At 63.4% G+C, this 54,319-nt stretch carries 60 protein-coding genes and 1 pseudogene (2 of these 61 cut by a window edge); 37 read left to right on the plus strand and 24 right to left on the minus strand.

Features of this window, described 5'->3' with window-relative positions:
* The 4 genes from rsmD to CEJ45_RS20015 form a co-directional block, all read left to right on the plus strand.
* Nucleotides 1-5, plus strand: partial view of a 16S rRNA (guanine(966)-N(2))-methyltransferase RsmD gene (gene rsmD / locus CEJ45_RS20000; RefSeq protein ID WP_088756848.1) — the final stretch only. 664 nt of this gene lie to the left of the window's left edge; the window shows 5 of its 669 coding nt (coding positions 665-669); its start codon lies beyond the left edge, outside the window; it ends in the stop codon at nucleotides 3-5.
* 36 nt (nucleotides 6-41) lie between these two features.
* Nucleotides 42-524, plus strand: a complete 483-nt coding sequence (gene coaD / locus CEJ45_RS20005) for a pantetheine-phosphate adenylyltransferase (protein WP_006461533.1) — start codon at nucleotides 42-44, stop codon at nucleotides 522-524.
* A gap of 72 nt (nucleotides 525-596) precedes the next feature.
* The gene (locus CEJ45_RS20010; protein ID WP_034330680.1) at nucleotides 597-857 is read left to right on the plus strand and encodes a YfhL family 4Fe-4S dicluster ferredoxin; all 261 of its coding nucleotides are present in this window, start codon (nucleotides 597-599) and stop codon (nucleotides 855-857) included.
* Nucleotides 858-1,059: 202 nt separating this feature from the next.
* Entirely contained in the window at nucleotides 1,060-1,947 is an 888-nt protein-coding gene (locus CEJ45_RS20015; RefSeq protein ID WP_088756849.1) for a DMT family transporter, read from the plus strand.
* An 8-nt stretch (nucleotides 1,948-1,955) separates the two neighbouring features.
* Here CEJ45_RS20015 and CEJ45_RS20020 read toward each other — a convergent pair whose 3' ends face one another.
* The 13 genes from CEJ45_RS20020 to CEJ45_RS20080 form a co-directional block, all read right to left on the minus strand.
* Nucleotides 1,956-3,074: a sensor domain-containing diguanylate cyclase gene (locus CEJ45_RS20020; RefSeq protein ID WP_088756850.1), complete on the minus strand. Its 1,119-nt coding sequence runs from the start codon at nucleotides 3,072-3,074 to the stop codon at nucleotides 1,956-1,958.
* A gap of 230 nt (nucleotides 3,075-3,304) precedes the next feature.
* The gene (locus CEJ45_RS20025; protein WP_088756851.1) at nucleotides 3,305-4,204 is read right to left on the minus strand and encodes a class I SAM-dependent methyltransferase; all 900 of its coding nucleotides are present in this window, start codon (nucleotides 4,202-4,204) and stop codon (nucleotides 3,305-3,307) included.
* Nucleotides 4,205-4,402: 198 nt separating this feature from the next.
* The gene (gene pcaF, locus CEJ45_RS20030) at nucleotides 4,403-5,608 is read right to left on the minus strand and encodes a 3-oxoadipyl-CoA thiolase (RefSeq protein ID WP_088756852.1); all 1,206 of its coding nucleotides are present in this window, start codon (nucleotides 5,606-5,608) and stop codon (nucleotides 4,403-4,405) included.
* A gap of 41 nt (nucleotides 5,609-5,649) precedes the next feature.
* Complete coding sequence (paaK, locus tag CEJ45_RS20035; protein WP_088756853.1) at nucleotides 5,650-6,990, minus strand: phenylacetate--CoA ligase PaaK; 1,341 nt, start codon at nucleotides 6,988-6,990, stop codon at nucleotides 5,650-5,652.
* Nucleotides 6,991-7,025: 35 nt separating this feature from the next.
* Nucleotides 7,026-7,514 carry a hydroxyphenylacetyl-CoA thioesterase PaaI gene (gene paaI, locus CEJ45_RS20040; RefSeq protein WP_088756854.1) on the minus strand — a complete coding sequence of 163 codons (489 nt, stop codon included), beginning with the start codon at nucleotides 7,512-7,514 and terminating at the stop codon, nucleotides 7,026-7,028.
* Nucleotides 7,507-9,045: a 3-hydroxyacyl-CoA dehydrogenase gene (locus tag CEJ45_RS20045; protein WP_088756855.1), complete on the minus strand. Its 1,539-nt coding sequence runs from the start codon at nucleotides 9,043-9,045 to the stop codon at nucleotides 7,507-7,509. The genes paaI and CEJ45_RS20045 overlap by 8 nt, the downstream gene beginning before the upstream one ends.
* Before the next feature lies 1 nt (nucleotide 9,046).
* Nucleotides 9,047-9,838 (minus strand): 2-(1,2-epoxy-1,2-dihydrophenyl)acetyl-CoA isomerase PaaG, encoded by a 792-nt coding sequence (paaG, locus tag CEJ45_RS20050; RefSeq protein ID WP_088756856.1) that lies wholly within the window; start codon nucleotides 9,836-9,838, stop codon nucleotides 9,047-9,049.
* Between the two features lie 61 nt (nucleotides 9,839-9,899).
* On the minus strand, nucleotides 9,900-10,970 hold the full coding sequence (paaE, locus tag CEJ45_RS20055; RefSeq protein WP_088756857.1) for a 1,2-phenylacetyl-CoA epoxidase subunit PaaE: 1,071 nt from the start codon (nucleotides 10,968-10,970) through the stop codon (nucleotides 9,900-9,902).
* A gap of 36 nt (nucleotides 10,971-11,006) precedes the next feature.
* Nucleotides 11,007-11,540, minus strand: coding sequence for a 1,2-phenylacetyl-CoA epoxidase subunit PaaD (gene paaD, locus CEJ45_RS20060; protein ID WP_088756858.1), 534 nt, complete (start codon nucleotides 11,538-11,540; stop codon nucleotides 11,007-11,009).
* Nucleotides 11,537-12,289, minus strand: a complete 753-nt coding sequence (paaC, locus tag CEJ45_RS20065) for a 1,2-phenylacetyl-CoA epoxidase subunit PaaC (protein ID WP_088756859.1) — start codon at nucleotides 12,287-12,289, stop codon at nucleotides 11,537-11,539. The genes paaD and paaC overlap by 4 nt, the downstream gene beginning before the upstream one ends.
* A 10-nt stretch (nucleotides 12,290-12,299) precedes the next feature.
* Entirely contained in the window at nucleotides 12,300-12,584 is a 285-nt protein-coding gene (gene paaB, locus CEJ45_RS20070; RefSeq protein ID WP_008332574.1) for a 1,2-phenylacetyl-CoA epoxidase subunit PaaB, read from the minus strand.
* 93 nt (nucleotides 12,585-12,677) lie between these two features.
* Entirely contained in the window at nucleotides 12,678-13,664 is a 987-nt protein-coding gene (gene paaA / locus CEJ45_RS20075; RefSeq protein WP_088756860.1) for a 1,2-phenylacetyl-CoA epoxidase subunit PaaA, read from the minus strand.
* Nucleotides 13,665-13,790: 126 nt separating this feature from the next.
* A complete protein-coding gene (locus CEJ45_RS20080) occupies nucleotides 13,791-14,393 on the minus strand; it encodes a phenylacetic acid degradation protein PaaY (RefSeq protein WP_088756861.1) in 603 nt (200 codons plus the stop codon).
* 319 nt (nucleotides 14,394-14,712) lie between these two features.
* Here CEJ45_RS20080 and CEJ45_RS20085 point away from each other — a divergent pair, with 319 nt between their 5' ends.
* The 6 genes from CEJ45_RS20085 (at nucleotide 14,713) to CEJ45_RS20110 (ending at nucleotide 22,524) form a co-directional block, all read left to right on the plus strand.
* Nucleotides 14,713-15,333 (plus strand): TetR/AcrR family transcriptional regulator, encoded by a 621-nt coding sequence (locus CEJ45_RS20085; protein ID WP_088756862.1) that lies wholly within the window; start codon nucleotides 14,713-14,715, stop codon nucleotides 15,331-15,333.
* Between the two features lie 72 nt (nucleotides 15,334-15,405).
* Nucleotides 15,406-16,551 carry an ABC transporter substrate-binding protein gene (locus CEJ45_RS20090; protein ID WP_088756899.1) on the plus strand — a complete coding sequence of 382 codons (1,146 nt, stop codon included), beginning with the start codon at nucleotides 15,406-15,408 and terminating at the stop codon, nucleotides 16,549-16,551.
* Nucleotides 16,552-16,623: 72 nt separating this feature from the next.
* Nucleotides 16,624-18,684 (plus strand): phenylacetic acid degradation bifunctional protein PaaZ, encoded by a 2,061-nt coding sequence (gene paaZ, locus CEJ45_RS20095; RefSeq protein WP_088756863.1) that lies wholly within the window; start codon nucleotides 16,624-16,626, stop codon nucleotides 18,682-18,684.
* Nucleotides 18,685-18,840: 156 nt separating this feature from the next.
* Nucleotides 18,841-19,893 carry a branched-chain amino acid ABC transporter permease gene (locus CEJ45_RS20100; RefSeq protein ID WP_088756864.1) on the plus strand — a complete coding sequence of 351 codons (1,053 nt, stop codon included), beginning with the start codon at nucleotides 18,841-18,843 and terminating at the stop codon, nucleotides 19,891-19,893.
* A gap of 10 nt (nucleotides 19,894-19,903) precedes the next feature.
* The gene (locus CEJ45_RS20105) at nucleotides 19,904-21,694 is read left to right on the plus strand and encodes a branched-chain amino acid ABC transporter ATP-binding protein/permease (RefSeq protein WP_088756865.1); all 1,791 of its coding nucleotides are present in this window, start codon (nucleotides 19,904-19,906) and stop codon (nucleotides 21,692-21,694) included.
* A complete protein-coding gene (locus CEJ45_RS20110; RefSeq protein WP_187697721.1) occupies nucleotides 21,691-22,524 on the plus strand; it encodes an ABC transporter ATP-binding protein in 834 nt (277 codons plus the stop codon). Before CEJ45_RS20105 ends, CEJ45_RS20110 begins: the two co-directional genes overlap by 4 nt.
* 91 nt (nucleotides 22,525-22,615) lie before the next feature.
* On the opposite strand, the gene CEJ45_RS20115 is transcribed toward CEJ45_RS20110, so the two are convergent.
* The 6 genes from CEJ45_RS20115 to CEJ45_RS20140 all read right to left on the minus strand — a co-directional run bounded on the left by CEJ45_RS20115 (nucleotide 22,616) and on the right by CEJ45_RS20140 (nucleotide 28,436).
* On the minus strand, nucleotides 22,616-23,947 hold the full coding sequence (locus CEJ45_RS20115; protein WP_088756867.1) for a purine-cytosine permease family protein: 1,332 nt from the start codon (nucleotides 23,945-23,947) through the stop codon (nucleotides 22,616-22,618).
* Between the two features lie 193 nt (nucleotides 23,948-24,140).
* A complete protein-coding gene (locus CEJ45_RS20120; protein WP_088756868.1) occupies nucleotides 24,141-25,118 on the minus strand; it encodes a 5-oxoprolinase subunit C family protein in 978 nt (325 codons plus the stop codon).
* Nucleotides 25,108-25,998 carry a 5-oxoprolinase subunit B family protein gene (locus CEJ45_RS20125; RefSeq protein WP_088756869.1) on the minus strand — a complete coding sequence of 297 codons (891 nt, stop codon included), beginning with the start codon at nucleotides 25,996-25,998 and terminating at the stop codon, nucleotides 25,108-25,110. Before CEJ45_RS20125 ends, CEJ45_RS20120 begins: the two co-directional genes overlap by 11 nt.
* Before the next feature lies 1 nt (nucleotide 25,999).
* The gene (locus tag CEJ45_RS20130) at nucleotides 26,000-27,388 is read right to left on the minus strand and encodes an acetyl-CoA carboxylase biotin carboxylase subunit (protein ID WP_088756870.1); all 1,389 of its coding nucleotides are present in this window, start codon (nucleotides 27,386-27,388) and stop codon (nucleotides 26,000-26,002) included.
* 10 nt (nucleotides 27,389-27,398) lie between these two features.
* Nucleotides 27,399-27,647, minus strand: coding sequence for an acetyl-CoA carboxylase (locus CEJ45_RS20135; RefSeq protein WP_088756871.1), 249 nt, complete (start codon nucleotides 27,645-27,647; stop codon nucleotides 27,399-27,401).
* A gap of 30 nt (nucleotides 27,648-27,677) precedes the next feature.
* Nucleotides 27,678-28,436: a 5-oxoprolinase subunit PxpA gene (locus CEJ45_RS20140; protein ID WP_088756872.1), complete on the minus strand. Its 759-nt coding sequence runs from the start codon at nucleotides 28,434-28,436 to the stop codon at nucleotides 27,678-27,680.
* A gap of 129 nt (nucleotides 28,437-28,565) precedes the next feature.
* Between CEJ45_RS20140 and CEJ45_RS20145 the strand changes: the two genes are divergently transcribed.
* On the plus strand, nucleotides 28,566-29,483 hold the full coding sequence (locus tag CEJ45_RS20145) for a LysR family transcriptional regulator (RefSeq protein WP_088756873.1): 918 nt from the start codon (nucleotides 28,566-28,568) through the stop codon (nucleotides 29,481-29,483).
* Between the two features lie 77 nt (nucleotides 29,484-29,560).
* On the opposite strand, the gene CEJ45_RS20150 is transcribed toward CEJ45_RS20145, so the two are convergent.
* Nucleotides 29,561-30,601 carry a restriction endonuclease gene (locus tag CEJ45_RS20150; RefSeq protein WP_088756874.1) on the minus strand — a complete coding sequence of 347 codons (1,041 nt, stop codon included), beginning with the start codon at nucleotides 30,599-30,601 and terminating at the stop codon, nucleotides 29,561-29,563.
* Between the two features lie 691 nt (nucleotides 30,602-31,292).
* On the opposite strand from CEJ45_RS20150, the gene CEJ45_RS20160 reads away from it, so the two are divergent.
* Nucleotides 31,293-31,847 (plus strand): hypothetical protein, encoded by a 555-nt coding sequence (locus CEJ45_RS20160; RefSeq protein WP_088756876.1) that lies wholly within the window; start codon nucleotides 31,293-31,295, stop codon nucleotides 31,845-31,847.
* A gap of 248 nt (nucleotides 31,848-32,095) precedes the next feature.
* Here the strand turns inward: CEJ45_RS20160 and ychF are convergent, their stop codons facing one another.
* The gene (ychF, locus tag CEJ45_RS20165) at nucleotides 32,096-33,187 is read right to left on the minus strand and encodes a redox-regulated ATPase YchF (protein ID WP_088756877.1); all 1,092 of its coding nucleotides are present in this window, start codon (nucleotides 33,185-33,187) and stop codon (nucleotides 32,096-32,098) included.
* 406 nt (nucleotides 33,188-33,593) lie between these two features.
* On the opposite strand from ychF, the gene CEJ45_RS20170 reads away from it, so the two are divergent.
* From CEJ45_RS20170 to tatC, 24 genes and pseudogenes are all read left to right on the plus strand, one after another.
* A complete protein-coding gene (locus tag CEJ45_RS20170) occupies nucleotides 33,594-34,397 on the plus strand; it encodes an ABC transporter ATP-binding protein (RefSeq protein ID WP_187697722.1) in 804 nt (267 codons plus the stop codon).
* The gene (mlaE, locus tag CEJ45_RS20175; protein ID WP_088756878.1) at nucleotides 34,394-35,173 is read left to right on the plus strand and encodes a lipid asymmetry maintenance ABC transporter permease subunit MlaE; all 780 of its coding nucleotides are present in this window, start codon (nucleotides 34,394-34,396) and stop codon (nucleotides 35,171-35,173) included. Before CEJ45_RS20170 ends, mlaE begins: the two co-directional genes overlap by 4 nt.
* Before the next feature lie 74 nt (nucleotides 35,174-35,247).
* Nucleotides 35,248-35,724 (plus strand): outer membrane lipid asymmetry maintenance protein MlaD, encoded by a 477-nt coding sequence (gene mlaD, locus CEJ45_RS20180; RefSeq protein WP_088756879.1) that lies wholly within the window; start codon nucleotides 35,248-35,250, stop codon nucleotides 35,722-35,724.
* 5 nt (nucleotides 35,725-35,729) lie between these two features.
* A complete protein-coding gene (locus CEJ45_RS20185) occupies nucleotides 35,730-36,467 on the plus strand; it encodes an MlaA family lipoprotein (protein WP_088756880.1) in 738 nt (245 codons plus the stop codon).
* A 284-nt stretch (nucleotides 36,468-36,751) separates the two neighbouring features.
* Nucleotides 36,752-37,393, plus strand: a complete 642-nt coding sequence (locus CEJ45_RS20190) for an MlaC/ttg2D family ABC transporter substrate-binding protein (RefSeq protein WP_088756881.1) — start codon at nucleotides 36,752-36,754, stop codon at nucleotides 37,391-37,393.
* A gap of 57 nt (nucleotides 37,394-37,450) precedes the next feature.
* Nucleotides 37,451-37,744 (plus strand): STAS domain-containing protein, encoded by a 294-nt coding sequence (locus tag CEJ45_RS20195; RefSeq protein WP_088756882.1) that lies wholly within the window; start codon nucleotides 37,451-37,453, stop codon nucleotides 37,742-37,744.
* 326 nt (nucleotides 37,745-38,070) lie between these two features.
* The gene (locus CEJ45_RS20200; RefSeq protein WP_088756883.1) at nucleotides 38,071-38,991 is read left to right on the plus strand and encodes an ABC transporter ATP-binding protein; all 921 of its coding nucleotides are present in this window, start codon (nucleotides 38,071-38,073) and stop codon (nucleotides 38,989-38,991) included.
* Complete coding sequence (locus CEJ45_RS20205; RefSeq protein ID WP_034330737.1) at nucleotides 38,988-39,752, plus strand: ABC transporter permease; 765 nt, start codon at nucleotides 38,988-38,990, stop codon at nucleotides 39,750-39,752. The genes CEJ45_RS20200 and CEJ45_RS20205 overlap by 4 nt, the downstream gene beginning before the upstream one ends.
* A 47-nt stretch (nucleotides 39,753-39,799) precedes the next feature.
* Nucleotides 39,800-40,036: a BolA family protein gene (locus CEJ45_RS20210; protein ID WP_017453768.1), complete on the plus strand. Its 237-nt coding sequence runs from the start codon at nucleotides 39,800-39,802 to the stop codon at nucleotides 40,034-40,036.
* A 9-nt stretch (nucleotides 40,037-40,045) separates the two neighbouring features.
* Complete coding sequence (murA, locus tag CEJ45_RS20215; RefSeq protein ID WP_088756884.1) at nucleotides 40,046-41,296, plus strand: UDP-N-acetylglucosamine 1-carboxyvinyltransferase; 1,251 nt, start codon at nucleotides 40,046-40,048, stop codon at nucleotides 41,294-41,296.
* A gap of 29 nt (nucleotides 41,297-41,325) precedes the next feature.
* Nucleotides 41,326-41,976 (plus strand): ATP phosphoribosyltransferase, encoded by a 651-nt coding sequence (hisG, locus tag CEJ45_RS20220; protein ID WP_008332468.1) that lies wholly within the window; start codon nucleotides 41,326-41,328, stop codon nucleotides 41,974-41,976.
* Between the two features lie 39 nt (nucleotides 41,977-42,015).
* A complete protein-coding gene (gene hisD / locus CEJ45_RS20225) occupies nucleotides 42,016-43,332 on the plus strand; it encodes a histidinol dehydrogenase (RefSeq protein ID WP_088756885.1) in 1,317 nt (438 codons plus the stop codon).
* A 1-nt stretch (nucleotide 43,333) separates the two neighbouring features.
* Nucleotides 43,334-44,170 (plus strand): DNA-methyltransferase, encoded by an 837-nt coding sequence (locus CEJ45_RS20230; protein WP_088756886.1) that lies wholly within the window; start codon nucleotides 43,334-43,336, stop codon nucleotides 44,168-44,170.
* On the plus strand, nucleotides 44,151-45,257 hold the full coding sequence (gene hisC, locus CEJ45_RS20235) for a histidinol-phosphate transaminase (RefSeq protein ID WP_088756901.1): 1,107 nt from the start codon (nucleotides 44,151-44,153) through the stop codon (nucleotides 45,255-45,257). Before CEJ45_RS20230 ends, hisC begins: the two co-directional genes overlap by 20 nt.
* A 72-nt stretch (nucleotides 45,258-45,329) precedes the next feature.
* A complete protein-coding gene (hisB, locus tag CEJ45_RS20240) occupies nucleotides 45,330-45,926 on the plus strand; it encodes an imidazoleglycerol-phosphate dehydratase HisB (protein ID WP_013235995.1) in 597 nt (198 codons plus the stop codon).
* A gap of 61 nt (nucleotides 45,927-45,987) precedes the next feature.
* The gene (gene hisH, locus CEJ45_RS20245) at nucleotides 45,988-46,626 is read left to right on the plus strand and encodes an imidazole glycerol phosphate synthase subunit HisH (protein ID WP_088756887.1); all 639 of its coding nucleotides are present in this window, start codon (nucleotides 45,988-45,990) and stop codon (nucleotides 46,624-46,626) included.
* A 78-nt stretch (nucleotides 46,627-46,704) separates the two neighbouring features.
* A complete protein-coding gene (gene hisA / locus CEJ45_RS20250; RefSeq protein WP_034330777.1) occupies nucleotides 46,705-47,502 on the plus strand; it encodes a 1-(5-phosphoribosyl)-5-[(5-phosphoribosylamino)methylideneamino]imidazole-4-carboxamide isomerase in 798 nt (265 codons plus the stop codon).
* A gap of 1 nt (nucleotide 47,503) precedes the next feature.
* Nucleotides 47,504-48,268 carry an imidazole glycerol phosphate synthase subunit HisF gene (hisF, locus tag CEJ45_RS20255; protein ID WP_034330780.1) on the plus strand — a complete coding sequence of 255 codons (765 nt, stop codon included), beginning with the start codon at nucleotides 47,504-47,506 and terminating at the stop codon, nucleotides 48,266-48,268.
* Nucleotides 48,265-48,648 (plus strand): annotated as a pseudogene (gene hisI, locus CEJ45_RS20260) (phosphoribosyl-AMP cyclohydrolase); the annotation flags it as partial. The gene hisF and the pseudogene hisI, both read left to right, overlap by 4 nt.
* Nucleotides 48,649-48,764: 116 nt before the next feature.
* Nucleotides 48,765-49,103: a phosphoribosyl-ATP diphosphatase gene (locus tag CEJ45_RS20265; protein WP_008332436.1), complete on the plus strand. Its 339-nt coding sequence runs from the start codon at nucleotides 48,765-48,767 to the stop codon at nucleotides 49,101-49,103.
* Between the two features lie 46 nt (nucleotides 49,104-49,149).
* Nucleotides 49,150-49,530, plus strand: a complete 381-nt coding sequence (locus CEJ45_RS20270) for a histidine triad nucleotide-binding protein (RefSeq protein WP_034330788.1) — start codon at nucleotides 49,150-49,152, stop codon at nucleotides 49,528-49,530.
* Between the two features lie 71 nt (nucleotides 49,531-49,601).
* Complete coding sequence (tatA, locus tag CEJ45_RS20275) at nucleotides 49,602-49,811, plus strand: Sec-independent protein translocase subunit TatA (protein ID WP_039783860.1); 210 nt, start codon at nucleotides 49,602-49,604, stop codon at nucleotides 49,809-49,811.
* Between the two features lie 122 nt (nucleotides 49,812-49,933).
* Entirely contained in the window at nucleotides 49,934-50,458 is a 525-nt protein-coding gene (gene tatB / locus CEJ45_RS20280; protein WP_088756889.1) for a Sec-independent protein translocase protein TatB, read from the plus strand.
* A gap of 40 nt (nucleotides 50,459-50,498) precedes the next feature.
* Entirely contained in the window at nucleotides 50,499-51,272 is a 774-nt protein-coding gene (gene tatC / locus CEJ45_RS20285; protein WP_088756890.1) for a twin-arginine translocase subunit TatC, read from the plus strand.
* A gap of 89 nt (nucleotides 51,273-51,361) precedes the next feature.
* On the opposite strand, the gene CEJ45_RS20290 is transcribed toward tatC, so the two are convergent.
* Both CEJ45_RS20290 and CEJ45_RS20295 read right to left on the minus strand, forming a co-directional pair.
* Complete coding sequence (locus CEJ45_RS20290; protein ID WP_088756891.1) at nucleotides 51,362-52,051, minus strand: DUF2461 domain-containing protein; 690 nt, start codon at nucleotides 52,049-52,051, stop codon at nucleotides 51,362-51,364.
* 18 nt (nucleotides 52,052-52,069) lie between these two features.
* A complete protein-coding gene (locus CEJ45_RS20295; RefSeq protein ID WP_088756892.1) occupies nucleotides 52,070-53,251 on the minus strand; it encodes a Do family serine endopeptidase in 1,182 nt (393 codons plus the stop codon).
* 49 nt (nucleotides 53,252-53,300) lie between these two features.
* On the opposite strand from CEJ45_RS20295, the gene CEJ45_RS20300 reads away from it, so the two are divergent.
* Nucleotides 53,301-54,065 (plus strand): Nif3-like dinuclear metal center hexameric protein, encoded by a 765-nt coding sequence (locus CEJ45_RS20300; RefSeq protein ID WP_088756893.1) that lies wholly within the window; start codon nucleotides 53,301-53,303, stop codon nucleotides 54,063-54,065.
* Between the two features lie 73 nt (nucleotides 54,066-54,138).
* Here the strand turns inward: CEJ45_RS20300 and mscL are convergent, their stop codons facing one another.
* Nucleotides 54,139-54,319 carry the final stretch of a large conductance mechanosensitive channel protein MscL gene (gene mscL / locus CEJ45_RS20305; RefSeq protein WP_088756894.1) on the minus strand. It continues 257 nt past the right edge of the window, so 181 of the gene's 438 nt are visible here — the last part of the coding sequence; the start codon falls outside the window, past its right edge; its stop codon occupies nucleotides 54,139-54,141.

Consider the following 54,319-nt stretch of genomic DNA (forward strand, 5'->3'; position numbering starts at 1 on the left):
CATAATGCGCCTTCTGATTCAATAGCCGGAGAGGAGACACCATGGTCACAGCTGTATATCCGGGGACATTCGATCCGTTGACGCGCGGCCATGAGGACCTGGTCCGCCGCGCATCCGGATTGTTCGACAAGCTGGTCGTGGGCGTAGCCGACAGCAAGAACAAGAAGCCCTTCTTTTCGCTCGAAGAGCGCCTGTCGATTGCCAATGAAGTGCTGGGGCATTATCCGAACGTGCAGGTGGAGAGTTTCTCGGGCCTGTTGAAGGATTTCGTGCGCCAGAACAATGCGCGCGTCATCGTGCGCGGCCTGCGCGCGGTCTCGGACTTCGAATACGAATTCCAGATGGCCGGCATGAACCGCTACCTGCTGCCGGACGTGGAAACGCTGTTCCTGACCCCGTCCGACCAGTACCAGTTCATCTCCGGCACCATCGTGCGCGAGATTGCGCAGCTGGGCGGGGACGTGTCCAAGTTCGTGTTCCCGTCGGTGGAGAAGTGGCTCAAGGAAAAGATCGCCAAGCAATGAGGCTGGCGAGGCACAGGACGTAAGGCAAGCAAAAGGCAGGGCAATGATGTTTCAAGCAAGCGAGGTGCGGCAATGGCACTGATGATTACCGACGATTGCATCAACTGCGACGTCTGCGAACCGGAATGCCCCAACGAGGCCATTTACATGGGTCCGCAGATTTACGAGATCGATCCGGACAAATGTACCGAATGCGTCGGCCATTTCGAGGAACCGCAGTGCCAGCAGGTCTGCCCGGTGGCCTGCATCCCCTTCAACCCGGCCTGGCGGGAAAGCCGAGAGCAGCTGATGGACAAGTACGAACGCCTGCAGGCCGAGGCCAAGCGCAGCTGATCGACCGGCTGCGGCCGTGCTGCAAGTCAATGCCGTTCAGTGCTGCACTGAACGGCATTTTGATTTTGTTAATGCTCCTTCTGTCGAGCATTAAGCGTGGATTAATACCCGCTATCAGCGCCGGCCATCCATCCGTCTGCGGCTACGCAAGTACATTGGCTTACCTGCCGGATTGACCTACGCGCTTCCTCCTGAACAAGACATGCAACCCATTCCCAAATCCGCCGTCGCCGCCTTGCTGCTCAACACCTTCATCTGGGGCCTGTCCTGGACTGGCACGCGCGCGCTGGAAGGCATGGGCCTGCATCCGCTCTGGGCCACGGCCGCCATCTTCAGCGGCTGTGCGCTCTTGCTGCTGACCCTGCGCCATCGCGAACTGCCACTGCTGTGGCGCCATCCGGCCCTGCTGGGCGTGGGGCTGGCCACGGGCCTGACCAATGCCTCCTTCAACATGGCGGTGGCCTATGGCGACGTGGTGCGGGTGATCCTGCTGTTCTACCTGATGCCGGTATGGACCGTGATCCTGGCGCGCCTGGTGCTGCACGAGGCCATCACCCCGCGTTCGCTGGCGCGCGTGGCCCTGGGCCTGGGTGGCGCCTTTATCGTGCTGTACCAGCCGCGCCTGGGCCTGCCGCTGCCGCAGAGCCTGCCGGACTGGATGGCGGTGGCCTCGGGCCTGCTCTTTGCGGTGACCAACGTGCTGCTGCGCCGCCTCCACGGCTTCTCCGATGGTACGCGGGCCGTGGCGATGCTGGTCGGTAGCGGCGTCTTCGCCAGCCTGCTGGGCGTGGTGCTGTCAGCGGCCGGCATGGTGGCCTGGCCGCTGCCCCTGCCGATGGCGGCCGTACCGGTGGTGGCGCTGTGGGCGGTGCTGTTCCTGGTATCGAACCTGAGCCTGCAATATGGGGTGGCGCGCCTGCCGGCCAACATCGCGGCCGTCATCATGCTAGCCGAAATCCTGGTGGCGACCTTCTCGGCCTGGATGCTGGGGGCGGCCGAGCTGCGGCCGCAGGACCTCATCGGCGGCGTGCTCATCATCGCCGCGCCCTGGATCGTGCGCGATCGCCGTGTGGCCGCGCAGCCGGCCTGATCAGATGTTCATTCGGCCGGTGCCAGCATGACCCGGTTGCGCCCGGCTTCCTTGGCCTGGTAGAGCGCCTGGTCGGCGGCCTTGAGCATGGCCTGCTTGACCTCGGCGGCGGGACGGCTGCGCTCGGGCGGTGACAGCGCGGCCGCGCCGATGGAGGCGCTGATGCGCAGCGGATCGCGCGAACCTTCGATCATCACGCCACGGCTGCAGATGCCGGCGCGGATGCGCTCGGCGATGCGTGCCGCGTCGTCCCGCGTGGCGTGCGTGAGCAGCACCACGAATTCTTCCCCGCCGAAGCGTCCCAGCGCATCCGAGAGACGCAGTTCCTTCTTGATGCGCGCGGCCACTTCACGCAGCACGTCGTCACCGCTCTGGTGGCCGAACTGGTCGTTGACGCGCTTGAAATGGTCGATGTCGATGAACAGGCAAGACAGTGCCGAGCGGTCACGCTGGCTGCGCGCCACTTCTTCCTGCATGCGCTGCTCGATGTAGCGGCGGTTGTTCACGCCCGTGAGCGGATCGGTGAGGCCGATGTGCTTCAGGCGTTCGTTGTTGATGACGTTTTCCAGGCAGATGGCGGCGACAGTGGCCAGGCGCTGGATGAAGTCGGTGGCCAGGCTGCGCGTGAAGCGCTCGGCATAGGCGCTACCCAGCGACAGATAGCCCAGCAAGCGATGCTGGCGCACCAGCGGCAGCACCGCCACGCTCACCGGCTGGTAATTTGGGAACAGCGCGCCGTGCAGGGCCGGCACGTACTGGCCCAGGCGCGGCTTTTCATCTTCCAGCGGACCATCTTCGTCGATGAAATGCAGCGGGGCTTTCAGGAACAGCAGCTTGGGAAATTCGTTCACGCCGATCTGCAGGTCGCGCAGGATGCGCTGGATCGCGTAGTCGCCATCGATGAGAGACAGCGTCACCGTCTCCAGGCTGAACACGCCCGGCATGACGGTGAGGATGACGTCGATCAGCTCGCGGAATTCGCTGGCGCCGATCAGTTTCAGGTCGAAGGCCTGGTGGCGCTCGATGATGGACTGGTTGATGTGCGCCTGCTGCAGCAGCTCCTGCAGTTCGCTCCTCAGTTGCTCGTTGTCGGCAATCAGCGATTCCATATCGATGGTGGCTCTCATGTGCTCATCTGCATTTCCCGGCGTGCGGCCGGCCCCTTGCCCAATCCGGTTGCCCGGTCTCCCTGCGGCCAGTCACGCCAAGGGCGTGCGGCCGGACTGCCTGTGCTGCTGTGCTGCAATTGCCGTATTCCAATCCGATGTTATCGGCAGGGACGGCGGCAAATGAAGCCTGACCCTGTCATTCCTGTCCAGCAAGAAACGTTCCCGTCCGCTTGCCTGCTGGCGCCGGCTCAGGCGGCCAGGGGGGCGAAGAAGCGTTCGCCCATCTCTTCCAGCCCCAGCGTGCGCAGCACTTCCTGCAGGCGCTCGGCCGGGCGGCGGCGCGGCAGGTCGCGGTATTGCGCAATGATCAACTCGTTCTTCATCGAATGTTCCCAGCCCACCAGCTCGGTCACGCTGACCTTGTAGCCATGCGCTTCCAGCTGCAGGCAGCGCAGGACGTTGGTGACCTGGCTGCCGAATTCGCGCGTGTGCAGCGGGTGGCGCCAGATCTCGGTGAGCGAATTGGCGAGCGACTTGCCCTTGTTGCGATTGAGCACCGAGGCCACTTCGGCCTGGCAGCACGGTACCAGCACGATGAAGCGCGCCTGTTTGGCCAGCGCGAAATGGATGGCGTCATCGGTGGCGGTGTCGCAGGCGTGCAGGGCGGTGACCACGTCGATCTTTTCCGGCAGGCTGGACGAGGTGGTGGAATCGGCCACCGACAGGTTCAGGAAGGACATGCCGCCAAAGCCCAGGCGTGCAGCCAGTTCTTCGGACTTGCGCACCAGCTCTTCGCGCGTTTCGATGCCATAGATGCGCGGTGTACCTTGCAGGCTTTTGAAGAACAGGTCGTAGAGGATGAAACCGAGATAGGACTTGCCCGCGCCATGGTCGACCAGGCTCACGTCGGGATGATCATCCAGCACTTCCTGCAGCAGCGGTTCGATGAACTGGTAGAGGTGGTAGACCTGCTTGAGCTTGCGGCGGCTGTCCTGGTTCAGCTTGCCGTCGCGCGTCAGGATGTGGAGTTCCTTGAGCAGTTCGATGGACTGGCCGGGGCGGATCTCATGCGCCTGCGGGGTGCTCTCGGCAGTGGGTTTGGCCCGGTTCGGCTGGCGGCCGGGGGCGCTGTTGGCTTGCTTGCTCATGGTGCTGCACTGGCGAAGGGCCGGCGCGCAGGCCGGCGGGGTGGATTCGGGGGCAAGGCGGCGAGCTCCGGAGCTCGGCAAAGGCCTGCCGTGGCCGGGCATTTTACCCGATCCCGATGTCAACTTCGTGAAGTGCTGCTGCCGTGCGCGGCATGTTGCAAGCCAGCAAACATGCGCGCACGGGCTGTTCCCAAGGCCTTACGCTATCCGTTCGATCACCAGCGCAATGCCCTGGCCCACGCCGATGCACATGGTGCACAGCGCATAGCGCCCACCGGTGCGCTCCAGCTGGTTGAGGGCGGTCGTCACAAGGCGTGCACCGGAAGCGCCCAGCGGGTGGCCGATGGCAATGGCGCCGCCATTCGGATTGACGTGCGCGGCATCGTCGGGCAAGCCGAGATCGCGCGTGACGGCCAGCCCCTGCGCGGCAAAGGCTTCGTTGAGTTCGATCACGTCCATCTGCGCCAGCGTCAGGCCGACTTGCGCCAGCACCTTGCGTGCCGCCGGGGCCGGGCCGAAGCCCATGATGCGCGGGGCCACGCCCGCCGTGGCCATGCCCAGCACGCGCGCACGGGGCTTCATGCGATACAGGTCGGCGGCCTTGGGCGAGGCCAGCAGCAGCGCGCAGGCCCCGTCGTTGACGCCGGAGGCATTGCCGGCCGTGACCGTGCCATCGGGACGCACCACGCCCTTGAGTTTGGCCAGCGTGGCCAGGGTGGTGTCCGGACGCGGATGTTCGTCGGTGGTGACGATGAGCGGATCGCCCTTCTTCTGCGGGATGGCCAGCGGTGCGATCTCGCCCGCGAAGAAACCGGCCTCCTGCGCTGCGGCCCAGCGTTGCTGGCTGCGCAGCGCAAAAGCATCCTGGTCGGCACGGTTGATGTTGAAATCGGTGGCGACGTTTTCTGCCGTCTCGGGCATGGAGTCGATGCCGTACTGCGCCTTCATCAGCGGATTGACGAAGCGCCAGCCGATGGTGGTATCGAAGATCGCGGCACTGCGCGAGAAGGCCGATTCCGCCTTGCCCATCACGAAGGGCGCGCGCGTCATGCTCTCCACGCCGCCGGCGATCATCAGCTGTACCTCGCCCGACTTGATGGCGCGTGCGGCCATGCCCACGGCATCGAGGCTGGAGCCGCACAGGCGGTTGAGGGTCGTGCCCGGTACCTCGATGGGCAGGCCGGCCAGCAAACCGGCCATGCGGGCCACGTTGCGGTTGTCTTCGCCGGCCTGGTTGGCGCAGCCGTAGAGGATGTCGTCGACGCGGCTCCAGTCGACGCCGGGGTTGCGCTCCATGAGGCTGCGAATGGGCGCAGCCGCGAGGTCGTCGGCGCGTACCGCGCCCAGGGCGCCACCGTAGCGGCCGAAGGGCGTGCGGATGGCGTCACAGATCAATGCTTCCATAGGTCTCTTTCTTCCTGGATCAAGGGTTGCAGGGCCGGGCATCAGGCCGGAACGGCCGACGTGGCGGCGGCTTCGGCCTTCTTGCGATGGTCGATCACGCGTTTGGCCTTGCCCACCGAGGTGCGCTCGATCATGCCGGCCGGCACCACCGTCACCTTGGTCGAGATGCCGACATAGGTCTTGATGCTGTGCTGCAGTTCCTTCTCCAGTGCTTCCACGTGTTCGTTGGAGGCATCCTCGCGCAGCTCGGCGAAGACGCACATGCTGTCCATGTGGCCGTGACGTTCGATCTGCAACTGGTATTGCGGGGCCAGTTGCGGCAGCTTCAGGATCAGCTCCTCGATCTGGGTCGGGAACACGTTCACGCCACGGATGATGAGCATGTCATCCGAACGGCCGGTGATCTTGCCGATGCGGCGCATCGAGCGCGAGGTCGGCGGCAACAGGCGCGTGAGGTCGCGGGTGCGGTAGCGGATCATCGGCAGCGCTTCCTTGGTCAGCGAGGTAAAGACCAGCTCGCCTTCCTCGCCATCGGGCAGCACTTCACCGGTATCCGGGTCGATGATCTCGGGATAGAAGTGGTCCTCCCAGATCACCGGGCCATCCTTGCTCTCGATGCATTCGCTGGCCACGCCCGGCCCCATCACTTCGGAGAGGCCATAGATGTCCACCGCATCGATGCCGGCGCGCTGCTGGATCTCGCGGCGCATGGCATCGGTCCAGGGCTCGGCACCGAAGATGCCAACCTTCAGCGAACTGGCCGCCGCATCCAGTCCCTGGCGCTGGAATTCCTCGATCACGTTGAGCATGTAGGAGGGCGTGACCATGATGATGCTGGGTTTGAAATCACGAATGAGCTGCACCTGTTTTTCGGTCTGGCCGCCCGACATGGGGATGACGGTGCAGCCCAGTTTTTCCGCACCATAGTGCGCGCCCAGGCCGCCGGTGAAGAGGCCATAGCCATAGGAAATCTGCACGATGTCGCCACGCCGGCCACCGGCGGCGCGAATGGAGCGCGCCACCACGGTGGCCCAGGTGTCGATGTCGTTCTGCGTATAGCCCACCACGGTCGGCTTGCCGGTGGTGCCGCTGGAGGCGTGCACCCGCACTACCTGTTCGCGCGGCACGGCAAACATGCCGAAGGGATAGTGGTCGCGCAGGTCCTGCTTGGTGGTGAAGGGGAATTTGGAGAGATCCGACAGGCTCTTGAGGTCGTCCGGATGCACGCCGGCCTGGTCGAAGGCATTGCGGTAGTGCGCCACGTTGTCATAGGCGTGCTGCAAGGACCATTTCAGGCGTTGCAGCTGCAGCGCCTGCAGTTCGTCGCGGCTGGCGGTTTCGATGGGTTCCAGATCGCCGGGTTGTGGAGTGCGGGTGGTCATGGTGGTCTCCTGTCTCTGTTGGTATTGGTGTTCTTTTATGCGTGGCCCTGCTGCGCCGCCGGTAGTCCTGCGATCACCTCGCCCTTGATGCGATAGGACTTGCCCCGGAACAGCGCGATGACCTTGCCGTCCTGGTTGCTCACGGTGATGTCGTAGACGCCGGTGCGGCCGGTCAGCGTGCGCTCCTGCGCTTCTGCGGTGAGCACGTCGTCGCGCAGGGCAGGGGCCACGTAGTCGATGCTGCACCCCGATGCCACGGTGTTGAGATTACGGCTGTTGCAGGCAAATGCAAAGCTGCTGTCGGCCAGCGCGAAGATGAAACCGCCATGGCAGGTGGCGTGGCCGTTGAGCATGTCGCTGCGTACCAGCATGCTCAGGCGCGCGCGGCCGGGGCCGACTTCCAGCACCTTCATCCCCAGGGACTGGGAAGCGTTGTCGCGCGGGTACATGGCGCGCACCGTGGCCTCGGCCAGGGCTTGTGGATCCATCCCGGTGGATGGGAATGGCAAGGCGGTCTCACTCATGGAATTTCCTCCCGGAAGCTTGCAGTCGTTGGAGCAGGGGCGAGACGCGGTAGCGGTCTTCGCCATAGGTGACACTGAGCTGGCGCAGCACGTTGGCCACCGTGTCGATGCCGATGGCATCGGCCCAGGCCAAGGGGCCGCGCGGATAATTGACGCCCTTCTGCATGGCCATGTCGGCGTCACTCCTGCTGCAGACGCCCTGGTTGACGGCGTCGGCGGCTTCGTTGACGAGCATGCAGACGGTCCGCATGACCGCCATGCCCGGCACGTCCTGCAGAGGCGAGATGGCGAAGCCGCAGCTTTGCAGCACGCCTGCCACGGCCTGGTAGGCACGGTCGCGGCACTGGTCGGCGCGGGCCAGGCCCAGGCGCGGGGCCTTGGCATAGTCCAGCGCCAGGTCCACCAGCACCACGTCGGGCATGTTGTAGTCATAGGATTGCTGGGTGGCGGTGCGGCCCTCGGTGACGTAGAGGCGGCCGGGGCCGCCCTTCAAGAGCAGGTTGTCCGCGCGCGGCGCGCAGTATTCCACGCGCCCCTTGTAGCGGGCGCGGACCACTTCCACCAGGGGATGCGTGCCGAACAATTGCAGCGGCACCGTGGGGACGTCGAAGACCGGCTCGGTCGCGGGCGCTGGCGTGTCGGCCGCCGCGTCATAGCGATAGAAGCCGCGCCCGGTCTTGCGGCCCAGGTAACCGGCGTGCACCAGTTCCTGCTGGATCAGCGAAGGCGTGAAACGCGGATCGTTGAAGTAGGCCTGGAACACCGATTGCGTGACGGCGAAATTGACGTCATGCCCGATCAGGTCCATCAGCTCGAAGGGCCCCATGCGAAAGCCCCCCGCCTCCCGCAGGAGGGCATCGATGGTGGCCGGCTGCGCACCGCATTCGTTGAGCACGCGCAGGGCTTCGGCGTAGTAGGGGCGCGCCAGGCGATTGACGATGAAGCCCGGCGTCGAGCTGGCCAGCACCGGCATCTTGCCCCAGGCACGTGCGGTGTCCTGCACGCAGCGCGCCACGGCGCCATCGCTGGCCAGCCCGCGGATGATTTCCACCAGCGCCATCTGCGGCACCGGGTTGAAGAAGTGCATGCCCACCAGGCGCTCGGGATGGCGCAGCGTGGCGGCGATGTGGGTGATCGAGATCGAGGACGTATTGCTGGCCAGGATGCACTGCGCATCGACGATGGCTTCCAGCTTGCCGAACAGTTCCTGCTTGGCCGCAAGCTGTTCGACGATGGCTTCCACCACCAGGCGCGCGCCGCGCATCTCCTGCAGCGAGCCGGCCACTGCCAGGCGCTCGCTGGCGCCCTCGGCTTGCTCGGCGCTGATCTTGCCCTTGTTGGCCAGGCGGTCGAGGGTCGCGCGGATCTCGCCGATGGCCTTGGTGGCGGCCCCCTCGCGGCTGTCGTAGAGCTGCACCGGATGACCGGCCATGGCCGCCACCTGGGCAATCCCGGCACCCATGGTGCCACTGCCGATCACCGCCACCGCAGCGGTGGCGGGCAGGGCGCAGGTGTTCTCTGCTGCGCTCATGTCATTGCCCCGTGAATTGCGGTGCGCGCTTTTCCAGGAAGGCGCTCACGCCCTCGCGGTAATCGCGGCTGTGCCCGAGGGCGCGCATGGTGTCACGCTCCAGATCCAGCTGTTCGGGCAGCGTGTTGGCCGGGCTGGCATACAGGGTGGCCTTGGTGGCGGCCAGGCCCTTGGTCGGGGCGCGGGCGAATTGCGTGGCCATGGCGTAGGCCTCTTCCATGAGCTTGTCGTCGTCCACGCACTTCCAGATCAGGCCCCAGCGTTCGGCCTGCTCCGCGCTGATCTTGTCGCCCAGCAGCGCCATGCCCATGGCGCGTGCCGTGCCCACCAGGCGCGGCAGGAAGTAGGTGCCGCCGGTATCAGGGATCAGCCCCAGCTTGCAGAACACTTCCACGAAGCTGGCCGAACGCGCGGCCAGCACGATGTCGCAGGCCAGCGGCAGGTTCGCGCCCGCACCGGCGGCCACGCCGTTGACGGCGCAGATCACCGGGAAGGGCAGCGCCCGCAGCGACTTCACCAGCGGACCGTAGTACTTGTCGATGGATTCGCCCAGGTCGACGGCGCCATCACCGGGTTTGACGGCGCGGTCGCCCAGGTCCTGGCCGGCGCAGAAGCCGCGTCCGGCGCCGGTGAGCAGCAGCACCCGTACGCTGGTGTCGGCTTGCAGCGCGGCGATGGCCTCGCGCAACTCCAGGTGCATGGCCACGGTGAAGCTGTTGAGCTTGTCGGGACGGTTCAGGGTGATGACGGCGATGCCGTCATGGTTCTCGAAGAGGATGGAGGAGTCGCTCATGGGCTCGGGAAAGTTCAGGGGCTGATCAAAGGGAGGGCAGCATCGTGCGGACGTGGCCGCCTCAGTTGTCCTGGTCGAAATCCAGCAGCAGCTTGTCGCTGACCGGGAAGGACTGGCAGCTCAAGACGAAGCCGCGCGCAATCTCGTAGTCTTCGAGCGCGTAGTTGGCATCCATGTCGACCTTGCCCTCGACCACCTTGCAGCGGCAGGTGGCGCACACGCCCCCCTTGCAGGAGTAGCGCAGGTCGATGCCGTGCTTCAGGCCTGCGTCGAGCACGGATTCCTTTTCCTTGTCCATGGTGAAGACGTTGTGATACCCGTCGACGATCACCGTGACCTCGCATTCCTTCTTGCCCACCACCGGGCGCGAGGCATGCGCGCGTGTCGGCGCGCTGGCGGCGAACAGTTCGGTCTTGATCTGCGCCTTGGGCATGCCATGCGCCTGCAGCGAGTCGGAGACGGCCTGCACCATCTCTTCCGGGCCGCACAGGAAGGCGGCGTCCACATCCTTGATATCGATCCAGGAGGCGAAGAAGGCATCGCACTTGCTGCGGTCGATGCGGCCGTTGAACAGTTCCACGTCCTGCTGCTCGCGGCTCATCACCCAGATCACGTTGAGGCGTTCGAGGTAGGCATCCTTGAGGTCGGTGATTTCTTCCTTGAAGATCACCGAGGAGGAAGCACGATTGGCATAGACCAACGTGAAACGGCTGTGCGGCTCGGCCAGCAGCGTGGTCTTGATGATGGAGATCATCGGCGTGATGCCGCTGCCGGCGGCAAAGGCCAGGTAGTGCTTGCGGTTGGCCGCATCCAGCGGGACGTTGAAGTGGCCCATGGGCGGCATCACCTCGATGCTTTGTCCCGGGACAAAGGATTCATTGGCCCAGTTCGAGAACAGCCCGCCCGGTACGCGCTTGATGGCCACGCGCAACTGCTTTTCCTGGGTCGCCGCGCAGATGGAATAGGAGCGGCGCAATTCCTCGCCCTCGATATGCGAGCGCAGCGTCAGGTGCTGGCCTTGCTGGTAGGAAAACGTGTCCTGCAATTCGGGCGGGACGGCGAAGGAGACCACGATGGTATCGCGCGTTTCCTGCTTCACGCCCGAGATGGTCAGTGGATAGAATTTGCTCATGATCTTGTGCCTTTGTTCTGGGACATTGAGCGCGGCTCAATGCGCCTTGAAGTAATCGAACGGCTCGCGGCAGTCCTTGCACTGGTACAGCGCCTTGCAGGAGGTGGAGCCGAACTGGCTCACGCAGACCGTCTGCATCGAACCGCAATGCGGGCATTGCACCCGGGGTGCTGCCTGTGGCCGCAGGCTGATGCCGCGAATGTCGATGACCTGCTGCGCCGGGGGCGCGATGCCGTATTGCTGCAGGTTGCTGCGGCCCTTCTCGCTCATCCAGTCGGTGTTCCAGGCCGGTGCCAGCTGCGTGCGGATGGCCACCTCGGCCAGCCCGTGCTGCTTGAGGGCGGTGCTGATGTCCTGTGCGATCACGCCCATGGCCGGGCAGCCCGAGTAGGTCGGGGTGATGACCACGGTGCAGCGTGCTGCCTCGGCATCCGCCTCGGAGACCTCGACGGCGCGTACGATGCCCAGGTCGACCACCGAGATGACCGGAATCTCCGGATCGGGAATGGCTTCCAGCCATTCCCAGATGCTCGCCTGCAGGGTCTGCGCGCGGGAGGCCAGCTCGCTCACCAGCTCGCTCCCGGATAGGTGCGCTGCAGGAACTGCATCTCCGCCAGCAGGTAGCCCAGGTGTTCGGTATGCCGGCCCTGCTTGCCGCCGCCCTGCATCCACAGTCCGGACGCAGGCAGCTGCAGCGTGGCTTCGCGCATCACCTCGGTGACGTGCTGCTGCCACTTCTGCTGCAGCTCTCCGAGGTCCGGCGCGATGCCGTTGGCCTGCATGACCTGGTCCAGCGCGTCGGCAGTGAACAGTTCGCCGGTGTACATCCACAGCGCATCGATGGCGTCCTGCATGCGGCGGTGGCTTTCCTCGGTGCCGTCCCCCAGGCGGATCATCAGGTCGGTGCTGCGACGGACGTGATAGGTGACTTCCTTGAAGCACTTCTGCGCGATCTCGGCGATGCGTGCATCGCTGCTTTCGCACAGGCCTTCGAGCAGGAAGTAATGCCAGACATCGAAGAGGAACTGGCGCGCCAGCGTATCGGCATAGCTGCCATTGGGCAGCTCCACCAGCAGCAGGTTGTGGAACTGATGGGCATCGCGCAGGAAGGCCAGCTGGTCTTCGTTGCGTCCTGCACCTTCCAGTTCGGCGGCGTAGGCCAGCCACAGGCGGGCCTGGCCGATCAGGTCCAGCGAGACGTTGATCAGGGCCATGTCTTCTTCCAGGGCCGGGCCCTTGCCACACCATTCGGAGAGGCGCTGCGAGAGCACCAGGACGTTGTCGCCCAGGCGTCGCACGTAATCGGTTTTATCGGTCATGGTGCGCCTCTTACAGGTTCTTCAGTTCAGCCGGCATCGGGAAGAAGGTCGGGTGGCGATACACCTTGCTGTTGGCCGGTTCGAACAGCGGCGCCTTGTCGCCAGGGCTGGAGGAGACGATGTCGGCGGCACGTACCACCCAGATGCCCACGCCTTCATTGCGGCGCGTGTAGACGTCGCGCGCATTGTTGATGGCCATCTCGCCATCGGGGGCATGCAGGCTGCCGACGTGTTTGTGGGCCAGACCGTGCTGGCTGCGGATGAAGACTTCCCAGAGAGGCCATTCCTTGCTCATGATGCGTTTCCTTGTTGGCGGGCCACCCGGTGAGGTCGGACGGCCACTGGCAGGTTGTGAGATGAAGCGATCCAGATATGCGCGGCCGGCGAATCACGCCGCCTTGCGCGCGGCACGCTTGTCGGCATGCGCCACCAGCGCATCGCGGAACCAGGCGCCGTCGTCATAGGCTTTCTTGCGGGTGGCCAGGCGTTCGCGGTTGCAGGGGCCGTTGCCGCGCAGGACGTTGTGGAATTCGTCCCAGTTGATGTCACCGAAGTCGTAGCGGCCACGTTCTTCGTTCCACTTGAGGTCGGGGTCGGGGACGGTGAGGCCCAGGTATTCGATCTGCGGGATGGTCTGGTCGACCATGCGCTGGCGCAGTTCGTCATTGGAGAAGAGCTTGATGCGCCATTGCATCGACTGGGCGCTGTTGACCGATTCCGCATCGGAGGGGCCGAACATCATCAGCGCCGGCCACCACCAGCGGTTCAGCGCATCCTGCGCCATCTGCTTCTGTTCCGGCGTGCCACGGCACAGCGCCAGCATGATGTCGTAGCCCTGGCGGGCGTGGAAGGATTCCTCCTTGCACACACGCACCATGGCGCGCGAGTAGGGACCATAGGAACAGCGGCACAGCGGGATCTGGTTGATGATGGCCGAGCCATCCACCAGCCAGCCGATGGCCCCCATGTCGGCCCAGCTCAGGGTCGGGTAGTTGAAGATGCTGGAGTACTTGGCCTTGCCCGCATGCAGGTCGCCCAGCAGGGCGTCGCGCGACACGCCCAGGGTTTCGGCGGCGCTGTAGAGGTAGAGGCCGTGCCCGGCTTCGTCCTGGATCTTGGCCAGCAGGATGGCCTTGCGCTCCAGGGTCGGGGCGCGCGTGACCCAGTTGGCCTCGGGCAGCTGGCCGACGATTTCCGAGTGGGCGTGCTGCGAGATCTGGCGCACCAGGGTCTTGCGATAGGCCTCGGGCATCCAGTCCTTGGGCTCGATCTTGACGCCCGCATCGATGCGCGCCTGGAAGGCCTGTTCTTCGGGGGACATGTCGTCGGCGCTGCGCACCTTGGCCAGTCCGGTTTCTACGAGTTGTGCATACATGCTGCTTCTCCATGAAGTGGATCACGCCGGCGCTGGACGAACGCGGTCCTTGCCGCAGGGACCGGCCCTGCGTCTGCGTGATGTAAAAGCGTGAATCTTGAAACTGAAAAAATGTGCTGCCGCCTGCTAAGCCCGTTTGGCCGCGATCAGCGGTTCGACGAAGGGCGCGGCCAGGCTCGGCCGGTTCTCTTCGATCTGCGCCAGGGGGCTGACCTCCCGCAGGCTCTTCAGGCTGCGCTTGGCAAGGTCGTGATACGTCTCGGTACCGGCCCGTTTCCAGGCCATCTCTTCTTGCGTCAGGTCGCGCACCACCTTGGCCGGCAAACCGGCCACCAGGGTACGCGGGGGAATCTGCATGCCCGCCCGCACGAAGGCGCAGGCGGCCACGATGGATTGTTCGCCCACCACCGCTTCATCCATCACCACCGCATTCATGCCCACCAGCGCATCGCGCTCGACCGTGCAGCTGTGCAGCACCGCACCGTGGCCAATGTGGCCGTTCTCGCCCACCACCGTGGCGTGGCCCGGAAAGCCGTGCACCACGCAGGTGTCCTGCACGTTGGCACCACGCTCCAGCACGATGCGGCCGAAGTCGCCGCGCAGGCAGGCCGCCGGGCCGACGTAACAATCGGGGCCGACGATGACGTCGCCGATCAGCACCGCCGTGGGATGGACATAGGCGGCCGGGTCGACCACCGGGATCACGCCTTCGATCGAGTAACAGGGCACCGCGTCTCCTTGGCCAGCGCATCCCTGCAGGCGCGCCAGCAGCTTGTGGTTGCAGCGTGCTGAAGCTTTGCTTGTCTTTCCCGGTTGAAACGCATGGAAAAAAGCATTTGCCTGCCGCTGTTTTTTGAGGAATAATAATTTCGACCGACCGGTTGGTCAATAATGTTTTGAAGATTTTTTCTGACCGTGTTCAGCAGGCAGGGAAATTGAGGCAGGGCAGGGAGGCTGGCAGGGCAGGATGTCTCCGATAGATGTTTCGTAAGAGTTTTGATTTACGGCACAATCATGACTTTGCGGAAATATCGACGAGGAAGCATTTATGCCACGCAAGCGAGCAGCGGGATACGACAACCAGCGCGAGACAATCATCGAACAGGCGGCAGCCTTGTTCGCGCGCAATGGTTTCGTGGGCACATCGATGAATGAGGTGGCGCTGGCGTGTGGCCTGTCCAAGGCGTCGCTGTATCACTACTTTGCCGACAAGCACCAGCTGTTGATGCACATCTGCGAAGACCACATCGACCGCCTCTGTGCGCTGGTCGATGAAGTCGCGCAGCAGGAGCTGGACCCGGAGCCGCGCTTGCGCCTCTTGATCCAGCGCTTCGTGGAGGAATACCGCGATGCCCAGAACGAGCATCGCGTCCTGACCGAGGACGTGCGTTTCCTGGAACCGGGAGACCAGAAGCGCATCCTCACCGGCGAGCGCAAGGTGGTCAAGGCAGTAGCCGACGCCATGTGCGCGGTGCGCCCTGAACTGGATCGCAGCCGCATGGCCAAGCCGCTGGCCATGCTGTTGTTCGGCATGATCAACTGGATGTTCATGTGGTTGAAGCCCGATGGCGAACTGACCCATGAACGCATGGCCGTGGTCGTGTCCGATTTGTTGTTTGGCGGGATCGGTGCCGTCAGCCTGGAAGGCACCGCGAAGAAGAAACGATGACGTGAGCCCTTGATCGGTAGCGTCATTGCAGGCACGCAGCACCACAATGACAAAATCATCAAGGAGACCTCCATGCAGTTTGCTCGCCCTTTGCTGGCGCTGGCCCTGGCCGGCTGCGCGCTCGTCGCACACGCTGACATCAACGTCGGCGTCACCGTATCCACCACCGGCCCGGCCGCTTCGCTGGGTATCCCCGAAAAGAACACCATCGCGCTGCTACCGGCCACCATCGCCGGGCAGAAGATCAACTACATCGTCCTCGACGACGCCTCCGACACCACGCAGGCGGTCAAGAACGCGCGCCGCTTCGTTTCTGAAAACAATGTGGATGTGATCGTCGGCTCATCGGTCAGCCCCAACTCGATCTCGATGATCGAAGTGGCCGCCGAAGCACAGACGCCGATGATCTCGCTGGCCGCCGCCGCACGCATCGTCGAACCCATGGATGCCAAGAAGAAGTGGGTCTTCAAGACACCGCAGAACGACATCATGATGTCGCTGGCCATCGCCAAGGACATGGTGGCGCGCGGCTACCAGCGCATTGCCTTCATCGGTTATTCCAACGCCTATGGCGAAGGCTGGTACGAAGAATTCAAGAAGGCCGCCGGCCTCAAGAAGCTGGAGCTGGTCGCCAACGAACGCTTCGCTCCCAATGACACATCGGCTACCGCGCAAGCCCTGAAGCTGGTGGCAGCCAAGCCGGACGCCATCCTCATTGCCGCCTCCGGCACGCCGGCCGTGGTGCCGCAGCGGGCGTTGAAGGAACGCGGTTTCAAGGGCCAGATCTACCAGACCCACGGCGTGGCCAATGCCGACTTCCTGCGCGTGGGCGGCAAGATGCTGGACGGCACCCTGCTGCCGGCCGGCCCCGTGCTGGTGGCGGCGCAACTGCCGGCTGCCAACCCCATCCGCAAGGTGGCGCTGGACTACACCGCCAAGTATGAGGCGGCCCATGGCAAGGACAGCGTCTCGCTCTTCGGCGGCTATGCCTGGGATGCAGGCGTGCTGCTGCAGTCGGCCATTCCGGTAGCGTTGAAGCGCGCCAAGCCGGGCACCCCGGAATTCCGCGCGGCCCTGCGCGATGCGCTGGAAGCCACCAAGGAAGTCACCGGTGTGCATGGCGTCTACAACATGTCGGCCACCGATCACCTGGGCCTGGACCAGCGTGCTTCGGTGATGGTCAAGATCGTTGACGGCGCCTGGCAGTACCAGCCCTGATCCACCTTCTCTTCAACGCTGCGTGGCTTCACTGCCCGCAGCGCTGCGTCCACACGATTACAGGAGTCTCCGATGTCCGCCCGTCCACCCTTGCTCCAGAGTTTCATCGCTGGCCGCTGGTTCGGTGAAAGCCCGGCCCAGGCACTGCACAGCGCAGTCAACGGCCATACCGTCGCCAGCACCCACCAGGAATCCATCGACTTCGGCGAAGCGCTGGAACATGCCCGCAAGAAGGGCTTGCCGGCCCAGATGCAGCTGGACTTCCAGCAACGTGCCGCGATCCTCAAGGCGCTGGCCAAATACCTGGTCGAGCACAAGGAAACGCTCTACGCCGTCTCCGCCCACACGGGCGCGACCCGCACCGACAGCTGGATCGACATCGAAGGCGGCAGCGGTACGCTGTTCACCTATGCCAGCATCGGCACCAATGAATTCCCTTCGTCCAACCTGGTCCATGAAGGCCCGGCCATCTCGTTGGGCAAGCAGGGCCGCTTCGCCGGGACGCACATCCTGGTGCCGCGCGGTGGCGTGGCAGTGCACATCAATGCCTTCAACTTCCCGGTCTGGGGCATGCTGGAAAAATTCGCCCCGACCTTCCTGGCCGGCATGCCTTGCATCGTCAAGCCCGCCACCGCCACCAGCTACCTGGCTGAAGCGGCAGTGCGCCTGATCCAGCAATCCGGCCTGCTGCCCGAGGGCAGCCTGCAGCTGGTCATCGGCAGCACCGGCGACCTGCTCGATCGCCTGCAGGCGCAGGACGTGGTGACCTTTACCGGCTCGGCCGATACGGCGGCCAAGCTGCGTGCGCATCCCAACCTGATTGCCAACTCCATCCCCTTCAATGCCGAAGCCGATTCGCTGAACTGCGCCATCCTCGGTCCCGACGTCAACGTTGACGATGAGGAATTCGATCTCTTCGTCAAGGAAGTGGCGCGCGAGATGACCACCAAGGCAGGCCAGAAATGCACGGCCATCCGCCGCGCCATCGTGCCGCGCCAACACTTGGATGCAATTTCGGAAAAACTCGCCGCGCGCCTGTCGAAAACGGTCATCGGCGACCCGGCGCTGGAGTCGGTGCGCATGGGGCCGCTGGCGTCACGCGCGCAACAGCGCGACGTGGAAGAGCGCGTGGCCCTGTTGAGACAAAGTGCCGAACTGATTCTGGGTGCCGGCAGCCACTTCCAGCCGCAAGGCGACGGCGTGGGTGAAGGTGCGTTCTTCGCGCCGACCCTGCTGCTGGCGCGCGATACCTCAGCAGGCAGCCCGGTGCATGAAGTGGAAGCCTTCGGTCCGGTCAGCACGCTCATGCCCTATGACGACCTCGATGAAGCCTTGGCGCTGGCCGCACGCGGACGCGGCAGCCTGGTGGCCAGCCTGGTCACGCGCAGCCCGTCGGTGGCGGCGCGCGCCATTCCCGTGGCCGCTGCATGGCATGGCCGCCTGCTGGTGCTGGACCGCGAAGCCGCACCGGAATCCACCGGCCACGGTTCGCCCCTGCCGCAGCTCAAGCACGGTGGTCCGGGCCGCGCCGGTGGCGGTGAGGAACTGGGCGGTTCGCGCGCCGTGAAGCATTACCTGCAACGCACGGCGGTGCAGGGTTCGCCGACCATGCTGGCCGCAGTCGTCGGCGAACATGTGCGCGGTGCCAAGGTGCGCGAATCGGATATCCATCCCTTCCGCCACTACTTCGAGGACCTGCAGATCGGCGACTCGCTGGCCACGCACCGCCGTACCGTCACCGAAGCCGACATCGTCAATTTCGGCTGCCTCTCGGGCGACCATTTCTACATGCATTTCGACGACATCTCGGCACGCCAGTCGCCGTTCGGCAAGCGCATTGCACATGGCTACTTCGTCTTGTCGGCAGCGGCCGGCCTGTTCGTCTCGCCGGCGCCGGGTCCGGTGCTGGCCAACTACGGACTGGATACGCTGCGCTTCGTCAAGCCGGTCGGCATCGGCGACACCATCTCGGCGCGCCTGACCTGCGAGCGCAAGATCGACCGCAACAAGAAGGATGCCAACGGCCAAGGGCAGGGCGTAGTGGCCTGGGATGTGGAGGTGAGCAACCAGGACGGCGAACTGGTGGCGTCCTACGACATCCTGACCCTGGTGGCCAAGAAGCCGGAGGCTTGAGCCATCGGCCTGTTTGCAGAAAGCTTCATGCCCCATACGGTCATCCGCGCCAGACACAAGAAAGCAGCCCCAAAGGTTCATCCCTGACAAGAACCGGGCCTATCCCGGCCAGTCGCAGCCCGATCTGCGGCGGCCGGCATCAACAGGAGGAGACAAGTGGATACCAGCATTCTGACCGTGCTGATCCAGGACGGCATCACGACCGGCGCCATCTATGCGCTGCTGTCGCTGGCGCTGGTCCTGGTGTTTTCAGTGACACGGGTGATTTTCCTGCCGCAGGGCGAGTTCGTCGCCTTCGGCGCATTGACCCTGGCGGCCATCCAGAACGGCCATGCCCCCGGTACCGCCTTGCTGCTGGTGGCGCTGGGCGGCGTGACGCTGGCCGTGGAAGGCGGCACCGCCATGCGCCTGGCCGCGAGCCGCGCGCGTTTCCTGCGCCGGCTGCCGCCGCTGCTGGCCACGCACATCGGCCTGCCGCTGGTGCTCTACGCACTGACGCGGTATGTCGACCTGCAAGCGCTGGCCATGCCCTGGCAGATCCTGCTGACACTGCTGATCGTGGTCCCGATGGGGCCGATGATCTATCGCGTGGCGTACCAGCCGCTGGCGCATTCGAGCGTGCTGGTGTTGCTGATCGTCTCACTGGGTGTGCATCTGGCCATGGTCGGTCTGGGGTTGTTGATGTTTGGCCCCGAGGGGACCAATACCAAGCCCTTCACCGAGATGCAGTTCACCCTGGGCGAGAGCCCGGTCTCGGGACAGAGCGTGATCGTGCTGGTGACGGTGGCCGCCCTGATCGCCGTGATCTATGTCTTCTTCGAACGTACGCTGACCGGCAAGGCCTTGCGTGCCACTGCCGTCAATCGTCTCGGTGCGCGGCTGGTGGGGGTGGGCATCAACCAGGCGGGCAAGCTGTCCTTCGCGATGTCGGCGGGCATCGGTGCGCTGTGCGGCATCCTGATTGCGCCCTTTACCATCGTCAACTATGAGTCCGGTTTCATCATCGCCCTGAAAGGCTTCGTGGGCGCCATCTTCGGCGGACTGGCCAGTTATCCCATCGCGGCGCTGGGCTCGGTATCGGTCGGGCTGATCGAGAGTTTTTCCTCCTTCTGGGCCAGTGCCTTCAAGGAACTGATCGTCTTCACGGTCATCATCCCCATCCTGCTGTGGCGTTCGCTGACCAGCCACCACATCGACGAAGAAGCCTGAGGACGCCGCCATGACTGCATTCACATCGCATCGCGCCGCCTTGCCGGTGCTGTTCTTCGCCATCGTGCTGGTGCTGCCGCAATTGGGCCTGCCACCGTTCTGGGTCACGCTGCTGTCCTATGTCGGGCTGTATGCCATCGTCGCGCTGGGGCTGGTGCTGCTGACCGGCGTGGCGGGATTGATCTCGTTCGGGCAGGCGGCTTTCGTCGGCATCGGTGCCTACACCACTGCGTATCTCACGACCCAGTTCGGGCTATCTCCTTGGCTTGGATTGCTGGCGGGGATCGGGCTGACCGGCTTGTCGGCTTTCCTGATCGGCACGCTCACCATGCGCATCTCCGGGCACTATTTGCCGTTGTCCACGATTGCCTGGGGCCTATCGCTGTACTACCTGTTCGGCAACCTGGAGATGCTGGGCAAGCATGACGGCATCAACGGCATCCCGCCGATTGCCATCGGCCAGTTCACCTTCGGCAATGGGGCGTCGATGTATCTCCTCATCTGGGCCGTGGTGATCCTGGCGCTGGTGTCGGTGGTCAATTTCCTGGATTCGCGGGCCGGGCGCGCGGTGCGTGCGCTCAAGTTCGGCACGGTCATGCCGGAGGCCATGGGGGTCGATACGGCCCGGCTGAAGATCGTCATCTTCGTCTACGCAGCCGTGCTGGCGGGCATTTCCGGATGGCTGTACGCGCACCTGCAACAGGCGGTCAACCCCACGCCCTTCGGCTTGAAATACGGCATCGATTACCTGCTGATGGTGGTGGTCGGTGGTGCCGGCCATGTGTGGGGAGCGATCCTTGGTGCGGGCCTGCTGGCGGTGCTGAGCAATTTCCTGCAGGAGTGGTTGCCGGGTGTGCTGGGTACCGGCGGCAATTTCGAGGCCATCGTCTTTGGCATCGCGCTGGTGATCTTCCTGCAGTTCGCCAACGAGGGCTTGTGGCCGCGTCTGCAGGCGCGTTTCGGGCGGCGCCTGCCGCGCCAGTTGCCTGCGGATACTGCGCCGTTGACGCAGATTCCCAAGCCGGCGCGGGGCGAAGTGATCCTTGAAGTGGAGGCAGCACGCAAGCAGTTCGGTGGACTGGTGGCGGTCAATGATGTGAGCTTTTCGGTGAAGGCCGGGGAGATCGTGGGACTGATCGGGCCCAATGGCGCGGGCAAGTCGACCACCTTCAACCTGGTGACCGGTGTGCTCTCCATTACCAGCGGCAAGCTCAATTATCGCGGGCAGTCGCTGGCGGGATTGTCCTCGCGCGAGATCTCCAGCCGTGGCATTGCGCGCACTTTCCAGCATGTGCGGCTGGTGCCGGGGATGAGCGTGCTGGAGAACGCGGCCATGGGCGCGTTCCGGCGCGGCGAGTTTGCGCCCCAGCGCGGCATCCTGGCCAGTCTGGCGCGGGCCAATCGCAAGGAGGAAGCGCGCATCCTCAGCGAAGCGCGGCGGCAGCTGGAGCGTGTCGGCCTGGGCGATCTGGTGGACCGGCCTGCAGGTAGCCTGGCGCTGGGCCAGCAGCGCATCCTGGAGATTGCGCGCGCGCTGTGCTGTGATCCGGCGCTGTTGTTGCTGGATGAACCGGCGGCCGGTCTGCGCCTGAAGGAGAAGCAAGCCTTGGCGGCATTGCTGGACAAGCTGCGCGGCGAGGGCATGGCGGTGCTGCTGGTGGAGCACGACATGGACTTCGTGATGCAATTGACCGACCACATCGTGGTCATGGAATTCGGCACCAAGATTGCCGAGGGCACGCCGGCGCAGATCCAGGTCCACCCGGCGGTGCTGGAAGCCTATCTGGGAGGAGCCCAATGATGACTGCAGCAACCATGATGACCCCTGCCAGCGTGGAACCTGAAGTGCGCGCGGTGAGCGCGCCGCTGTTGCTGGAAGTCAGCGGGCTCTCGGCGCGCTATGGCAAGGTGCCGGCGTTGACCGAGGCGGCGCTGTCGCTGCGGGCCGGACAGATCGTGACCGTCATCGGGCCCAATGGCGCGGGCAAGTCGACCTTGCTCAATGCCATGATGGGCGCGATGCCGGCGGGCGCGGCAGCCAGTGGGCGGATCGCTTTCCAGGGCGAGGATGTGAGCCAGATGGAGGTGGAGGAGCGCGTGGCGCGCGGGCTGTCGCTGGTGCCGGAAAAGCGTGAATTGTTTACCTCCATGAGCGTGGAGGACAACCTGCTCCTGGGCGCGTACAAGCGGCGGCGCAATGGCGAATCCGCTTATCTGGATCAGCAGGAGTTTGTCTATGCCTTGTTCCCGCGCCTGAAGGAGCGGCGCAAGCAGGCGGCCGGGACGCTGTCCGGTGGCGAGCGCCAGATGCTGGCGGTAGGGCGCGCCTTGATGGCCAAGCCGCAGGTGCTGATGCTGGATGAGCCCAGCCTGGGCCTGGCACCGCTGATCACCAAGGAAATCCTTTCCATCATCAGCCAGCTGCGCAGCACTGGCGTGGCCACCTTGCTGGTGGAGCAGAATGCGCGCGCGGCCTTGCAGGTGGCCGATTACGGGTATGTGCTGGAGATGGGGGAGATCGTTTGTGAAGGGCCGGCGGGGGTGCTGGCGGCGGACAAGAAGATTGTGGAAAGTTATCTGGGGGTGGCGCGGGAGCCGGTGGAGCTGATTCAGCGAAGCGCGGTTTCCTAGCGGACCAGTTGCCCGGCAGCCCGAGAGCACAGGTCATTCGGACATCAAAAAAGGGCAGCCATGGCCGCCCTCGTGTTGCGCAGGAACGCAATCACTTCGCCGTCTGCCAGGTCTTGCCCGCGCGTCCCCGCTGCTGCCACAAGGCATACACCCCCATTGACGCCACGAAGGTCAGCGGTGCCGACAGCGATGGCCAGAAGCCCGTCATCTCCATCAGCACGAAGCCCGGCACCACGCCGCAGAACCACGCTCCCAGGCCGACCCGGTTGATGCCGGCCGAGCCTTCGCCGGTGCCAGCGTGATCGGGTACGGTGAGAATATGCGCCAGCGCCACGCCCACCCAGGCGACCACGAACACGCCCTGATAGGCCAGTGCCTTGAGCAGGTAGGAGAACACGTCCGCCAGCATCAGCGCATAGACCACTGCGCCGACCACCACCGACCACACCAGGCGCGAGGCGCGCAGGCCCAGCAGGTTGCCGAAGAAGGCCTGCATGTTGACCGTCGCCAGATAGTAGTTGGCGGTATTGATGCGCGTCTGCGTGACCCATACGAAGAGCAGTCCCCAGAACCCCATCAGCTTGAGGATGGCCATCACCACCGATACCTCGGACAGTGGGCCATCCTGCGGAATGCTGCTGGCCAGGTAGATGCCGGCAGCACCATTGAGCAGGATGGTGACCAGGTAGAAGGGCATCCCGAAATTGAAGCGGCCGTGATACGTCGCATCTTCCGGCTTGCCGAAGCGGGCATAGTCGAAGGTGAACATCATCAGTACCCACACGCCCATGTAATACGTGAAGCAGCTCCACCAGCCGTCCGCCGGCGGCACCGCCGGGCCGAAGTCCAGCCACTGCGGTTGGTAGCCATACTGGCTCACCGCCAACACCAGCGCCATCAGCAGGCCCAGCAGATAAAACGGCAGCAGCACGCCGTTGAACTTGTCCAGCCAGTTCTGCACGCTGCCAAACACCAGCGGCACGCTGTAGAGCACCACGATCAGCGCCGCGACCGGATAGAGCAGCGAGGGATACAGATGATGCAGGGCCACTGCGATCACCGAGCCCTCGAAGACGGCGTAGTAGATCGCGGTGGAAAAGAAGATCAACGTGGCCAGCGAGGCCCCGAGCCGGCCGAACAGGATGCGCGAGAACAGGGCCACCGACAGGCCGGTGCGCATGGCGTAGCGGCTGATGCAGGCATTGATGAGTCCGTAGCTGATGACCGAGAGCACCATGCCGATCAGGGCAATGCGCGCCCCATAGGTCAGCGCCAGCGATGCCCCCACGACGATGTAGAAGATCGCACTGCAGACGGCCCACCAGGCCATCGTCAGCGACAGTTTGCCCATGCGCGCGCTGGCGGGGACGCTGTGGGTGGAGAGATCGGTTTCCTTGTTCTGTGTGTGTGATAGGCCGGCCATGTCAGTTTCTCCAGAGACGTTGAAGCAATGATTCAATGAGGCGGATGAGAGGCAAGAAGGACGTTCCAACAAGTTGCTGCAAGTTGCTGCGAGTACGAAAGCGAAGGCAAAGCCGGGGCCGGCCCCAGGGCAGCCGCTCGTGCGGACTGGCCTGGGGACAAGCGTCAAACGCGGTGCAATGCGTGCGGAAGTGTCAGCTGCCCAGCAGGCTGCTCAGGCGCTGGAAGCGCTGCTGGTACTGGCGGCGGGCCTCCAGGGCCTGCTCCAGCGTCACCCGCACGAACTGGGCTTTGTGGTTGGGCTGCAGTTGCCCGATCAGGTCGAGGTCGGCGCTGATGACCGTGCCGATGGTGGCGTAGCCGCCACCGGAGACCGCATCCCGCAACAGGACGATAGGTTCCAGGCCCCCGGGGATCTGGATCGAGCCGATGGGATAGCAGGCATCGACGATGTTGGAGGGATCCGAACCGGCGCCGAAGGGCTGTTCCCGTGGCTTGAACTGCATCGCCTGGCCGCCCTTGAAGCGGTAGCCGATACGGTCTGCTTCCGAGCCCACGGTCCAGGTATCGGCAAAGAAGCGTTCCACGGCGTCCTCGGTGAGACGATGTATATACAGCCCCGGCACCACGCGCAGCGTGGCTTCGCGATCGAAGACCGGTACCAGCGACAGCGGCAGGGCGCGCCCCTCGGCAGCCTTCGACGCGGCCCGGCCCAGCGGCAGTTCATCGTCCTTGGCCAGCTTGCGTCCCTGCCACCCGCCCAACGCGCCCAGCGCATAGGTGGAACGGCTTTCCAGCACCACCGGCACATCGATGCCACCGGCGATGGCGAGATAGCTGCGCGCGCCCGCTTTCGGATAATCGAAGCTCAGGACCTCGCCGCTGCGCACCATGAACGCGGTATCGAGCGGGCGTTCGCTGCCGTCCACACGCGGCTGCATGCGCGCTCCAGTGACGGCAACCAGGGCGTCAGACTGGAATTCCAGTTGCGGCCCGAGCAGGCTGCATTCCAGCGCGGAGGTGGTGGGGTGGTTGCCGACCAGCAGGTTGGCGCTGCGCAGTGCGTATTGGTCCAGCGCCCCCGAGGGCGGGATGCCCAGATGGTAGTAGCCTTCCCGGCCACCGTCCTGCACCGAGGTCGCCAGGCCGGGCTGTTTTACCTTAATCATCATGGAGGGCCTCCTTGAGAGCGTGGATGCAGGCCTGGGGATCGGTTTGGAACGCATCGAGATCAAACCGCACGGGACGGATGCGCAGGTCGAAATGACCGGCCTCGACGGCGGCGTCATACGCGCTGCGATCGATGGCCTTGAATTGCACGATGTCGCCAGCGCGGAAGAACACCATCGATTCCTGCAGGTAGGGCAGGCCCTGCTGCGGATCGTAGATCGGGGCGGGCGTGACGCCGAACATCTGGTAACCACCCGCACCGCGTACCGAGTAAATGCAACCGAAGCAGCCACCGTGTCCCAGTGCCAGCTTCGGCGTGTCGGTGCGCGGACGCAGGTACTTGGGGACTTGCAGTTGCCGGTCCTGTTCGACCATCTGGTACATGAAGGGAAGGCCGGCCACGAAGCCGACCATGGAGACGAACCACGGCGTGCCGCTGTGGGCGGCGATGAAGGCCTGTACTTCCTCGTAGCCATTGATGCGCGCCGCGTATTGCAGGTCGGTGGAAGCAGGATCCTGGTGACGGTCGCGGAAGCGCGCCTGTGTTTCATCGGTCCAGGGATCGTCATACAGCACGGGGACTTCGATGATGCGCGTGTCGATGCCGCGCTCGGCCGTGGTACTGCTCTCCAGCGCCTTGACCTGTTCCAGCAGGGCCAGCGGATGGATCAGGTCGGGATTGAAGCGGATCTGGAAGGAGGCATTGGCCAGGCAGACATCGAGGACGCCGGGCAATGCCAGCTTCTCCACCGCGCGCGCGATGGCCATGGCGCGGAAGAAGGCTTCTAGGGACATCGATTCCGAAACTTCGGCAAAGAGGTGTTCGTCGCCCGCAATGCTGTATCGGATGGGCGCGGCCGGTACGGCTTGTGTGCGGTTCATCTCAGGCCTCCTCAAGTTGCGCGGCGCGCGCGGCGGCACGTTCGGCCAGCCAGGTTTCCAGTGCACCGGTATCGAAGCGGGCAGCCTGTACGCGGGCATCGGCCAGCAACCACTGGTGCAGTGGCAAGGTGGTGGCCATGCCGGTGATGCGCGTGGCAGTGAGCGCTGCCCGGGCGCGGGCGATGGCCTGTGCGCGGTCCTTGCCATGGACCACCAGCTTGGCCAGCAGCGAGTCGTAATACGGCGGGATGCGATAGCCCGCATAGAGATGGCTCTCCACGCGCACGCCATCACCCTGCGGCCACTGCAGCTCGGCGACCGTGCCGGGGCAGGGGAAGAAATTGCGCTCGGGATCTTCGGCATTGATGCGCATCTCCAGCGCCGCACCCTGCATGCGGATATCGGACTGCTGCAGGCCCAGCGGCTCGCCACCGGCGATGCGCAACATGGCCTGGACCAGATCGATGCCGGTGATCATCTCGGTGACCGGATGCTCGACCTGGATGCGGGTATTCATCTCGATGAAGAAGAACTCGCCGCTCTCGTCGTCGAAGAGGTATTCCAGCGTGCCCGCGCCGCGATAGCGCAGCTGTTCGGCCAACCGCACCGCACTCTCGCACAGGGCTTGCCGCTGTGAGGGCGTGAGCACGGGCGAGGGGGCTTCTTCGAAGACTTTCTGGCGACGCCGTTGCAGCGAGCATTCGCGTTCGAACAGGTGAACGGCACGCTGGCCATCGCCCAGGATCTGCACTTCGATGTGGCGTGCACGGCGGATGAAGCGCTCCAGATACACCGCACCGGAACCGAAGGCGGCCTGGGCCTCGCCTTGCGCCAGCGGGAATTCCCTTGCCAGTTCGGCGGCATCTCGCGCCATGCGGATGCCGCGACCGCCGCCTCCGGCCGAGGCCTTGATGAGCAGCGGATAGCCGATCTCGTCGGCACAGGCCAGTGCGGTGGCGACATCCTCCAGTTCATCCGCCGAGCCAGGCACCACCGGCACGCCGGCTGCGGCTGCGGTACGACGCGCTTCGGCCTTGTCGCCCATGCGGCGGATGGTATCGGCCTCCGGTCCCACGAAGATCAATCCGGCGGCGCTGACGGCCTCGGCGAAGGTGGCGTTCTCGGAGAGGAAACCATAGCCAGGATGGATGGCATCGGCACCACTGTCGCGAGCCGCCTTGAGCAAGGCGTCCACATTGAGATAGCTGCGGTCGGCGCGGGCCGGGCCGATGAGCTGGACTTCGTCGGCCATGCGCGCGGCCAGCGAATCGGCATCGGCTTCGCTGCAGGCAGCTACCGTCTTGATGCCCAGGGCTTGCGCGGCACGAATGATGCGCACCGCGATCTCGCCGCGATTGGCGATGAGGAGTTTGCGCAGGGAAGTCGTCATGATGCCGGCCTCAGTCTGCGGTCTCGATCACGGCGACCAGTTGGCCGGGTTCGACCGGGTCGCCGTTGCCGACGTGGAAGGCCAGCAGCTTGCCGCCGTGCTCGGCCTGCAATTCCGTAAATTGTTTCATCACTTCGATCAGGCCGATCACGCCGCCGGCTTCGATGACGTCGCCTGCCTCTGCATAGGGTGGGGCATCTGGACTGGACCGGCGATAGAAGGTACCGGGCAAGGGGGAGTGCACTTCGTGGACTGCCATGACTTTTCTCCTTCGGAACGAATGGGGGGATCAGCGCGGCGCAGCGATGGCGATGTCGGCCGCTTCCAGGCTCTTGCGCGTGGCCTGCACCAGCGCCAGCGCGCCGGGGGTATCGCTGTGGATGCAGACGGAGTCGAAGGCGATGGGGATGTCGCGTCCTTCGACCGTACGCACCACGCCTTCGCGACACGCCCGCAGCACCTTGGCTGCGACCTGGGCCGGATCGAGCGCACCGACGCGGCGGGTGAAGACGATGGAGCCGCTGTTGTCGTAATCGCGGTCGGCATAGAACTCGCAGACCACCGCCTGCTGCAGTTCCTGCGCCACGCGCCAGACCGCCGAGCCGTGCATGCAGAAGAGAAGCAAGTTCGGGTCCAGCTGGCGCAGCGTCTGCACGAAGACGCGGGCGGCCTCCTCATCGCGGGCCAGGTGCATGTAGAGCGCGCCGTGCGGCTTGATGTGCTGCAGGGACATGCCGTTGAGGCGGGCGAACCCACGCAGGGCGCCGAGCTGATAGAGCATGTCGTTGACCAGTTCGATGGCCGGCGCGTTGAGATGGCGGCGGCCGAAGCCGACCAGGTCGCGAAAGCCGGGATGTGCGCCGATGGCAACGCCGTGTTGCCGGGCCTGTTCCACCGTACGCCGCATGGTGTTGGGATCGCCCGCGTGAAAGCCGGTGGCGATGTTGGCTGAACTGATCAGGGGCAGGATGGCCGCATCGACGCCATCGCCGATGGTCCAGGGGCCGAAGCCTTCGCCCATGTCCGAATTCAGGTCGATTGTTTTCATCTGGTGGTCTCCGGTGCTGTCGGAATCAGCACGTGAAACCGAGTATAGAAATCGTCAACGGTATTGGACAGATGTATTATCAGAGGGCTTGATATCGAAAAATCCGATAGCTTATGAAGGGCATCAAACATGGCCATCACCCTCCGGCAGATTCGTTATTTCGTGGCCACTGCGGAAGTGGGGCAGATTTCGCAGGCGGCGATCCATCTGCATATTTCGCAATCGTCCGTCACCAGTGCCATCCAGGAACTGGAGGCCTTGCTGGGGGCACCGCTGTTCATCCGTTCTCCGCAGGGGATGATCCTCACCGACAGCGGGCGGCATTTCCTCAACCATGCGTATTCGATCCTGCGCAGCGTGGACGATGCGATGAAGAGCCCCTTGCCCGACAACACGGCCAGCGGCAGTTTGCGGGTGGCGGCCAGCTACACGGTGCTGGGATATTTCTTGCCGCACCATCTGCAGCGGCTGTCGCAGTCCTATCCGGCCATCAAGATCCACGTGCATGAGAAGGAGCGCGCGGAGATCGAGCAGAGCCTGGTGGAGGGCGAGATCGACATGGCGGTGGTGCTGACATCCAATTTGCGTCACCGCGAGATCGCCTACGAGACCTTGTTCGGATCAGTGCGCCGACTGTGGCTACCGGCGCGTCATCCGTTGGGCGAGCGCTCGGTGGTGAATCTCTCGGAGGTAGCCAATGAGCCCTTCATCCTGCTGACGGTGGACGAGGCCGACAAGACCGCGCTGCGGTACTGGAATCAAAGCGGACGCAAGCCCAACATCATCATGCGGACCAGTTCCATCGAGGCGGTGCGCAGCATGGTGGCCAATGGTTCGGGCGTGGCGATCCTGTCGGACCTGGTGTATCGCCCGTGGTCGCTGGAAGGATTGCGCATCGAGACGGTGCTGCTGATGGATCACGTGCCGGCCATGAATGTGGGGCTGGCCTGGCGCAAGGGGGTGACGTTTACGCCGGCCATGGAGGCGGTGAGGGAGTATTTCAGGCAGTCGTTTTTGACGCCGCAGTTGAGTAGCGGGAGGAGGTGAGAACGTGATTCTCATGGGTGGAGAATCACTTCCAGTTGAATTGTCCACAGCACTTGCCGCTGACAAGCGGAAATGATTTAGAGAATTTCCTCTTGGGACGCCACCATCCACACGCGCTTGAGGGGCAGTTCTGCCTTGAGGTCTTCGTCCAGCCGATCATATTGCTCGAAGAGTTGCTCCAGGATCTCCTTTTGCGTCCACAGGCGCAGCCGGAAGAACTGTGAAGCCATTTCCTTCTGTACGTTGCCCTTGAAGCCACCCCAGGCCACGAACAAGCCTTGGTCGGCATTGAACTTGGTCATCGCCCCCAATAATTTATCCACAGGCTCGCGCCCGATGGGTGAGTCTTCCGATTTGACCTCGATGCACAGGCGTGGCGCTGAAAAGCCCAGCGGGCCGGATCCGGCCAGGATATCGGCGCCGCCGTCTGCGCCTTCCGGGCTGCGGTAGGTCGTGTAGCCCTGCGCCTTGAGGATGCCTTCAATCAAGCGGGTCAAGCCGTGGCCCTTGAAACGGGCGGAGATCAGGGAAGCAATCTGGTCGCGCGCCAGTTCGTCCAGGTCGGAATCGGCAGTCTCTTCATCGTTACTGGCCGAGGCTGTTGCTTTGGTCGCGGCGGCAAGCGTCTCGGCTTTCCAGCCATTGGAGCGCATGGCGGCAATACGCTGTTCGGCGCTGTTGCGCTTGATGCGGCAGATGGTCATGAACGCGCCGAAGGAAAACAGCAAGTCCTTGCCGAAGTGCGTGCGCGGAATGGCCTCGCCTATCCACTTGACGGCACGGGAGTGGAAGAAGGGGCTGGGGCCGGATGGCTGACACTGGTAGTCCCCGGTGATTTCACCGACGTAGACCGCTGGCTGCGACTTCAGGGGAACGACGACCAGGTCGCCGATTTTCATTTCATGGGCGAAGGGCCAGACCTGGCTGACCCAGTTCTGGATGGTCTTGGGCTTGGCTTCGCTGTAGCGCTGGGTCATCGCGGCGGTGAGTTCGCTGCGGCCGGACATTTTGGAGAGATCCACGTCGAGGTCGTCCCAGGTCACGTAGACGCGATTTTCCTGGATGAACTTGTGTTCGTACTCGCCGTGGGAGCCGGCGCGGATGAGCCAGATGGACATGGTTGGATTCCCCTGTTTGTTTTATGTGGCGTGGCTGCCTACGCCTAGGCGCTGATGATAGCCGAAACTCGGCTTTCATTGAATGCGGGCAGCTGCCTTCAAACGAGGAGGACATGGCTTCGTGGAGCCGCTAGGAAAAGCTTGGTTGACTCGATCCAAAAATGGCTCACTTTCTCCGAAAATTTGCATTCAAAGTTGGCTCATGTTCAGACCACAATCCTGCTCGTGACGGCGAGCCAGAGAACGGAGTGATCAATGTGGCCCTACTTGGAATTATTCGACGCTGGACCATCAGAGACCGCATCTCAGTTCGGGAGATCACCGGCAGGCCCGAGATTTCCCGCAAGGCGGTTCGCCGCTACATACGTGCCGAGGCCGGCGAACCCTCTTATCCCGCAAGGCATGCGCCAAGCTCTCTCGATTCCTTTGCCCGCAGACTTTCCACTCAGGCAGGCGCAGAGGCGGTCAAGTCTCGCAAGCTCAGACGAACCCTGAAACAGATGTCGCCGGTCTTGAGGGAGCGGGGTGATGAAAGGTCCGGTGACCGGATGGCTGCCTTCCGTAATCAATGGAAGGCGGATCAAATGGAGAGGGTCGACGCTGGGGGGTAAATCAACACTCTGGCAACTGAGATGCCAGCGCGCGCCGGCATCAACCATGAAGTAGTCCACTCATTTTCGAAAGGCAGACCATGTCAGATACACCTTCATTTTATATGCGTGTCAAGTTGAGCCCGCAGGCGTATGCCGCTTACCTGGAAAGCGATGGCGGCCTTCCCTCAGATTTCGACGATTGGGTCGGATGGCTGAAAACCAAGGGCAACTACAACCCGGAGGACATGCAGGCCCTTATCGCGGAATACAGCGAAGTTGAGTGCGGAGGTCAAACGGTCAAGGAATCGCTCGAAGGCTGGTGCTCATCGCAGTGCTATGGCCTGACCATGTCGACCTACAATTCCACAACCGGCATCTGGCAATTCAGCAGCCTTCATTTCTCCTACAGCGTCTATACCCTCTTGGTAAGTCTTCCGTTTTTGAGAAACGTTTGCCGCTACAAGGATACGCCGGACACGGATTATCTCTTGATCTACGATTTCCTGAATTATCCAACAGACCGTTTCGGCATATTCACCCTGGAGCAGGGGCGATCATCAATTGTAGAAAGCGTGCCCGAGGCCTTCGTTGCCGAAGCCAACGCCCATCTGTCCAAGCAGTATGACATCTGCATCCGCGCAAACCCCGACTGAGCCTCACAGCAGGCGCCGTATGCGAATCATTCCCCGGCGCCTGGGAGCGTTGTTGGCACGCTCTACCCGTGCCGCCTATGCTGATCCTCCCTGGCCCAAGTTAGCAAAAAAAAAGCGTGAATAGGGCCCTCCTCCGTGGCGCGCTTCATTCAATATCAAGGAGCAAAAAAAATCCCCGTATTCACGAGGATTTTAGTTTTTGGCGATTTCGGCAACGTGATGAAATTGCCTGAAACGGCTAAGTTGAATCAGACATTGAACAAGAAATTCATCACATCCCCATCCTTGACCACATACTCCTTGCCTTCCGCGCGCATCTTGCCCGCTTCCTTGGCACCGGCCTCACCCTTGAAGGCAATGAAGTCCTCAAAGGCAATGGTCTGCGCACGGATGAAGCCGCGCTCAAAGTCGGTGTGGATCACGCCAGCCGCCTGCGGGCCGGTCGCGCCCACCGGCACCGTCCAGGCACGCACTTCCTTGACGCCAGCGGTGAAGTAGGTCTGCAGGCCCAGCAGCTTGAAGGCCGCGCGGATCAGGCGATCCAGGCCCGGCTCTTCCATGCCCATGTCGGCCAGGAAGTCAGCCTTGTCGGCGTCGTCCAGGTCGGCGATCTCGGCTTCGATGGCGGCGCAGATGGCCACGATGGGCGCGTTCTGCTCCTTGGCGTAGGCGGTCAGCTGGTCCAGCAGCGGGTTGTCGGTGAAACCGCTATCCGACACGTTGGCCACGTACATCGCCGGCTTGGCCGTGATCAGGCACAGCGGCTTGATCAGCAGCATCTCTTCGGCATCCAGGCCCAGCGCGCGCACCGGCTTGGCTTCGTCCAGCGCCGGCATGATGCGCTCCAGCAGGGCCACCAGCTTGGCGGCATCCTTGTCGCCGGAACGGGCCTTCTTCTGCTCGCGGTGGATTGCCTTCTCGACCGTACCCATGTCGGCCAGTGCCAGTTCGGTCTGGATCACGGCGATGTCGTCCAGCGGGCTCACGCGGCCGGCCACGTGGATCACGTTCGGATCTTCGAAGCAACGCACCACGTTGACGATGGCGTCCGTCTCGCGAATGTGCGACAGGAACTGGTTGCCCAAACCTTCACCCTTGGAGGCACCCGCTACCAGGCCGGCGATGTCCACGAATTCGACCGTCGCCGGCAGGATGCGCTCGGGCTTGACGATCTCGGCCAGCGCCTTCAGACGCGGATCGGGCACTTCCACGATGCCGACGTTGGGCTCGATGGTGCAGAACGGATAGTTCTCGGCGGCGATGCCCGCCTTGGTCAGCGCGTTGAAAAGAGTGGACTTACCGACGTTGGGCAGACCCACGATGCCGCATTTGAGGCTCATGACAGATTCTTCCGAAAGCAAAACCGACATTGTAGCAAGCCGCACGCCCCAAGCCCCAGCTTTGCGATGCATCCTTCCGCAACCCCGCCCTGTGGTATCTCCCCATCACTGTTACCATGCGAGCCTTGATTCGCTTCCCAGGTATTGCCTGCAATGCAGCATTTCGTTGCAGGCGCGCCACGCAATGAGAATTTATTTTCATATGCAATATATAACTGACTCATTCGTCATCTAGTTGGCGGCAGGAAATAGTGGCTATTTGTAGTGAACCTGCTGCTAACTTGTAAAGAACAGGGCTTTTCGGCGGCTGTGATTTACAGGCTGTATTGCCTTCTTGAAAGCGATTTGTAAAATTTGCTCTACAATGTCGGTTTTCCCAAATCCTCAAAGAATCCCTTTGCCTGCTTTGACTAATATCGTCGAAATCCGCGATCTGCATTTCCGTTATGGCGACCGGCCTATCCTGACCGGTCTGCAGATGGACTTCCCGCGCGGCAAGGTGGTGGCAGTGATGGGCGGTTCCGGATCCGGCAAGACCACCATCCTGCGCCTGATCGGCGGGCAGCTGCAGCCGCAAGAGGGCAGGGTGGAAGTCGACGGCGAGAACGTGCCTTCGCTGGCGACCAGACAACTGTACGTGTTGCGCCGCAAGATGGGCATGCTGTTCCAGAACGGCGCGCTCTTTACGGACATGACGGTGTTCGACAACGTGGCCTTCCCGCTGCGCGAGCATACGGACCTGGATGAAACGCTCATCCGCGACCTGGTGCTGATGAAGTTGAACGCCGTGGGCCTGCGCAATGCCGCCTCGCTCAAGCCCGCCGAGATCTCCGGCGGCATGGCGCGCCGGGTGGCGCTGGCACGTGCCATCGCGCTCGATCCGGCCCTGATCATGTATGACGAACCCTTCGCCGGGCTCGATCCGATTTCCATGGGCGTGACCGCCAACCTGATTCGCCGGCTCAACGATGCCCTGGGCTCGACCTCGATCCTGGTGTCGCACGATGTCAACGAGTCCTTTGCCATTGCCGACTATGTGTATTTCCTGTCGGCCGGCAAGATCGTGGCGCAGGGCACACCCCAAGAGATGCGCGAATCCACCGATCCCTATGTGAAGCAATTTGTCCATGCCCAGGCCGATGGCCCGGTGCCCTTCCACTATCCCGGCAAGTCGCTGGCCGAGGACCTGGGCCTGGGAGGTGCAGCGTGATCGCCGGTTTCGTCAGCGGCTTGGGCCGCAGCGTGCGCGAGTTCGTGGTCGGCGTGGGTTTTGCTGCGCGCATGTTCATCAACATGCTGGGCGCGTCCCTGGGCCTGCTGCGCCGCCCGCGCCTCATTACCGACCAGATCCACTTCATCGGCAATTATTCGCTGGTGATCATCACGGTATCGGGCCTGTTCGTGGGCTTCGTGCTGGGTCTGCAAGGGTATTACACGCTCAACAAGTATGGTTCGGAACAGGCCCTGGGCCTGCTGGTGGCCCTGTCGCTGACCCGTGAGCTGGGGCCGGTGGTGACGGCGCTGCTCTTTGCCGGCCGCGCCGGGACCTCGCTGACCGCCGAAATCGGCCTGATGAAGGCCGGCGAGCAACTCTCGGCCATGGAAATGATGGCGGTGAACCCGCTGCAACGCGTGGTGGCCCCGCGCTTCTGGGCTGGCGTGATCGCCATGCCGGTGCTGGCGGCCATCTTCAGCGCCGTCGGTGTGCTGGGCGGCTATGTGGTCGGCGTGCTGCTGATCGGCGTGGATGACGGTGCCTTCTGGTCGCAGATGCAGGGCGGCGTGGATGTGTGGAATGACATCGCCAACGGCGTGCTGAAGAGCATCGTCTTCGGTATTGCCGTCACCTTCGTGGCACTGTTCCAGGGTTATGAAGCCCAGCCGACGCCCGAAGGCGTGGCGCGGGCCACGACCCGGACCGTGGTGATCGCCTCGCTGACCGTGCTGGGCCTGGATTTCCTGCTGACGGCGCTGATGTTCAGCTGAGTCGCCGCAGTACTTGGACAAGCGCCCGCTCGGGGCGCAATGATGTGAATAAAAGGGTAGAAAAAGGGTTCAATATGCAACGTAAATCTCTGGATGCCTGGGTAGGAATCTTCGTGCTGGCCGGTGTGGCCGCGCTGGCGTTCCTGGCGCTGAAGGTCGGCAACATGAGCTCGATGTCCTTCGGCCAGAAGACCTATGCCCTCAAGGCCAATTTTGACAACATCGGCGGCCTGAAGTCGCGCGCGGCCGTCAAGAGCGCCGGGGTGGTGGTGGGCCGTGTCGATTCGATCCGCTTCGATGACCAGACCTTCCGCGCGGTGGTCACGCTGAACATGGACGAGGGTTACAAATTCCCCAAGGACAGCTCGGCCAAGATCCTGACCTCCGGTCTGTTGGGTGAACAATACATCGGCATCGAGCCAGGCGGCGATACTGCTAACCTGGCCTCGGGCGATACGATTAAGATGACACAATCCGCCATCGTGCTGGAAAACCTGATCGGTCAATTCCTGTACAGCAAGGCGGCAGAGGGAAAGGATGATTCCAAATGAATCAAATGAATAAAAAAACCATCAACACCGCCTATGCAGGTCGTCTTGGCGCCTTCGCCCTGGCCGCCGCCGCCCTGACGGGCTGCGCCAGCACCGCCAACAATGCGAATGATCCGCTGGAAGGCTTCAACCGCACCATGTTCAGCTTCAACGACACGGTCGACAAAGTCGCCCTGAAGCCGGCCGCCCAAGCTTACGACACCGTGGTGCCGACCCCGATCCAGCATGGCGTGGGCAACTTCTTCGGCAACATCGGCGATGTCTGGTCGTCCATCAACCAGCTGCTGCAGGGCCGTATCGAACAGGGGGTCTCGACCTTCATGCGCGTGGCCATCAACACCACCTTCGGCCTGGGTGGCGTGCTGGATGTGGCGACCGAAGCCCGCCTGCCGCGTGAGAAATCCGATTTCGGCCAGACCCTGGGCAAGTGGGGCGTAGGCTCCGGTCCCTACGTGGTGCTGCCGTTCTTCGGCCCGTCCACGCTGCGCGACACCGCCGGCATGCCGGTGGACCTGTACGGCGACCTGTGGACCTACAAGCGTCCGGTCCGCTGGCGCAACGTCGGTGCGGTGGTGCGCATCGTCGACCGCCGTGCCCAGTTGCTGGATGCCTCGACCCTGCTGGAAGATGCCGCGCTGGACAAGTACGACTTCGTGCGCGATGCCTACCTGCAGCGCCGCCAGAGCCAGATCGACGGTGCCTCCGGCGGCCGCGAGCAGAAGGAAGAAGCCATCAAGCCTTGATGGCCGATGGCTTTCCCCTGCCGTGCGGCGGGGGAGGCCGCGGTTGCACCTGCGGCGCTGCAGTCTGGTCTTGAAATGCGGGCCAACTGCCCAATCTGCGCTGTCTGCCCAGTTTTTCTGTCCTCTCCGGACAATCTGTAACATCCGTGCCGAACTGTGACGGCGCGGGAACCCCGCTCCCGGGCGGGTTTCGAAGGACTTGCCGGCTGCCGTCGGCGCGCTGCACTGCGCGGCGCCCTTGGCGGCCCCGGCACCTCCTGCTGACTCGAATGGAAAACCGACTTATGAAGATGCTTACCAAACTTTTCGCCATTGCCGCCCTGGCTGTTCCTGCGCTGTCCTTCTCGGGCGCCGCGTCCGCCCAGGAAGCCCCGGATGCGCTGGTCAAGCGCATCAGCTCGGAAGTGCTGGATACCGCCAAGAACGACAAGGACATCCAGGCCGGCAACAACGCCCGCATCATGCAGCTGGTGGAGCAAAAGATCCTGCCCTACGTCGACTTCGAGCGCATGACCCAGCTGGCCGCCGGCCGCTACTGGCGCCAGGCCACCCCGGAACAGCAGAAGCAGCTGATCACCCAGTTCCGCAGCCTGCTGGTGTTCACCTACTCCGGCGCGCTGTCGCAGGTGCGTGACCAGAAGATCGAATTCAAGCCGCTGCGCGCCGCCCCCACCGATACCGAAGTGGAAGTGAACTCGCAGGTGATCTCCTCGCGCGGTGGCGAGCCCATCCAGCTGAGCTATCGCCTGGAAAAGAAGGCCGACGGCTGGAAGCTCTATGACGTCAACGTGCTGGGCGCCTGGCTGGTGGAAGCCTATCGCGGCACCTTCTCCAACGAGATCAACAAGGGCGGCATCGACGGCCTGATCAAGGCGCTGACCGACAAGAACCAGCAGCTGGCCGCACGCGGCAACGGCAAGAAGTAAGCCGGAAACAAGCCGTTATCGTTCATCGACCCATCTCCCGAACCGAAAGAACGCATCATGTTCAAGCCCGGCGCCTCGCTGACCTTCTCCAATGCCAGTACCGTCCTGCGCGAGGGCCTCTCGGCCATCGCCGCCGGCCAGGCCAGCATTGACGTCAGCGAGGTGGCCGTGGTCGATTCCTCGGCCGTGGCGACCCTCCTGGCCTGGCGGCGTGCCGCCGCAGGCCGTGGTGCCGCACTGGATTTCGGCCCCTTGCCGGCCAACCTGCAGAGCCTGGCTGATCTCTACGGCGTGACCGCCCTGTTGCAAGGTGCAGCCGCGCCGACCTCCGCTACCGATCGACATCACTGATCGCCTTTTCCCTTGCGGCCCGGGCTCCCGGGTGCCGGGAAGCCTGTGCTGCGGCGGCCCGGAATATCGAATTCCCCTATAATCGAAGGTTTTGCAGGCGCGCTGGCGGCGTTGGCACGCGGATTCCGTTTCCGCCAGGTACTCTCCCGCCCGTCGACATCAGCAAGACTTTCCGGCTATTTCATAGCACAACGACAACATGACTGCGCCCCATGCTTCCCCTGTTGGGAGTGGCGCGGCCAAGGCGAGGCGGACAGCGGATTCCCTGGTGGAACTCCTGGCTCCTTATTTCTTTCAGGCAAGTAACGTATTGAACGGGCGAGGCAATGGCCGCTCTCCAAATCACAGACATCAAGAAGCGCTACCAGTCCCTGCAGGCGCTGGGTGGCGTGTCGCTGGCAATCGAAGAAGGTGAATTCTTCGGTCTGCTCGGCCCCAACGGCGCCGGCAAGACCACGTTGATCTCCATCATCGCGGGCCTCAACCGGGCCGATTCCGGTTCGGTCACCATTCACGGACATGACGTGGTCAGCGACTATCGCGGGGCGCGCATGAACCTGGGCGTGGTACCGCAGGAACTGGTCTTCGATCCCTTCTTCACCGTGCGCGAGACCTTGCGCATGCAGTCCGGCTATTTCGGCCTGACCAACAATGACAAGTGGATCGACGAGGTCATGGAAAACCTCGACCTCACCAACAAGGCCGATACCAACATGCGCGCGCTCTCCGGCGGCATGAAGCGGCGCGTGCTGGTGGCCCAGGCGCTGGTGCACAAGCCGCCGGTCATCGTGCTCGATGAGCCGACTGCCGGGGTGGACGTGGAACTGCGCCAGACCCTGTGGCAGTTCATCGGCCGCCTCAACCGCGAGGGGCATACCATCGTGCTGACCACACACTACCTGGAAGAAGCCCAGGCCCTGTGCAATCGCATTGCCATGCTCAAATTCGGCAAGGTGGTGGCGCTGGATTCGACCGATGCGCTGATCCGCCGCATCTCCGGTTCGCAGATGGTGCTGCGCCTGAAGCGCGGCAGCCTGCCTGATGGCTTGAAGGCGCTGGTCACCCATCCCGAAGAGCTGCTGGCCGGCAATGCCGCCAACAAATACACGCTGCGCGTGAATGACTACAAGGAAGTCGAACCCATCCTGGCCACGCTGCGTGCCTCTGGCGCGGAGATCGACGATCTGCAATTGCAGCAGGCCGACCTGGAAGACGTCTTCATCCAGATCATGGGAGATGAAAAATGATCGGTTTCCGTACCCTGTTCTACAAGGAAATCCTGCGTTTCTGGAAGGTCGCCACCCAGACCATCACGGCCCCCATCGTCACGGCCCTGCTGTACCTGCTGATTTTCGGCCACGTGCTGCAGGACCGCGTGCAGGTCTATCCGGGCGTGAACTACACCGGCTTCCTGGTGCCGGGCCTGGTGATGATGAGCGTGCTGCAGAATGCCTTTGCCAACAGCTCGTCTTCGCTGATCCAGTCCAAGATCACCGGCAACCTGGTGTTCGTGCTGCTGACCCCGCTGTCGCACTGGGAGCTGTTCGGCGGCTACGTGCTGGCGGCCGTGGTGCGCGGCCTGATGGTGGGGGCGGGCGTGTTCGTGGTGACCGTCTGGTTCGGTCACCTGGACTTTGTCGCGCCGCTGTGGATCCTGGTGTTCGCTCTCCTGGGCGCCGGCATCCTGGGCACCATGGGTTTGATCGCCGGCATCTGGGCCGAGAAGTTCGACCAGCTGGCGGCGTTCCAGAATTTCCTGATCGTGCCGCTGACCTTCCTGGCCGGCGTGTTCTATTCGATACACTCGCTGCCCCCGTTCTGGCAGGCGGTATCGCATTTCAACCCGTTTTTTTATATGATCGACGGTTTTCGCTACGGCTTCTTCGGCCAGTCCGACATTCCCCCCATGACCAGCCTCGGTATCGTCGCCGTGTTCTTCGTGGCGCTGTCGACCCTGGCCGTACGCATGCTCAAGAGCGGCTACAAGCTGCGCGCAGGTTCGCATTGAAAACGCCGCGCCCCGCCATCTCCCCCATTCCCGTGAAGAGCCTCAACATGCTACCCACACCTGAACTCGTCAAAAGCTATATCGCCGCCGGCCTCGACTGCCAGCACCTGGAAGTGGAGGGTGATGGCCAGCACTTCACCGCCGTCATCGTCGCCGAGGCTTTCGCCGGCAAGCGCCTGATCCAGCGCCATCAGCTGGTCTATGCCGCCCTGGGCGACCGCATGCGTGAAGAAATCCATGCCTTGTCGATGAAGACCCTGACCCCCGAAGAATTCCAGAAATAAGGCAACACGATGGACAAGCTTTTGATCCGTGGCGGCAAGCGCCTCTCCGGTGACGTCACCATTTCCGGTGCCAAGAACGCCGCCCTGCCCATCCTGTGCGCAGGCCTGCTCACCGATGGCGACCTGGTGCTCTCCAATGTGCCGCACCTGCAGGACGTGGTCACCATTACCAAGCTGATGAGCCAGATGGGCCTGCGCGTGCGCGAGAACGGCGAGCAGCTGGTCCTGAACGGCAACGACATCACCCGCCCGGAAGCGCCGTATGAGCTGGTCAAGACCATGCGTGCCTCGATCCTGGTGCTGGGCCCCTTGCTGGCGCGCTTCGGCCAGGCCAAGGTATCGCTGCCCGGCGGTTGCGCTATCGGTTCACGTCCGGTGGACCAGCACATCAAGGGACTGCAGGCGATGGGCGCGGAAATTCATATCGAGGCCGGCTACATCCATGCCAAGGCCAAGCGCCTGAAGGGCGCGCGCATCGTCACCGACATGATCACCGTGACCGGCACCGAGAACCTCTTGATGGCCGCCGCCCTGGCCGATGGTGAAACCGTGCTGGAAAACGCCGCGCGCGAGCCGGAAGTGGGCGACCTGGCGCACCTGCTGGTGAAGATGGGCGCCAAGATCGAGGGCATCGGTACCGACCGCCTGGTGATCCAGGGGGTGGAGAAGCTGCACGGCGCCGAGCACGAAGTCATCGCCGACCGTATCGAGACCGGTACTTTCCTGTGCGCTGTCGCGGCCACCGGCGGCGACGTGACCCTGCACCGCACCCGCGCCGGATTGCTGGATGCCGCCATGGACAAGCTGCGCGATGCCGGTGCCATCCTCACTTCGGGTGAAGACTGGATCCGTATCCAGATGGCGCGGCGTCCCAAGGCGGTGAGCTTCCGTACCACCGAATATCCGGGCTTCCCGACTGACATGCAGGCGCAGTTCATGGCCTTGAACTGCCTGGCCGAAGGCACCAGCCACGTCACCGAAACGATTTTCGAGAACCGCTTCATGCACGTCCAGGAATTGAATCGCCTGGGTGCGGCCATCGATGTGGAAGGCAATACCGCCATCGTCAGCGGCGTGGAAAAATTCCTCGGTGCACCCGTGATGGCGACCGACCTGCGCGCTTCGGCCTCGCTGGTCATCGCCGGCCTGGCTGCGCAAGGCGAGACCGTGGTGGAACGCATCTACCACCTCGACCGCGGCTATGACCGCATGGAAGCCAAGCTGTCGGCCATCGGTGCCGATATTGAACGCATCAAGTAATTGACGGACCCCAGAAAACGCACACCATCATGACCCAACAACTGACGCTGGCGCTGTCCAAGGGCCGTATCTTCGAAGAGACCCTGCCGCTGCTCAAGGCTGCCGGCATCACCGTAGCCGAGGATCCCGAATCTTCGCGCAAGCTGATCCTGCCGACCAATGACCCCGACGTGCGCGTCATCATCGTGCGCGCCTCGGACGTGCCGACCTACGTGCAATACGGCGCGGCCGATTTCGGCGTGGCCGGCAAGGATGTGCTGATGGAACACGGCGGTGAAGGCCTGTACCAGCCCATCGACCTCAACATCGCCAAATGCCGCCTGTCGGTGGCGGTGCAGGAAGGTTTCGACTACGCCAATGCAGTGCGCCAGGGTGCGCGCCTGCGCGTGGTGACCAAGTACGTCAACACCGCGCGCGAGCACTTCGCCGCCAAGGGCGTGCACGTGGACCTGATCAAGCTGTATGGCTCCATGGAACTGGGCCCGCTGGTGGGCCTGTCGGACGCCATCGTCGACCTGGTCAGCACGGGTGGCACGCTGCGCGCCAACAAGCTGGTGGAAGTCGAGCACATCATCGACATCTCCTCGCGCCTGGTGGTGAACCAGGCCGCGCTGAAGTTGAAGCGCGAGCGCCTGCAGCCGATTCTCGATGCCTTCGAGAAGGCTTCCAAGGCCAAGTAATCCCACGACCCCAGATATCTTCGCAGAGCAGGTGAGACCATGAGCATTGCCATCCGAAAACTCGATTCCGCCGATGCCGGCTTCCGTGACAAGCTGTCGGCCGTGCTGGCCTTTGAAGCCAGTGAAGATGAGGCCATCGATCGCGCTGCAGCGACCATCCTGGCCGACGTGAAGGCGCGCGGCGATGTCGCCGTACTGGAATACACCCAGCGCTTCGACCGCCTGCAGGCCGCTTCCGTGGCTGGCCTGGAAATCGGCAAGGATGCCCTGCAAGCCGCACTGGCAGGCCTGCCCGAGGCGCGCCGCCATGCGCTGCAGACCGCCGCCGACCGCGTGCGCGCCTATCACGAGCGCCAGAAGAAGGAATGCGGTTCAGATGGTTTCCTGTATCGCGAAGCCGATGGCACCGAGCTGGGCCAGAAGGTCACGCCGCTGGATCGCGTGGGCATCTACGTGCCGGGCGGCAAGGCCGCCTATCCTTCGTCGGTATTGATGAATGCGATTCCGGCCAAGGTGGCCGGTGTGCAGGAAGTCATCATGGTCGTGCCGACCCCGGATGGCGTGAAGAATGAACTGGTGCTGGCCGCAGCCGCCATTGCCGGCGTGGACCGTGTCTTCACCATCGGTGGTGCGCAAGCCGTGGGCGCGCTGGCCTATGGCACCGCCACCATCCCGCAGGTGGACAAGATCGTCGGGCCCGGCAATGCCTACGTGGCCGCCGCCAAGCGCCGCGTGTTTGGCGTGGTCGGCATCGACATGATCGCCGGACCTTCGGAGATCCTGGTGATCTGCGATGGCGCCACCGATCCCGACTGGATCGCCATGGACCTGTTCTCGCAAGCCGAGCACGATGAACTGGCGCAATCCATCCTGCTGTGCCCGGATGCGGACTACATCGCCAAGGTCGAAGCCTCCATCAACCGCCTGCTGGAGGACATGCCGCGCAAGGACGTGATCCGTACGTCGCTCACCGACCGGGGCGCCCTGGTCAAGGTGCGCGACATGGAAGAAGCCTGCGAGATCGCCAACATGATCGCCGCCGAGCACCTGGAGATTTCCGCCCAGGAGCCGCAGCAGTGGGCGGACCAGATCCGTCACGCCGGTGCCATGTTCCTGGGACGCTTCTCCTCCGAGTCCCTGGGCGACTACTGCGCCGGTCCCAACCACGTGCTGCCGACTTCGCGCACGGCACGCTTCTCCTCGCCGCTGGGCGTGTATGACTTCCAGAAGCGTTCGAGCATCATCCGCGTCTCGGAAGAGGGCGCGCAGACGCTGGGCAAGATCGCCGCCGAGCTGGCCTACGGTGAAGGCTTGCAGGCCCACGCCCGCTCGGCCGAACTGCGGCTCAGGAAGTGACATGATGACTGCCGCCACCGACTCCCTCGCAGGTGCCGGCTGGCTGGACCGCGTATTCTGCGAGGATGCGCTCTCGGCCACCGCTGGCCTGGCGCGCATTCCCGATGGCAGCGTCGACCTGATGATCGCCGATCCGCCCTATGGGCTGGGCAAGGATTACGGCAACGATTCCGACAAGCTCGATACCGCTGCTTACCTGTCGTGGACAGAACAGTGGATCGATGCCGCGCTGCCCAAGTTGAAGCCCAATGGCAGTCTCTACATCTTCCTGACCTGGCGCAATTCGCCGGAAATCTTCGTGATGCTCAAGCAGCGCATGACCATGGTCAACGAGATCATCTGGGATCGCCGCGTGCCCTCCATGGGCGGCAGCACCCGGCGCTATTCCTCGGTGCATGACACCATCGGTTTCTTCGCGCGGGCCAAGGATTATTTCTTTGATCTCGATGCCATCCGCATTCCCTACGATGCCCAGACCAAGAAGGCGCGTTCACGCTCCATCTTCGTCGGGGCCAAGTGGCTAGAAATGGGCTACAACCCCAAGGATGTGTGGAGCGTCTCCCGCCTGCATCGCGAACATAAAGAGCGCGCCGACCATCCCACGCAAAAACCCCTGGAAGTGGTGGAGCGCATGGTCAAAGCCTCATGCCCGCCCGGCGGCGTGGTGCTCGATCCCTTCATGGGCAGCGGCACCACGGCCGTGGCAGCACGCCGTTGCGGGCGCCACTTCACCGGGTTTGAACTCAATCCCGATTATTGCGAACTGATCCGCCAGCGTCTCGACGCTCTCGATGCGCCGGCGCCTGCGAGCCTAGATGATGAATCCCTCCAAGCCTGAGACCGTGGACGAGCTGGTAGCCAATGTGATCCGCCCGCTGGTGCGCGGCTGGCAGTCCTATCACGTGCCCTCGGCCGAAGGGATGGTCAAGCTCGATGCCATGGAAAATCCCTACCTGCTGCCACCGGCCTTGCGTGAGGAACTGGCGCAGCGGCTGGCCGCACTGGAACTGAACCGCTATCCGGTGCCGTCCTATACCCGCCTCAAAGCCGCCATCTGCGCGCAACTGGGTGTGCCTGCGGGCTATGACGTCCTGCTGGGCAATGGTTCGGATGAGCTCATCACCATGCTCTCGGTGGCCTGTGCCATCCCGGGGCGGACCATCCTGGCGCCGGAACCGGGCTTCGTCATGTATGGCGTCTCCGCAAAAATGGCCGGGCTGGATTATGTGGGCGTGCCATTGCGTGCGGACCTGACGCTGGACCTGCCCGCGATGCTGGCCGCCATCGAGGCGCACAAGCCGGTCATCACCTGGCTGGGCTATCCCAACAATCCGACCGGCACGCTCTATCCGATGGCTGACGTGCTGCGCATCATCGAAGCGGCCGCGCCCTATGGCCTGGTGGTGGTGGACGAGGCCTACCAGCCTTTTGCCGCCTCCACGCTCATGCCGGCATTGCCGCAGCACAACAACCTGGTGGTGATGCGCACCGTCTCCAAGCTGGGGCTGGCGGGCATCCGCCTGGGCTACCTGTCGGCGGCCCCGGCGCTGTTGCGCGAATTGGACAAGGTACGTCCGCCCTACAACGTCAACATGCTCACAGAAACCGCGGCGCTGTTCGTGCTGGAGCACCTGCAGGTGCTGGAGGCGCAGGCGGCGCAGCTGCGTGAGGCGCGCAGCGTGCTGGCGGCCGAACTGGCGGCGCTGGAGGGGGTGGAGGTGTTCCCTTCGGCGGCCAATTTCATCCTGATCCGCGTCCCGGATGCCGATAAAGTCTGCGCCGCCTTGTTGGCGCGCAGGGTACTTGTCAAAAATGCCGGTAGAATGCACGTATTGCTGCAAAACTGTTTGCGCATTACCGTCAGCACGGATGAAGAAAACGCCATCTTCCTGACGGCCCTGAAAGATGCACTGCGCGAGCAGTGAAGGTTTGAAGGTCCACCGCAGGCAAGCAGGCATCACGCATTACCAACGATAGAACCCCGTCCAACCCCGACCATGTCTACACCGAGAACCGCCGAAGTCGTCCGCAATACCAACGAGACGCAGATCCGCGTTGCGATCAACCTGGATGGCACCGGCCAGCAGAAGCTGGATACCGGCGTGCCCTTCCTGGATCACATGCTGGACCAGATCGCCCGCCACGGCCTGATCGACCTGGACATCCACGCCAAGGGCGACCTGCACATCGACGCGCACCATACGGTGGAAGACGTGGGCATTACCCTGGGCATGGCGTTTGCCAAGGCCATCGGCGACAAGAAGGGCATCCGCCGCTACGGCCACGCCTACGTGCCGCTGGACGAAGCCCTGTCGCGCGTGGTGATCGATTTCTCCGGCCGTCCCGGCCTGGAATACCACATTCCCTTTACCCGCTCGATGATCGGTTCCTTCGATGTGGACCTGACCAGCGAGTTCTTCCACGGTTTCGTCAATCATGCGCAGGTGACCCTGCACGTGGACAACCTGCGTGGCGTGAATGCCCACCACCAGGCCGAAACCGTGTTCAAGGCCTTCGGCCGCGCGCTGCGCATGGCCGTGGAACTCGATCCGCGCGCTGCGGGTACGATTCCGTCCACCAAGGGCAGCCTGTAAAACGCAGGGTATCGCTAACTCATCTGGGTTTTCCGGCGCGCGAGCGCCGTTCAATGTCGCCATGAATAAAATTGTTGTAGTCGATTACGGCATGGGCAACCTGCGCTCGGTGGCGCAGGCGCTGCGCCATGTCGCGCCTGAAGCCGACGTGCGCATCTCCGGCGAGGTCGCCGATATCCGCGCCGCCGACCGCGTGGTCCTGCCCGGCCAGGGTGCCATGCCCGATTGCATGCGCAGCCTGCGTGAATCGGGTGTGCAGGATGCGGTCCTGGAAGCGTCCCGTACCAAGCCGCTGTTCGGTGTGTGCGTGGGCGAGCAGATGCTGTTCGACTGGAGTGAAGAAGGTGACACGCCCGGCCTGGGCCTGTTGCCCGGCAAGGTCGTGCGCTTCGAGCTCGAAGGCGTGCGCCAGGATGATGGATCGCTGTTCAAGGTGCCGCAGATGGGCTGGAACCATGTGCACCAGACCAGAGCCCATCCGCTGTGGGAAGGGATCGCCGATAACGCCTTCTTCTATTTTGTCCACAGCTATTACGCCGTCCCGGCCGAATCGTCGCAGATCGTTGGGCAGACTCCCTATGGCCGTGACTTCGCCTGTGCCGTGGCCCGCGATAATATATTTGCAACCCAGTTCCACCCGGAAAAAAGTGCCTCGGCGGGTTTGCAGCTGTATCGGAATTTCGTACACTGGAAACCTTGATTTTTTGCCTTTCAGGCAAGAACCTCGCCGCAGACCGTCGCCACCCCTTCTTTTTTACTGACTAGTCATCCCCTAGCCATGCTGCTCATACCCGCCATCGACCTGAAAGACGGTCATTGCGTACGCCTCAAACAAGGTGATATGGACCAAGCCACCGTTTTCTCCGAAGATCCGGCGGAAATGGCCCTGCACTGGCTCAAGCAGGGCGCGCGCCGCCTGCACCTGGTGGACCTCAACGGTGCCTTCGCCGGCAAGCCCAAGAACGAGGCGGCGGTCAAGGCCATCTTGAAGGCGGTCGCCAGCTTCGCCGAAGAGAACGACGTCGAGGAAATCCCGGTGCAACTCGGTGGCGGCATCCGCGACCTGGACACCATCGAACGCTACCTGGACGACGGCCTCTCCTACATCATCATCGGCACCGCCGCGGTGAAGAATCCCGGCTTCCTGCATGACGCCTGCAGCGCTTTCCCCGGCCAGATCATCGTGGGCCTGGATGCCAAGGACGGCAAGGTTGCCACCGATGGCTGGAGCAAGCTGTCCGGCCACGAAGTGGTGGACCTGGCGCAGAAGTTCGAAGGCTATGGCTGCGAAGCCATCGTCTACACCGACATCGGCCGCGATGGCATGATGGGCGGCGTCAACATCGAGGCCACGGTGCGCCTGGCCCAGGCCGTGACCATTCCCATCATCGCCTCCGGCGGCGTGCACCATGTGGGCGACGTCGAGGCGCTGTGCCGGGTCGAGGATGAAGGCATCGAAGCCGTCATCTGCGGCCGCTCCATCTACGAAGGAACGCTGGACCTGCGCAGCGGCCAGGATCGTGCGGATGAACTGACGCGCGAACTGGAAGCCAACCGCCTGTCCGGCAGCAAATAACATGGCCCTTGCAAAACGCATCATCCCTTGCCTGGACGTGACCGCGGGTCGCGTGGTCAAGGGCGTCAATTTCCTGGAGCTGCGCGATGCCGGCGATCCGGTCGAGATCGCGCGCCGCTACGACGAGCAGGGTGCCGATGAGCTGACCTTCCTCGACATCACCGCGTCCTCCGATGGCCGCGACCTGATCCTGGACATCATCGAAGCCGTAGCCTCGCAAGTCTTCATTCCCCTGACGGTGGGTGGCGGCGTGCGCGCGGTGGAAGATGTGCGTCGCCTGCTCAACGCCGGCGCCGACAAGGTCGGCATCAATACCTCGGCCGTGACCAATCCGCAGCTGGTGGCCGATGCCGCCAACAAATATGGCTCGCAATGTATCGTGGTGGCCATCGACGCCAAGCGTGCCGGCGACGGCAAGTGGGAGGTCTACACCCACGGCGGGCGCAAGGCCACTGGCCTGGATGCGGTGGAATGGGCGCGCAAGATGGCGCAGCTGGGTGCGGGCGAGATCCTGCTGACCAGCATGGACCGTGACGGCACCAAGAGCGGCTTCGACCTCGACCTGACCCGGTCGGTCTCGGAAGCGGTCAGCATCCCCGTGATTGCTTCGGGTGGCGTGGGCGGCCTGCAGGACCTGGCCGACGGCATCACCAAGGGCAAGGCCGATGCGGTGCTGGCCGCCAGCATCTTCCACTATGGCCAGCACACCGTGCAGGAAGCCAAGCGCTTCATGGCCGACCAGAACATTTCCATGAGGCTGGCATGAGCATCAGCGCCAAATGGCTCAACAAGGTCAAATGGGACGAAGTCGGCCTGGTGCCGGTGATCGCCCAGGAAGTCGGATCCAATGATGTGCTGATGTTCGCCTGGATGAACCGCGAGGCGCTGGCGCGCACCGTGGAGATCGGCCAGGCGGTCTACTGGAGCCGCTCGCGCAAGAAGCTCTGGCACAAAGGTGAAGAATCGGGTCATTTCCAGAAAGTGCACGAAATCCGCCTGGACTGCGACGAAGACGTGGTGCTGCTCAAGGTCGAGCAGGTGGCCGGGATTGCCTGCCATACCGGCCGTCATTCCTGCTTCTTCCAGAAATTCGAAGGCAGCGCCGACAGCGGCGAATGGGTCACGGTGGAGGCGGTCCTGAAGGACCTGCCGCCCGGCGCCGGTGGCGGTCCCGTGACCGCAGCGGCCGCCGAGCCGGCTGCCAAGCCCAAGCGCGTGCGCAAGACCATCCCCAAGCCCGTGGACAGCGACAAGACCCCATCATGAGTGAAACCCTGAAGCGACTGGCCGACGTCATCGAGTCGCGCAAGCTGGCCAACGGCGGCAATCCCGAGAAATCCTACGTCGCCAAGCTGTTCTCCAAGGGCGATGACGCCATCCTCAAGAAGATCGGCGAGGAAGCCACCGAAACCGTGATGGCCGCCAAGGATGCCCGCGTCTCCGGCGACAAGTCCAAGGTGCTCTACGAGTGCGCTGACCTGTGGTTCCATTCCATGGTCCTGCTGGCGCAGTTCGAGCTGAGCCCGCAGGATGTGCTCAACGAACTGGCGCGCCGCGAAGGCCTCTCGGGCCTGGAAGAAAAGGCTGCCCGCAAGGACTGAACGTCCTGCGCACTTCCCCATCCCCTTGTTTCCCAGGAGTACGGCGTTGGATAATTGTATTTTCTGCAAGATCGCAGCAGGCCAGATTCCCTCGAAGAAGATCTACGAGGACGAGGACCTGATCGCCTTCCACGACATCAACCCGGCCGCGCCGGTGCATTTCCTGATCGTGCCGCGCCAGCATGTGGCAACGCTGGCCGATTGCGGTGAGCAGCATGCCGCCTTGCTGGGCAAGATGCTGGCCCTGGCGCCGCGCCTGGCGGCCGAGCAGGGCTGCGGTTATGGGGTTGACGCCGAAGGGAAGCCCACCGGCGGTTTCAAGACCTTGGTCAACACCGGACCGGATGGTGGCCAGGAGGTGTACCATCTGCACATGCACGTGATTGGCGGCCCGCATCCCTGGCGGGTACGGTTCGTGCAACAATAAGGATTCGCCGGCCCGGGGGCTGGCAGGTTTCACTTGTACACAGGGCAGGGATGTCCGCTTAGGAGAAGAGAATGGGTTCGTTCAGTATTTGGCATTGGCTGATTGTTCTGGTGATCGTGATGCTGGTCTTCGGCACCAAGAAGCTCGGCAACATGGGTTCCGACCTGGGCAAGGCAGTCAAGGGCTTCAAGGATGGCGTCAAGGGTGGCGAGGAAGATCCGGCCAAGAAGGACCCGGCCATTGACGTGCAGGCCAAGGAAAAGGACAAGTCCGGCAGCTGATCAGGCCGCCCGCCAGCCCTCCTGGCGGGCATGCATGGGCCCGCATCATGATTTGCAGCGGGCACTCCCGTCTTCAAGCGCATGGCGCGCCCGCGTTGTCCTCTTAATGTCCACACAGACTCATGATTGATATCGGCCTTACCAAGCTGGCCTTGATCGGCGTGGTCGCGCTGGTCGTGATCGGCCCCGAGCGCCTGCCCAAGGTGGCGCGCATGGCCGGCACCCTGTTCGGCCGCGCCCAGCGCTACATCAACGACGTCAAGTCCGAAGTCAGCCGCGAGATGGAACTCGACGAGCTGCGCAAGATGCACAAGGATGTGCAGGACGCCGCCAGCGACGTCAGCAACAGCATTCACAAAAGCATGTCCGATACGGAAGCGTCGATCAATGACGCCTGGAACGGCGGCGACGATTCCCCGGTGTCCGACAGCAGCAGTGCCGGCAGCAGCTGGACCCGCACGCCTGACCCCTCCCTGCATGCGATCAAGGCCAAGGCCTTCCGCCGCAAGAAGCTCTCGCGCACCACCGGCGTGCCGGCCTGGTACAAGCACCAGAGCGGCCACAAGACCCGCGTGATCTCGGCCTCGGCACGGGTGGCCAAGTATCGCCGTCCGGTCGGTGTGGGCAAGTCGGCAGGTTTCTTCTAATTTGGCGCAGCGCGTCTCACTTCATCAGAATTCCGACCCCATGGCTGAAGAAAACACCCAGGCCGAAGACACCTTCATCTCGCACCTGATCGAATTGCGCAGCCGTATCGTCAAGGCGGCCGCGGTGGTGCTGGTGGTGTTCCTCTGCCTGATGCCGTTCGCGGCCCACATCTTCGACGTGCTGGCCGCGCCGATGATCCATGCGCTGCCCGCCGGCAGCAAGATGATCGCCACCGGCGTGATCACCCCCTTCCTGATCCCCATCAAGGTCACCATGCTGGTGGCCGTGCTGATCTCCTTGCCCTGGGTGCTGTACCAGCTGTGGGCCTTCGTGGCGCCCGGCCTGTATGCGCACGAGAAGCGCCTGATCGCGCCGCTGGTGATCTCGTCCTCGCTGCTGTTCGTGGCCGGGGTGGCGTTCTGCTACTTCTTCGTCTTTGGCGTGGTCTTCCCGTTCATCAACAACTTTGCGCCCAAGTCGGTCTCGGTGGCACCGGACATCGACAGCTACGTCGACTTCGTGCTGACCATGTTCGTGGCTTTCGGCGTGACCTTCGAGGTGCCGGTGATCGTGATCGTGCTGGTGCGCATGGGCCTGGTGCCGCTGGCCAAGTTGAAGCAGATCCGTCCCTACGTGATCGTCGGTGCTTTCATCATCGCCGCAGTCGTCACGCCGCCGGACGTGATGAGCCAGCTGATGCTGGCCGTGCCGCTGGTGCTGCTCTATGAAGTGGGCCTGCTGGTGGCACCGATCTTCGAGCGTGCCACGCGTGCGCCGGAGGCGGAACCTGGCAGTTCCGTGCCTACCGAATAAGCCTGGCGACTCCCGAATAAACAAAGCCCGCTCGATGATGAGCGGGCTTTGTTGTTTCTGGCGTCAGCAGAGGCTGCGGGATGAAACCCTCACTCTTCCATGGTCACCAGCGGAATTTCGCGCAGCCATTGCACCAGCGGATAGGCATCCTTGAAGCCTTCCAGCACCTGCTTTCCAAGGTCGGCCGGAATCTTCTTGCGGATGTCTTCTTCGGTCCAGACGATGAAGCTCTTGAGCTTCACATACTCGATATTGGGGGTGTCCGGATCGAAGCCCTTGGGCGGGCGCTGCAGTTTGCCTTCTTCCTGCAGGTCGCCATATGTCGCAACAAGCTTCTTGTTCTTGCGCATCTTGGTGAAGCCCGCTGCATCCTCCACCACGCGATTGCGGATGGCGCGCAGGCGCGGCGTCGGCGGCAGGTATTCGCCGCCGGCGATGAGCAGTTGCCCCGCTTCATTGATGTGGAAGTAGTAGGCCGGACCGCCGCCCTGGCTGGGCTTCTTCAATCCGCTGGCCGTGATGGCTGCCGAGAAGTGCGTCTTGTACGGGCGCTTGTCATGGGAGAAGCGCATGTCACGGTTGATGCGGAACAGCGCCTTCTTCGGATTGCAGCCGGCGATGGCCGGATCGAACTTGCTGATCTCGGCGATGAGCTTGATGGTCAGCGCCAGGAATTCCTCGCGCAGGATGTCGTAGCGCGGCTTGTTCATGACGAACCAGGCGCGGTTGTTGTTTTCGGACAGTTCCCCGAGGAACTGGATCAGGTCACGCACATGCATGGATCGGGCTCTCCTGGCTCATTCTTCGTCGGCATCATCGTTCTTGGGCGGCGGCGGACGCTTGCCCACGGTGATGTTCAGCTTGGTTTCCTGCGCCTTGCGCAGCACCGTCATGGCGATCTGCTGGCCCGGCGTCAATTGCGCGATGACGTTGAGCATCTCGGTGGTATCGGCCACCGGCTTGTCGTCGATGCTCACCAGGATGTCGCCCGGACGCATGCCCGCGCGGTCAGCCGGACCGCCCTTGAGCACGCCGGCGATGATGGCACCGGTCTTCTTGCCCAGGCCGAAACTCTCGGCCAGTTCCGGCGTGATGTCCTGCGGTTCCACCCCGATCCAGCCGCGCACCACCTGGCCGTGGCTGATGATGGCTTCCATCACGGTCTTGGCGGTGGACATCGGGATTGCAAAGCCGATCCCCAGGTTGCCGCCGGTGCGCGAATAGATGGCCGTGTTGATGCCCAGCAGGTTGCCATTGGTATCGACCAGCGCACCACCCGAGTTGCCGGGATTGATGGCGGCATCGGTCTGGATGAAGTTCTCGAAGGTATTGATGCCCAGGTGATTGCGGCCCAGCGCCGAGACGATGCCCATGGTCACCGTCTGGCCCACGCCGAAGGGGTTGCCGATGGCCAGCACGACGTCGCCCACCGAGCTGTTTTCCGGATGGCCCAGGGTGATGGCCGGCAGGTTCGGCAGGTCGATCTTGATGACCGCCAGGTCCGTCTCGGGATCGATGCCGACCACCTTGGCACCGGCCTTGCGGCCGTCGGCCAGGGCCACTTCGATCTTGTCGGCGGCTTCCACCACGTGGTTGTTGGTGAGGATGTAGCCTTGCGGGCTGACGATCACGCCCGAACCGAGGCTGGATTGCTTGTCATCCTGCTGCTGTTCGTCGAACTGGTCGCCGAAGAACTTGCGGAAGAACGGATCGTTCTGGAAGGGGCTCTTCTGCGGTCGCGCTTCGGTCGTGGTGAAGATATTGACCACCGAGGGCATGGCCTGGCGCGCAGCGTGGCGATAGGAGTCCAGGGCGGGCGCGGCGGGTGTGGCTTCCTGCATCTGGATGGTGGACTGGGCAGGGCGTGCACGCGAAGTGAAGGATCCGGACAGCCAGTCCGGCTTCAAGGTCGCTACAATGAACCACACCGCCAGACCCACTGTCACGGTCTGGGCAAACAACAGCCATAAACGTCGCATAAAAGAATTCTTGGTATTTGGATTGAAAATCTGATCGGATGAGGAAGAGATGACCCGCCACATTAGCAGAAACGAGTTCGCAGTCTATCTGGGGCAGACCCTTAACGCGGCGCAATATCGCGATTATTGCCCAAACGGCTTGCAGGTGGAAGGGCGCGCCACCATTGGGCGCGTGGTCAGCGGCGTCACGGCCAGCCTGGCCCTGATCGAGGCGGCAGTGGAATGGCAGGCCGATGCCATCCTGGTCCATCATGGTTACTTCTGGCGCGGTGAAGACATGCGCGTGATCGGACAGAAGCAGCGGCGCCTGAAGCTGCTGCTGGGGCATGACATCAATCTGTTCGGCTATCACCTGCCGCTGGATTCCCATGCGGAACTGGGCAACAACGCACAACTGGCCAAGCGACTCGACTTTGACGCCACTGGCCGCTTCGGTGAGAACGACATCGGCTGGATCGGGCGCTGCCATGCGCCCGCCGTCAAGACGGCCGCCGACCTGGCGATGCTGATCGAAAAACGCTTGGGCCGCATGCCGCTGCTGATCGGCGATCCCCAGCAGGCCATCGGGCAGGTAGCCTGGTGTACCGGCGCGGCGCAGGGCATGCTCGGCGACGCCATTGAAGCCGGCGCCACCGCCTACATCAGCGGCGAGATTTCAGAACCGACCGTGCACCTCGCACGCGAGACCGGCACCGTCTACCTGGCCGCCGGCCATCACGCCACCGAGCGCTATGGCATCCAGGCGCTGGGGGAGCACGTGGCCAGGCACTTCGGTATCGAGCATCGCTTCATCGATATCGACAACCCCGTGTGAAAGGCGGGGCTGCTATGCATGTTGCTTCACTTGCCGTGTGAGGCAAGTGAAGCATTCTTGGGCAGGATGTGCGTCAGGCCTGCTTCTTGAGCGAATCGCGGATTTCACGCAGCAACAGCACGTCTTCCGGCGTTGGTGCCGGCGCGGCCGGTGCGGCTTCTTCATGCTTGGACGCCAGGTCGCGTGCCTTGTTGATGGCACGCACCATCTGGAAGATGATGAAGGCCAGGATCAGGAAGTTGATGAAGATGGTC

It is taken from the genome of Herbaspirillum aquaticum (assembly GCF_002213425.1).
Taxonomy (GTDB): domain Bacteria; phylum Pseudomonadota; class Gammaproteobacteria; order Burkholderiales; family Burkholderiaceae_D; genus Herbaspirillum; species Herbaspirillum aquaticum.

Excerpts from the sequence above, each read along its gene's own strand:
- tatA (WP_039783860.1), top strand. The coding sequence starts at position 49,602 with ATGGGTTCGTTCAGTATTTGGCATTGGCTGATTGTTCTGGTGATCGTG.
- CEJ45_RS20130 (WP_088756870.1), bottom strand. The coding sequence starts at position 27,388 with ATGACGACTTCCCTGCGCAAACTCCTCATCGCCAATCGCGGCGAGATC.
- CEJ45_RS20205 (WP_034330737.1), top strand. The coding sequence starts at position 38,988 with ATGATCGGTTTCCGTACCCTGTTCTACAAGGAAATCCTGCGTTTCTGG.
- paaI (WP_088756854.1), bottom strand. The coding sequence starts at position 7,514 with ATGAGTGAGACCGCCTTGCCATTCCCATCCACCGGGATGGATCCACAA.
- hisD (WP_088756885.1), top strand. The coding sequence starts at position 42,016 with ATGAGCATTGCCATCCGAAAACTCGATTCCGCCGATGCCGGCTTCCGT.
- CEJ45_RS20025 (WP_088756851.1), bottom strand. The coding sequence starts at position 4,204 with ATGAGCAAGCAAGCCAACAGCGCCCCCGGCCGCCAGCCGAACCGGGCC.
- CEJ45_RS20160 (WP_088756876.1), top strand. The coding sequence starts at position 31,293 with ATGTCAGATACACCTTCATTTTATATGCGTGTCAAGTTGAGCCCGCAG.
- CEJ45_RS20085 (WP_088756862.1), top strand. The coding sequence starts at position 14,713 with ATGCCACGCAAGCGAGCAGCGGGATACGACAACCAGCGCGAGACAATC.
- CEJ45_RS20125 (WP_088756869.1), bottom strand. The coding sequence starts at position 25,998 with ATGAACCGCACACAAGCCGTACCGGCCGCGCCCATCCGATACAGCATT.
- CEJ45_RS20090 (WP_088756899.1), top strand. The coding sequence starts at position 15,406 with ATGCAGTTTGCTCGCCCTTTGCTGGCGCTGGCCCTGGCCGGCTGCGCG.
- CEJ45_RS20010 (WP_034330680.1), top strand. The coding sequence starts at position 597 with ATGGCACTGATGATTACCGACGATTGCATCAACTGCGACGTCTGCGAA.
- hisC (WP_088756901.1), top strand. The coding sequence starts at position 44,151 with ATGAATCCCTCCAAGCCTGAGACCGTGGACGAGCTGGTAGCCAATGTG.
- pcaF (WP_088756852.1), bottom strand. The coding sequence starts at position 5,608 with ATGGAAGCATTGATCTGTGACGCCATCCGCACGCCCTTCGGCCGCTAC.
- CEJ45_RS20185 (WP_088756880.1), top strand. The coding sequence starts at position 35,730 with ATGAATAAAAAAACCATCAACACCGCCTATGCAGGTCGTCTTGGCGCC.
- CEJ45_RS20265 (WP_008332436.1), top strand. The coding sequence starts at position 48,765 with ATGAGTGAAACCCTGAAGCGACTGGCCGACGTCATCGAGTCGCGCAAG.
- hisB (WP_013235995.1), top strand. The coding sequence starts at position 45,330 with ATGTCTACACCGAGAACCGCCGAAGTCGTCCGCAATACCAACGAGACG.
- hisA (WP_034330777.1), top strand. The coding sequence starts at position 46,705 with ATGCTGCTCATACCCGCCATCGACCTGAAAGACGGTCATTGCGTACGC.
- CEJ45_RS20020 (WP_088756850.1), bottom strand. The coding sequence starts at position 3,074 with ATGAGAGCCACCATCGATATGGAATCGCTGATTGCCGACAACGAGCAA.
- CEJ45_RS20115 (WP_088756867.1), bottom strand. The coding sequence starts at position 23,947 with ATGGCCGGCCTATCACACACACAGAACAAGGAAACCGATCTCTCCACC.
- CEJ45_RS20195 (WP_088756882.1), top strand. The coding sequence starts at position 37,451 with ATGTTCAAGCCCGGCGCCTCGCTGACCTTCTCCAATGCCAGTACCGTC.
- paaZ (WP_088756863.1), top strand. The coding sequence starts at position 16,624 with ATGTCCGCCCGTCCACCCTTGCTCCAGAGTTTCATCGCTGGCCGCTGG.
- CEJ45_RS20150 (WP_088756874.1), bottom strand. The coding sequence starts at position 30,601 with ATGTCCATCTGGCTCATCCGCGCCGGCTCCCACGGCGAGTACGAACAC.
- CEJ45_RS20300 (WP_088756893.1), top strand. The coding sequence starts at position 53,301 with ATGACCCGCCACATTAGCAGAAACGAGTTCGCAGTCTATCTGGGGCAG.
- CEJ45_RS20120 (WP_088756868.1), bottom strand. The coding sequence starts at position 25,118 with ATGATGATTAAGGTAAAACAGCCCGGCCTGGCGACCTCGGTGCAGGAC.
- paaK (WP_088756853.1), bottom strand. The coding sequence starts at position 6,990 with ATGACCACCCGCACTCCACAACCCGGCGATCTGGAACCCATCGAAACC.
- CEJ45_RS20045 (WP_088756855.1), bottom strand. The coding sequence starts at position 9,045 with ATGAGCGCAGCAGAGAACACCTGCGCCCTGCCCGCCACCGCTGCGGTG.
- paaG (WP_088756856.1), bottom strand. The coding sequence starts at position 9,838 with ATGAGCGACTCCTCCATCCTCTTCGAGAACCATGACGGCATCGCCGTC.
- CEJ45_RS20200 (WP_088756883.1), top strand. The coding sequence starts at position 38,071 with ATGGCCGCTCTCCAAATCACAGACATCAAGAAGCGCTACCAGTCCCTG.
- mlaD (WP_088756879.1), top strand. The coding sequence starts at position 35,248 with ATGCAACGTAAATCTCTGGATGCCTGGGTAGGAATCTTCGTGCTGGCC.
- CEJ45_RS20190 (WP_088756881.1), top strand. The coding sequence starts at position 36,752 with ATGAAGATGCTTACCAAACTTTTCGCCATTGCCGCCCTGGCTGTTCCT.
- CEJ45_RS20140 (WP_088756872.1), bottom strand. The coding sequence starts at position 28,436 with ATGAAAACAATCGACCTGAATTCGGACATGGGCGAAGGCTTCGGCCCC.
- CEJ45_RS20230 (WP_088756886.1), top strand. The coding sequence starts at position 43,334 with ATGATGACTGCCGCCACCGACTCCCTCGCAGGTGCCGGCTGGCTGGAC.
- paaA (WP_088756860.1), bottom strand. The coding sequence starts at position 13,664 with ATGTATGCACAACTCGTAGAAACCGGACTGGCCAAGGTGCGCAGCGCC.
- CEJ45_RS20015 (WP_088756849.1), top strand. The coding sequence starts at position 1,060 with ATGCAACCCATTCCCAAATCCGCCGTCGCCGCCTTGCTGCTCAACACC.
- CEJ45_RS20290 (WP_088756891.1), bottom strand. The coding sequence starts at position 52,051 with ATGCATGTGCGTGACCTGATCCAGTTCCTCGGGGAACTGTCCGAAAAC.
- murA (WP_088756884.1), top strand. The coding sequence starts at position 40,046 with ATGGACAAGCTTTTGATCCGTGGCGGCAAGCGCCTCTCCGGTGACGTC.
- tatC (WP_088756890.1), top strand. The coding sequence starts at position 50,499 with ATGGCTGAAGAAAACACCCAGGCCGAAGACACCTTCATCTCGCACCTG.
- CEJ45_RS20110 (WP_187697721.1), top strand. The coding sequence starts at position 21,691 with ATGATGACTGCAGCAACCATGATGACCCCTGCCAGCGTGGAACCTGAA.
- CEJ45_RS20295 (WP_088756892.1), bottom strand. The coding sequence starts at position 53,251 with ATGCGACGTTTATGGCTGTTGTTTGCCCAGACCGTGACAGTGGGTCTG.
- CEJ45_RS20145 (WP_088756873.1), top strand. The coding sequence starts at position 28,566 with ATGGCCATCACCCTCCGGCAGATTCGTTATTTCGTGGCCACTGCGGAA.
- paaB (WP_008332574.1), bottom strand. The coding sequence starts at position 12,584 with ATGAGCAAGGAATGGCCTCTCTGGGAAGTCTTCATCCGCAGCCAGCAC.
- tatB (WP_088756889.1), top strand. The coding sequence starts at position 49,934 with ATGATTGATATCGGCCTTACCAAGCTGGCCTTGATCGGCGTGGTCGCG.
- CEJ45_RS20210 (WP_017453768.1), top strand. The coding sequence starts at position 39,800 with ATGCTACCCACACCTGAACTCGTCAAAAGCTATATCGCCGCCGGCCTC.
- paaE (WP_088756857.1), bottom strand. The coding sequence starts at position 10,970 with ATGAGCAAATTCTATCCACTGACCATCTCGGGCGTGAAGCAGGAAACG.
- hisF (WP_034330780.1), top strand. The coding sequence starts at position 47,504 with ATGGCCCTTGCAAAACGCATCATCCCTTGCCTGGACGTGACCGCGGGT.
- coaD (WP_006461533.1), top strand. The coding sequence starts at position 42 with ATGGTCACAGCTGTATATCCGGGGACATTCGATCCGTTGACGCGCGGC.
- paaC (WP_088756859.1), bottom strand. The coding sequence starts at position 12,289 with ATGACCGATAAAACCGATTACGTGCGACGCCTGGGCGACAACGTCCTG.
- CEJ45_RS20135 (WP_088756871.1), bottom strand. The coding sequence starts at position 27,647 with ATGGCAGTCCACGAAGTGCACTCCCCCTTGCCCGGTACCTTCTATCGC.
- CEJ45_RS20105 (WP_088756865.1), top strand. The coding sequence starts at position 19,904 with ATGACTGCATTCACATCGCATCGCGCCGCCTTGCCGGTGCTGTTCTTC.
- ychF (WP_088756877.1), bottom strand. The coding sequence starts at position 33,187 with ATGAGCCTCAAATGCGGCATCGTGGGTCTGCCCAACGTCGGTAAGTCC.
- hisG (WP_008332468.1), top strand. The coding sequence starts at position 41,326 with ATGACCCAACAACTGACGCTGGCGCTGTCCAAGGGCCGTATCTTCGAA.
- hisH (WP_088756887.1), top strand. The coding sequence starts at position 45,988 with ATGAATAAAATTGTTGTAGTCGATTACGGCATGGGCAACCTGCGCTCG.